Origin of the sequence: Streptomyces sp. CB01580 (assembly GCF_001905795.1) — a bacterium.
Taxonomy (GTDB): Bacteria; Actinomycetota; Actinomycetes; order Streptomycetales; family Streptomycetaceae; genus Streptomyces.
The window spans coordinates 494,362-552,032 of the sequence record NZ_LIXJ01000002.1 but is presented as its reverse complement, the minus strand read 5'-3'; the positions used below and the strand labels follow the sequence as shown (position 1 = coordinate 552,032).

Below are 57,671 nucleotides of genomic sequence, written 5' to 3'. Positions count from 1 at the left end.
ACCGCGATCGGCGACGCGGCCCTGCGCCACTCGCTGGCCGAGCCGCGCAACGCCGCCGATGCCGCGCTGGTCGTCAAGGCCGAGGTGGCGGCCGATCGTCGCCGGGCCGCCGACGCCGCCGTACGCGACGGAGCGCGCCGGATCTTCGACGGGCTGCCGGTGACCGTACGGACGCTGGTGCGCTCCGGTCCGTACGCCCTGCCCGGAACCACCCGGGCCGCAGCCGCCCGGCCCGGCGACAAGCCCGACCTCACGCACTTCGCGGCGCTCGACTCCGCGCAGGTGCGGATCAGCGAGGGGCGCCTGCCACGCGCGGGCGCGCCGGACGTCGAGGTGGCGATGCCCGAGGCCGCCGCGCGGCGGCTGCGACTGGCGCCGGGCGCCCGCCTCACCGTCACCGACCGGCTCGACGGGCCGCCCGTGCGGATCCTCGTCACCGGCGTGTACCGGCCCGTCGACCCGGCCTCCCCCTACTGGCTGCTGGACGAACTCGGCGGTCGGGGCGTACGCACGTCCACCTTCACCACCTACGGCCCCCTGCTGACGACGCCCTCCGTCGTCACCGGCGACCGGGTGAGCGACGGAGGGTCGGCGTGGCTCGCCTCCGCCGACTTCGCCCGCCTCACCGCCGACCGCATCGGCGCCCTGCGCGATTCCGCGCGCACCGGGCCGGCCACCCTGCTCGAACTGCCCACCGGGGACGACAGCAAGGGCGGCGTGGTCGGCGGGACGACCGCGAGCACCGCCCTCCCCGAGCTCCTCGACCGGGTCGAGCGCTCCCTGCTCGTCTCCCGCTCCACCCTCCTGATCGTTGCCCTCCAGCTCGCCCTGCTCGCGATCTGCGCGCTGTTGCTCGTGGCCCGGCTGCTCGCCGCCGAACGCACCGGCGAGACCCGGCTGCTGCGCGCCCGCGGCGCCTCCCGCGCCACCCTCGCCGGCCTCGCCTCCCGGGAGGCGCTGCTGCTGGCCGGGCCCGCTCTGTTGATCGCCCCGCTGCTGGCGGGCCCGCTGATCCGGCTGCTGGCCGGGCAGGGGGCGCTGGCCCGGCTCGGGCTGGAGCTGGAGGTGCCGGCCGGCGGACGGCTCGGGGTGTGGCTGACGGCGGCCGGCGTGGCGCTGGGGTGCGCGCTGGCGGTGACCCTGCCGGCGGTCGCGGCGACCGGGTTCCGCGCGTCCCGCGCCCGCGCCCTGCCCGCTCCGCTGCGGGCCGGGGCGGACCTGGGGCTGGTGGCGGTGGCCGGGGTCGCCTACTGGCAGCTGGCCCGCCGCACGTCGGGCGCGGTGAGCGCGGACACGACCGGCGCCCTGGGCATCGACCCGCTGCTGGTCGCCGCGCCCGCCCTCGCGCTGCTGGCCGGCGCGGTCCTGACGCTGCGTCTGCTGCCGCTGGCCGCCCGGCTCGCCGAGCGCCGGGCGACGGGCGGGAGGGGGCTGGCCGCGGCGCTGGCCGGCTGGCAGCTCAGCCGCCGCCCGGGGCGCGGCGCCGGTCCCGTACTGCTGCTCGTCCTGGCCGTGGCACTCGGCGTCCTGGCGATCGGCCAGGGCTCCTCCTGGGAGCGGTCGCAGGACGACCAGGCCGACTTCGCGGCGGGCGCGCCGGTGCGGGTCCTGGGCACCGGCGGCGACGAGCTCGGCCGCACGCAGGATTACGCGGCCGTGCCCCACGTGCGCGAGGCCGTCCCCGCCGTGCGGAAGACCCTGACGCTGTCCGGGCGCCGCACGGCGACGGTGCTGGCGCTGGACACCGCGAACGCGGCGGAGACCGTCCTGCTGCGCCCCGACCTGGCGCCCGCCCCGATGAAGCGGCTGCTGGCGGAGCTGGGTCCGTCGGGTGGGTCGGCGGGCGCGCGCGTGCCCGCCGGGGCGACCCGGCTGACGCTGACGGCGACCCTGACCGGTTCGGCGCGGGGCACGAAGGGCGCGGCGACCGTGACCCAGACGCTGGAGGACGACCACGGCGTCCCCTACTCGTTGCCGTCCGGCGAACTCCCCGCCGACGGGCGCCCGCACACACTGTCCGTCGAACTGCCGAGCAGCCACGGGCCGTTGAAGCTCACCGGGGTGGAGCTCGTACTGCCCGTGCCGTCCCTCCGAGCCGAACAGCAGACCCTGACCCTCGACTCCCTGACCGCGACGACCGGCGCCGGCACGGCACGGCGAGTGCCCCTGCCGGCGTCCTGGACGGCGGCCTCCGGCACCAACGGGCAGGGCGCGTCCGACTCCAGGACCTCGCCGACCCGCCCGCGCGTCCGCCCCGCCGCGCACCCGACCGTGGTGTACGGCACGGGCTACGTCCCGTCCTACCAGCCCTGGCTCAAACCGTCGCTGACACTGCGCATGCAGGTGACCCGGCCCAGGACCACCGCGGTGGCCGCCCTCGCCACCGACCGCTTCCTCGCCTCCACCGGCGCCCGCCCCGGTCAGACGATGGACATCGCCTTCGACGGGCAGAACGTGCCCGTGCGGATCGTGCGCGCCCTGCGGCAGATGCCGACGACCCGGGGCGGGGAGCAGGACGGCGACGGCGGCGCCGTGCTCCTCGATCTGCGCGCCGTGAACCGGGTCCTCCAGACGCGCTACGGGGCCGCCGTCGCGCCCACCGAGTGGTGGCTGCGGCCGGACTCGCCCTCGGACGGCGCGGGCATCGCCACCGCTCTGCGCGCCCGGCCCGACCTCGATCCCGGGCAGATCGTCGTGCGCGACGAGATCGCCGCCGAGCTGCGCGACGACCCGTTCGGGGCGGGCCCGGAGGCCGCGTTCACCGCGGCGGCCGGGGCGGCGGCGGTGCTGGCCGCGCTCGGGTTCGCGGTGAGCGCGGCAGGGGCGCTGCGGGAGCGGAACGCCGAGTTCGCGATCCTGCGTGCGCTGGGTGCCCCGCGCCGCCGGCTGGCCCGTGCCGTCGCGGCCGAGCAGGGCGTCCTGATCGCGCTGGCGCTGGCCGTGGGCACGGGCCTGGGCATCGCCCTGACCCGCGCGGTGCTGCCACTCATCGTCCTGACCGGCGAGGCCGCCCGCCCGGTGCCGGATCTGCTGGTGGCACTGCCGCCGCTGCGGGTGGCCGCCCTGCTGACGGCCGTGGCCGCCGTCCCGGTCGTCGTCGTGGCGCTGCTGGCGGTGCGCCAGGCCGATCCGGTGCGGGTGCTGCGGGAGGGGGAGTGACGTGGTGATCCCGTTCAGGCGTGGGGAACGTGCCGCCGCCCCCTGGGTCCGCACCCGTCTGCGGTCGGCCCCCGGTGCCGCGCTCGCCCTGGCGCTGCTGGTGGCGGTGACCGCCTGCCTGGCCGCCGCGTTCCCGCGCGCGGTGGAGCGGTACGAGGACGCGGGCCTGCGCCGCTCCGTCGAACGGACGCCCGCCTCCCGGAGCGTCGTCCAGCTGTCCGCCCCGGCACCCCTGACGGTGGAGATGTCGCAGGAGCAGCGCGAGCAACTCATGCGCCCCGCCACCGTGAAGGACGACTACGACAGCATCCTCGGCACGGTCCGGCGCCCCTTCGTCCCCGACCTCGGCCAGTCGTCGTACGGCGTGGCCACGTCCGTGAACCATGAGGTGCCCGACCCCTGGCTGCCCCGGCCGAGCGGGCATCCCGCCCGGGTCGCGCTCGTCGCGCAGGCGGGCCTGGCCGGCCACGCCCGGCTGGACGAGGGCCGTCTGCCGCGCGCGTCCGGCACGGTCACCGCGACGACGCCCGAGGTGGAGGCGGCGGTCAGCGCGGAGACCGCCAAGAGCCTGCGCATCAAGGTCGGGTCGGTCCTGCACGTCCCCGACGCGGGCCGGGGCACGCTCGCCGTCCGGATCACCGGCATCGTCGCCCCGCGCGACCGGGACGGCGCCTACTGGGCGGCGGACACGCTGCTGCGCACGCCCGCGCTGACGCGGGTGGTGCCCGCCGACCCGGACTCGCCCCGGTACTGGCTCGGCGCCCTGCTGCTGGCACCCGAGGCCGCCCCCGTGCTCCTGCGCGTCGAGGAGCTGCCCCACCGCTACTGGCGGCTGGCCCCCGCACCGGACGCCCTGCACCACCGTGACCTGGGCGCGCTCGAATCCGCGGTCGCCTCCCTGGAGTCGGGCCCCAGTCTCCAGCAGTTGCGCGAGACCGTCGATTTCCTCCTGGAGTCCTCCACCGACCTCGACGACGTGCTCGCCTCCCACTCCCGCCTGCGCTCCGGCCTCTCGACGCTGATCTCGATCGCGGCGTTCGGCAGCGGTACGGTCGCCGTCGTCGTCCTGGCGATGGCGGGCGGCCTGGCCGCCGACCGCCGCCGCACCGAACTGGCCCTGCTGCGCGCCCGCGGCGCCTCGCTGCCGGGTCTCGCCACCCGTCTGCTCGCGGAGACGGCGGTGGTCGCCGTCCCGGCCGGCGCGCTCGGCCTGGCCGTGGCGATGTGGGTCCTCCCCGGCGCCCGGGCGCTGCCCGCGGTCCTGGCCGCCCTCGCGGTCACGGTCGTCGCCTGCGCCGCCCTCCCGCTGCGCGCGGCCGCCGTCCACCGGCATGTCCACGTCCCCGCGGTCCGCCAGGACGTGACGTCCGTACGGCCGTCCCGGCGACGTACGGTCGCGGAGCTGACGCTGGTGACGGTGGCCGTCGGCGCGGTGGTGACCCTGCGCCGGCAGGGCACGTCCGGCGGGTCCGGCGATCAGCTGATCGCGGCGGCGCCCGTGCTGGTGGGGGTGATCGCCGCGCTGCTGCTGGTCCGCCTCCACCCCCTCCCCCTGCGTGGCCTGGCCGGCCCGGCCGGGCGGCTGCGCGGGGTGGTGAGCCATCTGGCCCTGGCCCGGGCCGGCCGCGGTTCCGCGTCCGCGGTGCTGCCGCTGCTCGCCCTGCTCACCGCCCTCACCACGGCCGCGTTCGGCGGCTCGGTCCTGGCGGGCATCGGCGAGGCCCGGGACCACTCGGCGCTCCTCGCCGTCGGGGCCGACGCCCGACTGAGGTCGCCGGTGGATTCCCTGCCGGCGGGGCTGGCCGACCGGGTGCGCCGGGTCTCCGGCGTGCGGGAGGTGACGGCGGTGAGCATCGCGTACCAGACGAAGCCGAACGACGGGCGTCAGGCCGTGCCGGTGGTGGGCGTGGATCCCGGCGGCTACGCGGAGCTGACGAGGCGGACGGGGCTCGGTGCCTTCTCCGAAGGAGTCCTGAAGAAGGGCCGGGGCGGCCCGGGGGCCGACGCCGTGCTGCCCGCCGTGGCCTCCCCGAGCGTGGCGGACGCCCACGGCTCGGCCCCGTTCCCCGTCAGCATGGAGGACGGCAGCAGTGTCACCGTCCGCATCGTCCTCGTCCGGGACATCACTCCGGCCGTGACGGGCGCCGACTTCCTGGTGGTGGACCGCTCCGGCCTCGGCGCCACGGCGGCCACGCCGACGACGCTGCTGGTGACGGGCCCGGACGTGGACGGCCGTGCCCTGCGCGAGGCGGCCGGGGGCGCGGTGTCGGTCAATCTCCGCGCCGACGAGAGAGCCCGGTACACCGACTCCCCCCTCCAGTCCGGCGTGGAGCACCTCTACACGGGGGCGGTGGCGGCAGGCGCCGGCTACGCGGTGCTCGCGCTGCTCCTGTCGCTCCTGCGCGCCGCTCCCGAGCGCATCGCGCTGCTCGCCCGGCTCCGCACCATGGGCCTCACCCGTTCGCAGGGCCGCCGCCTGCTCGTCCTGGAGTCCCTTCCCCAGGCCGTGCTCGCCGCGGTGGGCGGCGTCCTGACCGGCTGGGCGGCGATCCGCCTGCTTTCCCCCGGCATGGACTTGACCGGGGTGGCCCTGCCGTCCTCGGCCGCTCCCCCGGAGCAGACCCCGCTGCACGCCGACGCCTGGTCGCTGACGGTGCCGGCGCTGGCCGTGGTCGCGGTGACGGTGGGAATCGCCGCCGTGCAGGCGTGGTGGGCGGGGCGGAGAGGGGCGGTACGGGAATTGAGAGCGGGCGACACGAAGTGAGAAGGACGGCGCACCCCGTCCCCGGCGGCCTCGGCGCCAGATCCTGGGAGCTCCGGCCGCCCCGGCCCCCGGCCCCGGCGGACTCGGCTGCCCCGGCCCCTGACCTCGGCGGACTCGGCCTCCGTTCCGGCGGCCCCACCCGCACGCCGCGGCCCCGGCGCGCCCCCGGCCGGCCGCGGCCCCCCATCGACCAAGGAGCCCGATGACGACGAACCCCACCCTCGCCGAACTGGCCGACAGGGCGACCGCCACCCGCGACCGGCCCGCCTACGGCCACGACGCCCTCATCACCTGCGACCGTCTGGTCCGCATCTTCTCGGTGGAAGGCGTGGAGGTGCAGGCCCTCCAGGGCCTCGACCTGCTCGTCCGCAAGGGCGAACTCATGGCCCTGGTGGGCGCTTCGGGCAGCGGCAAGTCCACCCTGATGAACATCCTGTCCGGCCTGGACACCCCCACCGCCGGGGCGGCCCAGGTGGCCGGCCACAACCTGCTGGCCATGACCGCGAAGGACCGCCTGAACTACCGGCGCAAGGTGGTCGGCTTCATCTGGCAGCAGACCTCACGCAACCTGCTGCCGTATCTCACCGCGGCCCAGAACGTCGCCCTGCCCCTCCAGCTGGCAGGCGGGCGGCGCCGCTCCCGGGCCCGCGCCGAACGCGCCCTGGAACTGTTGGAGTTGCTCCAGGTCGCCGACTGTCGAGGCCGCCGCCCGCACGAGATGTCCGGCGGTCAGCAGCAGCGGGTCGCGATCGCCGTGGCCCTCGCCTGCGATCCGGCGGTGCTGTTCGCCGACGAACCCACCGGCGAACTCGACTCCCACACCGCCGAGCAGATCTTCGCCGCCTTCCGCACGGCGAACGAGGAGTTGGGCACCACGATCGTCATCGTCACCCATGACCGCGCCGTGGCCACCGAGGTCCGCCGCACGGTCGCCATCCGCGACGGCCGCACCTCCACGGAGGTCCTGCGCCGCAGCGAGGTCGACGAGACCACCGGCAACGAGACGCTGGTGGCCCGCGAGTACGCCATGCTCGACCGGGCGGGCCGCCTCCAGCTGCCCACCGAGTACACGAAGGCGCTCGGCATGCGCGACCGGGTGGCGCTGGATCTGGAGCAGGACCACATCACCGTATGGCCGGACGACAGCGGGCACAGCTGATCGCCGGCCGTGACCGGACAGCGGTGCACGGGCCGACGACGATCCCGGCCCATGTGACGAGGAGCAGGTCGGGACGCCCATGACGCAGTCCTGACAGGCGATGGCTCGGCCTACTCCCCCGTCTCGTCCCGTATCTCCCCGTCGCGCAGTTCCAGCACCCGGTCGGCCAGATCGAGCAGCGTCGCGTCGTGCGTGGCCACCAGGGCGGTGACCTGTTCGCTGCGCACGACCGCACGCAGCAGTTCCATCACGGCATGGCCGGTCTCCGCGTCCAGCTGCCCGGTGGGCTCGTCGGCGATCAGCAACGAGGGGTTGTTGGCCAGGGCGCGGGCGATGGCGACCCGCTGCTGCTGACCGCCGGAGAGCTCGCCGGGCCGCTGGGCCGCGTGGTCGGCGAGGCCCACCAGGGACAGCAGCAGCTCGACCCGCTCCTCGCGCTCCCGTACGTCGGCACGGCGCATGCGCATCGGCACGCCCACGTTCTCCGCGGCCGTCAGGATCGGAATGAGGCCGAAGGACTGGAAGACGAAGCCGATCCGGTCCCGGCGCAGCGCCAGCAGTCCGTCCTCGCCGAGCTCCGACAGGTCCAGGCCGTCCACGGTGACCCGGCCCCGGTCCGGTGCGTCGAGCCCTCCGACGACGTTCAGCAGGGTGGTCTTCCCGGAACCCGAGCGCCCCTTGAGCGCAACGAGCTCACCGCGGGGGATGTCGAAGGAGACGCCGCGCAGGGCATGGACGGCGGCGGCTCCCTGGCCGTACGACTTGTGGACGTCCTCGACGCGCACCATGGTCCCCGCGACAACCTGGCTCATGTGTCCTCCCTTGATCCCCCGTGGGCCGGTCGTCAGTATCGCGGCCTTCCGCCCGGCCCTCAATGCTTCTGCGGCCGTTCACCCACCGCGGGGACCGATCCCCGACGGAAGACGCATCGGCCGAGGTCGCGGAGTTCCGTCCGTGCTCCATGTCCTGCGAAGGACCCGTGCCGCGGGCGAGCTGTCGTGCCACGTGTCGAATCCTTCCGAGCGAGGACCCGGGAACCCACGCGCAGCCGGACGGACCCCGCACCCGTCCGTACGAGCCCGTCACCGTACGCGTCGCGAACCCGTCACCGTCCGTACGGAAATCGGATGTCGCCGTGCGCGCGACGGCGTCGATCGAAACCCCCTGTACCGCACCCCTACACGGTCAGTACTAAATAGGGATAAACGACTTCCCTCCGAATAAGGTCTAGGAGGCATGGGCCAAGGGAAGGGAGCGTGACATGCGTCCGCGTCGCCGCGTTCGGTGCCGTACGGCGTCGGCCCTCGGGGCCGCCGCCGGTGCCGTGCTGCTGGCCGGCTGCGGTGCGGGGGGCGGGCTGCGGAGCAACGGACCGGCCCCGCAGGCCGTCGGGCCCGCCCGGCTCTGGCCCGAGCTGCCGCCCGCCTCCGCCGCCCCGTACGACTACGGCGAGGGCGAGACCGCCCGCATCCCGGGGATCGAGGTGCCGGACGGCGACGTGCACCGGCTGGACCCGGTCGCGGTGGTGCGGGCCGCGCTGAAGGCTCGCTCCGAGCGGTCCGGCGGTGCGAAGGACATCCCCGCCGAAACCGTCCGCCACCTCGACGCGTGCCGCGAGAAACCGGCCTCCTGCCCGGTGCTGCGCCCCTACTTCCGCGATCTGACGGGGGACGGCAAGGACGAGATGGTGCTGGGCATCCGGTTGCCCGACCAGCAGATCTCCGTACGCGTCTACAAGCCGGAGGCAGGCGGTCTGACCCAGATCCTGTCCACCGCGGACGCCGTGATCAGCATCGAGCTGGCCGGGCGGGACCTGATCACGCGGGTGCCGTCGGCCATCCGGGGGTACGAGTACCGCACCGCCTGGTCCTGGGACGACCGGCAGCGCGCCATGCTGCCGACACGGGACGAGATCCTGCGGATGCCCTCGCCCCGTGCACCGCGGGCCCCCGTCGAGACCGGCCCGCCGAGACCGGTCCCGGACACCGCCGCCACCCCCTCGGTCGGCGTCATCGCGGAGCGGCGATGAGACCGTACGGCCTCCGGCGGGGTGCGGCGGACCGGCGTCATGGATCCGGCGGACGGGCCGGTAGGGGGCCGCGGCGCCTGCGGATTCCGGCCTGGACGGCGACGCTCACCTGGAAATCCGCCGTCTTCATCACGGTGATGTGCTGCGCCCTCGCCGCCCTGCTCAGCGTGCTGGTGCACGGGGAGGTGACCCGCACGACCGTTGCCGAGGCCCGCGAGAAGGCGTTGTTCCGGCTTTCGGAGGTCACGACCGCATACGAGGCGGGCGAGGCGCTGCCGCCGGGCTCGGGTATCGATCCGCCGGGGCTGCCCCCTGCCCTGAGCGCGCTGGCCGCCCGGGGCGAGCGCGGCACGCTGGTCGCCGACCGCGACGGGCGTCCGGCCATGTGGGCGGCCGCCCCGGCCGACGGCGGGACACTGGCCACGACGGTCGACTACGCCCAGAGCGTCCGCACGATCAACGCGCTCGACCGGGCGATCGTCGGCTCCTCGGTGCTGGCCACGGGCGCCACCCTGCTCGTCGGCGCGTTCGCCGTCACCCGGGTCACCCGGCGGCTGCACCAGACGGCCCGGGTGGCCGGCCGGATCAGCGCGGGCGACCTCGACGCCCGGGTCGACGACCCGCGCACGGCGCACCCCTCGCGTCCGCAGGACGAGGTGGCGATCGTCGCGGGCGCGCTGGACACCATGGCCTCCACCCTCCAGCGCAAGCTGCTGGCCGAGCAGCGTTTCACCGCCGATGTGGCGCACGAACTGCGCACCCCGCTCACCGGTCTGACGGCCGCCGCCGAGCTGCTGCCGCCCGGACGGCCGTCCGAGATGGTGCGCGACCGGGTCAGCGCGATGCGGGCCCTGACGGAGGACCTGCTGGAGATCTCACGGCTCGACGCCCGTACGGAACAGGTCGAGCTCGACGTGTTCGAACTCGCGCCGCTCATCGAACGCGTGGTGCGCGCGTCCGGGACGGAGACCGAGGTCCGTCACGGGAAGACCGCGACGGGGGCGGGCGCGGGTACGGCGGCCGGGGCCGCCCGGCGGCGGGAGCACACGCCCGCGCGGCTGCCCGTGCCGGTACGGGTCGAGACCGACAGACGGCGGGTCGAGCGGGTGCTGGGCAACCTGATCGCCAACGCGCACAAGCACGGCCGGCCCCCGGTGCTGCTGATGGTGGACGGGCCGACGGTGACCGTACGCGATCACGGGCCCGGTTTCCCGGAGTACCTGCTGGACGGCGGCCCGCAGCGGTTCCGTACCGAGAGCGGTGGCAAGGGGCACGGCCTGGGGCTGACCATCGCCGTCGGGCAGGCCGCGGTGATCGGCGCGGAGCTGACCTTCGCCAACGCCCCGGACGGCGGCGGGGCGGTGGCACGCCTGACGCTCCCGGAGTACGCACGGCCGGACGACGACGGGACGTGCGCCCGACCGCCGGAGGGGGAGGCGGCGGACCGCGTACGGCGGCCGGACGAGGCGACGGCACGGGACGCGACCGCGAGAGCGCAGGACGGGAACCCCGGCTGACACGCCCCGGCGGACGAACTTCGGACGCCGGGTCCGACCGCCGTGCCCGGCCGGCGTTCCTGGCTGCCGTGCCCGACCGACACGCACGGCCGACGATCCCGGTCGCCGTGCCGGTCGGCGTCCCCGGCTGACATTCCCGCTATGACATAAGGGAAATAACCCTCGCGTCTTGCTACGTTGCGTGGCATGACCGTAACGACGGCGGACACACCCCCGCCCGCTCTGCGTCTGCCCAAGCGGCGCGGGGTCGAGTTACTGCTCCTCGTCGGTGCCGTCCTCGTCCCGGTCTACGGCTACGCGGCCGTCGGGCTGGCCAGGAACGGCGCCGTCCCGCCCGACGTGGCCGGATACGGCGGCGGGCTGGGGCTGCTCGCCCTCCTCGCCCATCTCGCGGTCCGCTTCCGCGCCCCGTACGCCGATCCGCTGCTCCTGCCCATCGCCGTCCTGCTCAACGGGCTGGGGCTGGTGCTGATCTACCGGCTCGACCTGGAGACGCCCAAGGACCAGGCAGCACCCACCCAGCTGGTCTGGTCGACGCTCGGCGTGGCGCTGTTCATCGTCGTGGTCGTCTTCCTGCGCGACCACCGGGTGCTCCAGCGCTACGCCTATCTCTCGGTCGCCACCGCGCTGGTCCTGCTGATCCTGCCGATCTTCTTCCCCGCGGTGAACGGGGCCAAGATCTGGATCCGGGTCGGCGGACTCTCCTTCCAGCCCGGCGAGTTCGCCAAGATCCTGCTCGCCGTGTTCTTCGCCGCGTACCTCGCCGCGAACCGCAACGCCCTCGCCTTCACCGGCCGCCGGATCTGGAGGCTCCAGTTCCCCACCGGCCGGGTGCTCGGCCCGATCGTGGCGATCTGGGTGCTCAGTGTCGGCGTACTGGTCCTGGAGCGCGATCTCGGCACCTCGCTGCTCTTCTTCGGCCTGTTCGTGATCATGCTGTACGTGGCGACCGGCCGGACCGGCTGGATCGCGGTGGGCCTGCTGCTGGCCGCGGTGGGCGCGTTCGTCGTCGGCTCCCTCGAACCGCATGTGCACAGCCGGGTCCAGGACTGGCTCGACCCGTTCGCCACCATCGCCGCCGGACGGGGACCCAGCCAGCTGGCCCAGTCGCTGTTCGCGTTCGCCGCGGGCGGGATGCTCGGCACCGGGCTCGGGCTCGGCCACTCCATCCTCATCGGCTTCGCCACCAGGTCGGACTTCATCCTGGCGACCGCGGGCGAGGAACTGGGCCTGACCGGGCTGACCGCGATCTTCCTGCTGTACGCGCTGCTCGTGGCCCGCGGCTACCGCGCCGGGCTGGCCCTGCGCGACCCGTTCGGGCGACTGCTGTCGATCGGCCTCGCCTCGATCCTGGCCCTCCAGGTGTTCGTGATCGCGGGCGGGGTGATGGGGCTGATCCCGCTGACCGGCATGGCGATGCCGTTCCTCGCGCAGGGCGGATCGTCCGTCGTGACCAACTGGATCATCGTGGCGCTGCTGATCCGGCTCAGTGACCAGGCCCGCCGCCCTCAGCCCGCCCACGCGGAGACCGGAGTCATCGCGCCGGAACCGAAGGACCCGGCACCCGGGCCGAAGGGCGCCGGGCCGGGGCCGAAGGGCGCCGGGCCGGGGCCGGGGCCGAAGGGCACGCCGCCCGGACCGGAGGACGTACCGTGATCCGCTGCATCCGCCGTGCCGCCGCCCTCTGCCTGCTGCTGCTGGTGGCCCTGCTGCTGAACGCGGCGCGCATCCAGGTCTTCGAGGCCGACAGCCTCGACGAGAACCCCGCCAACCGCCGCCTCACGATCACTCGTTACAGCCAGGCGCGCGGCGACATCCTGGTCGGCGGGACGTCCGTCACCGGCTCCAGGAACACCGGCGAGCAGCTCGCGTACGAACGCACCTACCGCGACGGTCCCGTGTACGCGCCGGTGACCGGCTACGCCTCGCAGACGTACGGCACCACTCTGATCGAGCACGCCGAGGACGGCGTCCTGTCCGGGACCGACTCGGCGCTCGCCCCGTTCCCGTTGTGGAACGAGATCACCCGGAGCCGGCAGCCCGGCGGCAACGTGGTCACCACGATCGACGCCTCGATGCAGCGCGCCGCCTACGAGGGGCTCGACGGGCGACGGGGGGCGGTCGCCGCCGTCGAGCCCTCGACCGGCAGGATCCTGGCCCTGGTCTCGACCCCTTCGTACGATCCGGGGCTGATCTCCGGCACCGGTCCGTCCGCCACCGACGCCTGGCGGCGGCTGAACGCGGACAAGAGCCTGCCGATGCTCAACCGGGCGATCCGGCAGACCTATCCACCGGGTTCCACCTTCAAGATCGTGACCGCGGCGGCGGCGCTCGACGCGAACGTGGTCGTCGATCCCGACGCCGGGACCGACACCCCGTCGCCGTACGTGCTGCCCGGCACCCGGACCACGCTCCCCAACGAGGCGGAGGACTGCGAGAACGCCTCGCTGGCCGAGGCGATCCGGGTCTCCTGCAACACCGTGATGGCCGAACTGGGGGTACGGGTCGGCCTGGACGGCATGGTCGACGCGGCACGGCGGTTCGGCTTCGACGACACCGGGCTGCGGATCCCGTCCGGGGTGGCCAGGAGCAACTTCGACACCGAGATGAGCGACGACCAGCTGGCGCTGTCGTCGATCGGGCAGTTCGACACGACGGCGACCCCGCTCCAGATGGCGATGGTCGCCTCGGCCGTGGCGAACGGCGGCGACCTCAAGTACCCGTATCTCGTGGACCGTACGACCACGAGGAGCGGCTCGGTGGTCCACCGGTACGATCCGCGCACCTACCGGCGGGCGATGAACCCGCGTACGGCGATGCTGCTGCGCGAGATGATGGTCGACGTCGTGGAACGCGGCACCGGTTCCAACGCCGCGATCGACGGCGTGACCGTGGGCGGCAAGACCGGCACCGCGCAGCACGGCGTCGACAACTCGGGCCTGCCGTATGCCTGGTTCATCTCCTGGGCGCAGTCGCCGGGCTCGGGCCGTCCGGCCGTCGCGGTCGCCGTGGTCGTGGAGGACGCCGCCGCCCACCGGGCCGACATCAGCGGCGGCGGCAGCGCCGCCCCGATCGCGCGTTCCGTGATGGAAGCCGCCCTGGGCACCCTGCGAGACTGACCGCGCGGCGGATACGGGGACCGTGCGGCGAATACGGGTCCGCGCGGCGAATACGGGGGTGACCGCGTGACGCACATGACCGGTACGGGCGATGCGGGCGCGGTGGTCTCGGCGCTGGAGCGGATCGGGCGGGACGACCCGCGTCTGTCCGCGTTCGTCGAGGTGTGGCACGAGCAGGCGGTCGCGGACGCGGAACGCGCCGCCCACCTCCCGCTGGGCGCCCTGCCGTTCGCCGTCAAGGGACGGGCCGGGATCCGCTCGTACGCGGCCCGACGGCTGATCGCGGCCGGCGCGGTGCCGGTCGGCTCGACCTCGGTGCCCGGCCCCGGCACGCCCTGGCAGACATGGGGGCTGGGCGCCCACGGCCGTACGGTCAACCCGTGGCGGGCCGACCGCACCCCGGGCGGGTCCTCGGCGGGCTCGGCGGTGGCGGTCGCGGCGGACATGGTGCCGCTGGCCACCGGGAGCGACGGGGCGGGTTCGGTACGGATCCCGGCGGCATGGTGCGGGGTGTTCGGCCTGAAGACGACGAACGGTCTGCTGCCCTCGCCCGACCGGACCGGGCTCGCCTCCGCCGGAGTGCTGACACGCTCGGCGGCCGGGGCCCTGACGTACCTGCGCTGCGTACTGGACGCGGACCGCGGCCGGGACCCGGAGGGCCTGCCGACCGTCCCGGGCGGACACCGCCACCGCGTCCCCGGCCCGAACCCGCAGGCGGCGCCCGCCCTCCCGGTCCCGGCCGTCTTCAGTCCGGACCTGGGACACGCGGACGTCGAACCGGAGGTCGCGGCCGTGGTCCGGCGCGCCGTGGACCGCCTGGTGGCGGCCGGCGTGGTGCGACCGACGGACCGCACGTGCGACCTGCTCGACCCCCGGGAGGCATGGCGTGAGGTCCGGGGCGGGGAGCCGACCCCGTACGCCCGCGAACTGCGGCGCGAGAACGACCGCCGACTGGACGCGCTGTTCGCCCGCGTGCCACTGCTGCTCAGCCCGACCACCCCGAACCGTCCGCACGGCCACGACGGTCCCGGCGAGGTCTACTCGACGGCCCTGACCTGGGCGTTCAACCTCAGCGGGCATCCCGCCGCGACCATACCGGCCGGTTTCACGGCGGACGGCTGCCCGGTGGGTCTGCAATTGGTCGCGGAGCACGGGGCGGACGTCTCGCTGGTCGAAACGGCCCGTGCGGCGCAGGACGCGCTGTCCACCGTGCGGTCATGACACACGACGTCCGGTCCCGACGGACGGCGCACATCCATTATGGCCCCGGAGAAGGCCCCGTTCCGTCGTGCCGTCGGATGATCTCGCTCCGTTTTCCACGCCCTACCGTGGTCGCATGACTGTTCTTCACTTACGCGATCACGGTGGCGGCTCCGACGGCGGGCCGGTCCTTCTTCTCCTGCACGCCGCCTCGCGCTCCCTCGCCGACTGGGACGCCGTGGTGCCGCACCTCGGCCCCGGTCACCGGGTGCTCGCCGTCGACCTGCCCGGGCACGGCCTCGGCACCGCCTCGTCGTGGTCGTTCGACGCGGTGCTGGACGACCTGGACGAGACGCTGAACGCCCTGGGGATCGCGGGCCCGGTGGTCCCGGTCGGGCACTCGCTGGGCGGGATGGTGGCCGCCTCGTACGCCGTCGAGCGGCCGGACCGCGTGCCGGGAGCCGTGGACCTGGACGGCTTCTGGTGGGGCACGCCCGCGCAGTACCCGGGGATGGACCCGGACGAGGTGGCGCGTCGGCTGGCCGACATCGGGGCCATGGCACGGGCCTCGGCGGGGCTGCGGATGCCCGCGGAGTACGTGGAGCAGCAGGCCGCGTACAGCGTGGGGCTGGGCATTCCGTACGAGCGGGCGGAGGCGTCGTTCCGCGCGTCCGTGCGTGAACTCCCGGACGGTGGGTGGCAGTTGCTGCCGGAGCGGGAGTGCGCCCTGGAGATGCTGGACGCCATGGACGCCCTCGATCTCTTCGCGTTGTTCCGCCGCGTCCCCTGTCCGCTGCTGCTGGTCCGGGCCCTGCACCGGGTACCGGCGACCCCCGGCATGGAGTGGCTGGACGGGATGACGGAGGCGTACGGGCACGGCCTGGCCCGGGATCTGGCGGAGCTGGCGTCCGAGCGGGCGGGCATCACCGTCGAGGGCATCGAGGCGACGCACGCGATGCTGCTGGAGGCCCCCGAGCGGGTGGCGGAGCTGGTACGGGGGTTCGTCGCGCGACTCTGAGCCGGTGAGCGCGGGGGCGACGGCCCCGGGCGCCCACCGGGCCCACGCGTTGCGCGCGGGCGGGTCCCGCCCCCGGCCGGCACGCCGGAGGCCCGCCCGCGCTACTCCCCCTGCGTGCTCGACGCGCCGTGCGCCACCGCCTCCTCGACCTCGGCGACCCGGGCGCTCTCCTCCGCCGCGAAGCGTTCCCGGTCCAGTCGCTCGGCCAGTTCCTCGTCCTGGGTCATCAGCAGGTCCAGGTTGGTGTCGCCGAGTTCGAGGACGCCCATGTCCACGTACGCCTGCTGGAGCCGTTCGCCCCACAGCCCGATGTCCTTGACGCACGGCACGATCCGGCTGAACAGCAGCCTGCGGAAGAGCTGGAGGAACGGCGAACGCTCGGACAGCGCGTGCGCCTCCTCCTTGCCTATGCCGAAGTTCTCCAGCACCTCGACGCCCCGGAGCCGGTCCCGCATCAGGTAGCAGCCCTCGATGACGAACTCCTCGCGCTCACGGCGCTCGGCATCGCTCAGTTGCCCGTAGTAGTCGCGCAGCGCCATCCGCCCGAAGGCGACATGGCGGGCCTCGTCCTGCATGACGTAGGCGAGGATCTGCTTGGGCAGCGGCTTGTCCGTGGTGTCGCGGATCATGCCGAACGCGGCCAGGGCGAGTCCTTCGATGAGAACCTGCATGCCGAGGTACGGCATGTCCCAGCGGGAGTCGCGCAGGGTGTCGCCCAGCAGCGCCTGGAGGCTGTCGTTGACCGGGTAGAGCATCCCGATCTTCTCATGCAGGAACCGGCCGTATATCTCCGCGTGCCGGGCCTCGTCCATGGCCTGGGTCGCGGAGTAGAACTTCGCGTCGAGGTCGGGTACGGACTCCACGATCCTGGCCGCGCAGACCATGGCGCCCTGTTCACCGTGGAGGAACTGACTGAACTGCCAGGAGGCGTAGTGCTTGCGCAGTTCGCCCCGGTCCTTGTCGGTCATCTTCGCCCAGTGCGGCGTGCCGTACAGGGTCAGGGCGTCGTCGGGCGCACCGAGCGGGTCCAAGGGGTCGACCTCCAGGGACCAATCGATGCGCTTGTTGCCGTCCCACTGCTTGTCCTTGCCCTTCTGGTAGAGGGCGAGCAGGCGTTCACGGCCGTCGTCGTAGTCCCAGCTGAAGCGGGCGGCTCCGGTGGCGGGCACCTGCCACAGCGGTGCGTCGGGGGCGGTGGTGTACAGGTCGAGCGTCGACATGGACGGCTCCTCACGCCTCGCGTACGTAATCCGTCACGTTCCTTGCCTGTCACATCGGTTGGCAGGTTCACACGCTGATAGACACCGGGTCAACAAGTTGCGCGCAAGGGATTGACGACTTTACTGACAGGCAGTCTTATAAGGAGTGACCGCCGGTAACACCGACCGATCGCCCCGGCCGCCCCCATCTCCGCCCTCGCTCCGATTTCCCATTGCCACCTTCATCCCTCTTGTCGCCCTTGTGAGAGGTACCCCCGCCATGACTCCAGTGACCGAACGTGACGTGCGGCTGCTCCGCGACGCGATCGGCCCGCTCCGGGACCGCGAACAGATCGCCGCGCGCCTGCTCGACTCCTCGGCCAAGCACTCCTTCGATCCGGACAAGGAGCTCGACTGGGGCTCGCCGCCCGAGGACGGCAAGTGGCACTGGCCGCCCGAGCTCGTCTCGCTCTACGACACCCCGCTGTGGCGGCGGATGTCCGAGGAGCAGCGGCTCGACCTGTCCCGGCACGAGGCGGCGTCGCTGGCCTCGCTCGGCATCTGGTTCGAGATCATCCTCATGCAGCTGCTGGTCCGGCACATCTACGACCGGCCGGTGACCAGCGACCACGTCCGCTACGCGCTCACCGAGATAGCCGACGAGTGCCGGCACTCGATGATGTTCGGCCGCATGATCAAGTGGAGCGGGGCGCCCGACTACCCCGTACCGCGCGTCTATCACAACCTCGCGCGGGTGCTGAAGACCGTCTCCACCACGCCCGGCTCGTTCGCGGCGACCCTGCTCGGCGAGGAGATCCTCGACTGGATGCAGCGCCTGACCTTCCCGGACGAGCGCGTCCAGCCGCTGGTGCGTGGCGTGACCCGCATCCACGTGGTCGAGGAGGCCCGGCACGTCCGGTACGCGCGCGAGGAACTGCGCCGCCAGATGGTGACCGCCCCGCGCTGGGAACGCGAACTGACCCGGCTCAGCTGCGGCGAGGCGGCCCGCGTCTTCTCCGTCTGCTTCGTCAACCCGCAGGTGTACGAGAACGTCGGCCTGGACCGCCGCGAGGCCGTCGCCCAGGTGAAGGCGAGCCGCCACCGGGCGGAGGTCATGCAGAACGGCGCGAAGCGGCTGACGGACTTCTTCGACGACATCGGGGTGCTGAACGGGCTGGGACGCAGGCTGTGGAGGAGCTCCGGCCTGCTGGCCTGAACGGGAACGGACGCGGCGGGCCCGGGTCCCACGTAGGTCCGGCCGCGGTCCGGTCACCGGGGTCGGGCGCGGGCCGGGCGGCCGGATCCGGTCACGGTCGTGTCGCTCGCGGCCGGGTCGCTCGCGGCCGGGTCGCTCGCGGCCGGGTCGCTCGCGGCCGGGTCGCTCGCGGCCGGTCCCCGTGCGACAGGGCTCGCTTACGACCTCGCCCACGATGGTCAGCGGCGTCGCGGTGTCCGGGACCTCCGCCTCCGGCGTTGTCGTCAGTTGCCGACGCTCCTTCCCCGAGCTCTCAGCTGCTTTCGAGCAGGGGAGACCCCATCCGGCTCCCTCCTCCGCCTCGGATTCCAAGGCCCCAGAAACCGCTCCTTCTCCCACTGTCCGTCGTGGGCGAGGTCGTTAGGCTGCCTCGTATGACCTCTGCCGCCGCCCCGCCGAATCGCGCGTACCGAAGGCTCAGTGTCGAGGAACGCCGCTCCCAGCTCCTCGCCGCGGCGCTCACCCTGTTCGCCCACCGGGCGCCCGACGAGGTGTCGCTCGACGAGGTCGCGGTGGTCGCCGGGGTCTCCCGCCCGCTGGTGTACCGCTACTTCCCGGGCGGGCGGCAGCAGTTGTACGAGGCGGCGCTGCGGTCCGCCGCCGAGGAGCTGATCCTGTGCTTCAACGAGCCGCCCGCGGGCCCGCCCACGGTACGGGTGCTGCGGGTACTGGACCGGTACCTGGCCTTCGTGGACGAGCACGACACCGGGTTCAGCGCGCTGCTGCGGGGCGGCAGCGTCGTCGAGACGTCCCGTACGACGGCGATCGTGGACGAGGTGCGGCGGGCGGCGGCCGAACAGATCCTGCTGCACCTGGGCCGGGGCGGCGAGGGGCCGGGTCCCGGGCCCCGGCTGCGGATGATGGTGCGCACCTGGATCGCCGCCGTCGAGGCGGCGTCGTTGATCTGGCTGGACGAGGGCAAGCGGCCCGCCGCGTCCGAGCTGCGCGACTGGCTGGTGGACCAGCTGATCGGGATGCTGGCCACGACGGCGGCGACGGATCCGGAGGCCGCGGCGGCGGTGGCGGCGCTCCTGTCGCTGGAGGACGAGGCGGGCCCGGCCGGGCGGCTCGCACAGCGGTTGCTCCCGGTCGTCGGCGGGGCGGCCCACCTGCTGCCCGAGCGCCGACCGGCCGCTCCCGGCGCATCGGGGCTTCCCGGGGGATGATCGGCCCTTCCCGGAACGTCGGGGCGTGGAGACATCGGGGCGTCGGCGGCACCGCGGCGTCCCGGGAGCCGGCCGGTGGGTGAGACTGGGGATGTGCGAAGCGAGAACACACCCTTCACCGGCGGCCCGCTGGACGGGCGGGTCCTGCCCGTCCTGGTCGGCCCGACCGGTCATCCCCCCAAGTGGTACGAGGTCCCGGTGCCGGCCGCAGACGGAGGTCCCGCCACCGTGCACGCGTACCGCAGGGCGCCGGCCGGTCACACCAAGCGGCTGGGGATCCAACGCGGCTGGGTGTACGAGTACGTCCCCGAGGGTCGGACGCGGCACAGCCCCAAGTGGCCCTGGTCGAAGCCGAACTGAGGGGACGGGCCCGGTCCGGACGTGGGCGAGGTCGTAAGATCGACGCTCTGATGCCGGGCACGGTCAGCGGTCAGCGGTCAGCAAGGGGGTGCGCCATGGAGGCGCTGCGTCAGGACGATCCACGTCGCATCGGACCGTACGCCTTGCTGGCGCGGCTCCGGGAGACCGCGAGCGCCGTGCAGTACCTCGCGCACGGGACGTCCGCCGGTGAGTCCGGGCCGGCCGCGGACGGCACGGAACCGGCCGTCGTGGTCACCGCCGCCCGCCCCGGACTCGCCGTACTGCCCGCCTTCCGGCGCCGGTTCCAGGCGGAGGCCCGTACGGCGGCCCTGCTGGCCGCGGACGGGGACGGCGACGGGGAACGGCCGGGGTCCGGCACCCCCGTCGACGGCACGGACGGCGAACTGCCCTGGACGGCCGCGCCCTACGTGCCCGCCCTGACGCTCGCCGACGCCATCGAGGTCTCGGGCCCGCTCCCCGAGCACGCCGTACGGGTACTCGGGGCGGGCCTCGCCGGGACCCTCTCCCGGGTCCACGCCACCGGGGCCGTGCTCCAGGGGCTGGCTCCCCGGACGGTGCTGCTGGCAGAGGACGGCCCCCGGCTCACGGCATTCGGCCCGCTGGGCGCCGCGGCCGCCGCCGAGGCCCGGCCCGGCGGGCAGTTGTCGGTACGGCTCGGCTACCTCACCCCCGAGCAGGTCGAGGGCGAGGAGCCCGGCCCCGCGTCCGACCTCTTCGTGCTCGGCCTGCTGCTGGCGTACGCGGCGACCGGCACGACCCCGCTCGCCGACGGCCCGGCCGCCGAGGGCGCCGAACGCATCGCCCGCACGGATCCCGAACTCGGTGCGGTACCCGAGGAGTTGCGCGGCCTGATCGCCTGCTGCCTGGCGAAGGACCCCGCCGACCGGCCCGACGCGGGGACGGTGGCCTCCGAACTGGCCCCACAGGGATCGGCGGACCTGGCAAAGGACGGCTGGCTGCCGGAGCGTCTGGTGGTCGCGGTGAGGGAACAGTCGCTTCGGACACGGGAGTTGAGCGCGACCGGCCACCTGCCGCAATCACCGGCCGCCGAACCGACTGCGCGGGCCACCCCTGCCCCTGCCCCCGCACCCGCACCCGCACCCGCCGCGGAATCCCCTGCCGCCACGGACACCGGTACCACGCAGCTCGGGAACATCGCGCGCCGCGTGCCGACGACCGACCGGGCCACCACCCAGCTGTCCGTGCCGCAGGAGCTCACCGGCGCCCCCGCGTCACCCGCGTCCCCCTCCCCCGCGCCGATGCCCGCCCCGGCCGCCGCGCCCGCGCCGCCCCTCCCGTCGGCGCCGCTCCCGCTCGTGGCCCCCGCGGCATCCCCCGCCGCTCCCGTCTCTCCCGCCCCCACCGTCCCGTCCGCCTCACCCGCTCGGCCCGGTGTCGACCGGCGCGGCCTGTTCATCGGGCTCGCGGCCGGTGTCGCGGGGCTGGCGGTCGGTGGCGGCGGGGCGTTCGCACTCGCGTCCGACGACGGAGCGACGGACGATCCCAGGCCCGCGCCGAGCCGGGCCGCCGTGGCGGGGCTTCCGCCGCGCCCGCGCTGGGTGTACCGGCATCCGGCGGCCGAGCCGTCCCCGCTCGCCGCCGCCCTCTGGAACGACCGGCTGCTGGTGCTGACCGGCGAGAACGGGGCGACCGCGGTCGACCTGCGCACCGGACGCCGCCTCTGGGCGAGCCCGGAGGCCGCCAAGGGCCACACCGTGCTGACGGCCGGGAAGGACCTCTGCTTCGTCGCCGCCCCGGCGGAGTTCCTGTGGCTGTCCGCGAAGGACGGCAAGGTCGTGCACCGGGAGGCCCACGCGGAACGGCTCCCCGGCGCTCCGGATCTCGCGGTCGCGGGGGTCGTGGGCGCGTCCGGGCCCGTGGTCTGGTTCACCGGCTCGCACAAGGTCACGGTCAAGGCCCCGCCCCCGAAGAAGGGCAAGAAGCGCGGCAAGGACCATCAGGTCGTCAACTCCTACCTGTTCGCCCACGACGTCGTGCGCCGCGCGGAGCTGTGGCGCACCCCGGTGCCGACCGGGCGCGGCCCCGCCGCCCCCGCCTACCGGGTGATCGCGGTCCGGGAGAACGATGTCGTGGTGCGCCAGACCCCGGCCACGCTCACCCCCGCCGACGTCGGGGCGGCCAAGGGGAAGGCCGTCTTCCGGAGCTTCGACCGGAAGACCGGGAAGCAACTGTGGGCCAGGGCGATCGGCGCGGTCGCACCGGCCGGCGCGGCCACGGGCGACGAGCAGGGGCTGCTGTACGCGGCGGTCGGCGACGGCCTCCAGGCGTTCGAGACACCCACGGGCAAGCCGAAGTGGACGCTGAACGGCACCGGCGGCGCCCCGTACGGCACCCCGGTCGTCAGCGGCACGCTGCTGCACATCAGCAACCTCGGCCAGGAGGTGGGCGCGGTCGAGCGGGCGACGGGCCGGCTCCGCTGGCGTCGCTCGACGGAGGCCGTCCCCGGCACCGCCGCCCCTGCGGTGACGGTCAGCACGACCGGCAGGACGCTGCTGGCCTCGGGCGTCTCCCAGGTCACCGCCTTCGCCGCACAGGACGGACGGCGGCTGTGGAAGTTCCAGGACATCGGGGCCCAGGAGCCGGACGGTCCGACGGTCACCGCCCCGTACCGCGTGCTGGCCACCGACGGCACCGCGATCGTCCAACGGGACCGGGTCTTCTACGCCTTCCCCGTCGCCTGAAGCCCGCGCCCGAAGAGGTCCGCCGGAAGGCTCGCGGCGTGCCGACGCGTCGGCACGCACCAGCCGCCCTCCGGGTGAACCGGCATGCCGCCACACCGCACGGGTCCTTGCATTCGCCCGGCACCGAGTGACCGTATTGACCGTTACGCCCACTTACGGGGTGGTTTCGTGATGCACCCCGTACCCGGAGGTGATGTCGTGTCAGGCGGATTCCCGCGTGCGATGTGCACCGTGGTCCTCTCCATGGTCGTCGTGGCCTCGTCCGCGACCGCGGCCCGGGCGACCCCGGGCTCCCCGACGGGCGGCACGGAGACGCCTCCCGGCGACCCCAGGGCACCGGTTCCGGCATCGGCGTCCGTAGCGGCACCAGCACCGGGACCGGGCCGGGGCGGTGTCGCGCAGCTCCTCACCCGGCTGCGGAAGCTGTACCAGCAGGCCGAGGAGGCCACCGAGGCGTACAACGGCACCGCCGCGGAGCTGAAGAAGCGCGCGGCGCAGGCGAAGAGGCTCGACGCCTCCCTCGCCACCGCGCGGGCCGCCCTGGCCCGGAGCCGCGAGGAGGCGGGGCGGCTGGCCCGGGAGCAGTACCAGGGCCGGTCCGACCTCTCCTCGTACGTGCGGCTGCTGCTGTCCCGCGACCCCGAGCACTTTCTGGACCAGGAGCATGTGGTCCGGCGTATGGCGGTCGGACGGGCGGCGACGGTGCAGCGGCTCACGGCGGCCGAGAAGCTCGCCGACGGACTCGCCGCCGAATCCCGCAAGGTACTGGACCGGCAGAAGGTCCTGACCGCGCAGCGGAAGAAGCAGCGGGACACCGTGCGCTCCCGCCTCGAAGCCGTCCAGAAGAAGCTGGCCACGCTGTCGGCCGCAGAGCTCGCCGAACTGTCCCGGCTGGAGCAGGAGGGCATGACGAGGGCCCAGGACGCCCTGGTCGCGTCCAGGGCGCTGCCCGCCGCCGGAGCACCCTCCTCGGCGGGCGGCGAGGCGGTGCGGTACGCGATCGAGCAGGTCGGCAAGCCGTACGTGTGGGGCGCCGAGGGCCCCGACTCGTTCGACTGCTCCGGTCTCACCTCGTGGGCGTGGGCGAGGGCGGGCCGGCCCATCCCCCGGACCTCGCAGGAACAGTGGCGGCAGCTGAACAGGGTGCAGCTGAACGCGCTGCGTCCGGGCGACCTGGTGATCTACTTCCCGAAGGCCACTCATGTGGCGCTGTACATCGGCAACGGCCTGGTGGTGCAGGCCCCCCGGCCCGGCACACGGGTGAAGGTGTCGCCGGTGGCGTCCAATCCGCTGCTGGGCGCCGTACGGCCGGACCCGGGCAGCGCGCCGCTGGCCGCCTACGCGCCCCCGCCGCTCCCCCAGGGCGCGACCGCGGGCTCGGACACCGGCTACGGCTCGTCCTCCGCACCTGCCGAATAGGCCCCGGCACCAACGGGACGGCCCGTAGGCGGCCGGGCCGGACGCCCGTCGGTGATCCGACGGGCGCCCGGCCCGGACCGTCGTGGTCAGACCGCCGCGGCGGTGCCCGTCACCTCGGCGAGGTACGCGTTGGTCTTCTCCGGGTCGAAGAAGAAGTTCTCGAAGTCCGCCGGGTTGTTGAAGCCGTTGGCGAACCGGTTGGCGATCGCCTGGAACTGGTTGCCCGCGCCGAGCAGGTTCAGCACGTGCTCCGGCGGGACGCCGAGCATCGCGTTGGTCCACTTCACGACGTGCTGCGCGGTCTCCCAGTAGCGGTCGAACGTGGCCTGCATCCAGGTCTCGTCGAACGGCCGGTCGCCGTGCTCGAGGATCGAGTCCAGGTACGAGTTGGCGCACTTGGAGGCCGAGTTGGAGCCCTGACCGGTGATCGGGTCGTTGGCGACGACGACGTCCGCGACGCCGAGCACCAGGCCACCGCCGGGCAGCCGGCCGATCGGGTTGCGGACGGTCGGGGCGTAGCGGCCGGCCAACGTGCCGTTCGCGTCGGTCAGTTCGACCTTGGTGGCGCGGGCGTACTCCCACGGCAGGTACCGCTCCAGGAGCTCCAGCGTCTTGGCGAGGTGCTCGGAGGGGTCCTTGATGCCCTGGAACACGTCGATCGGGCCGCCGGGGACGCCCTCCCAGAAGAGGATGTCGGCACGGCCGGACGTGGTCAGGGTCGGCATCACGAAGAGTTCGCCGACGCCGGGGACCAGGTTGCAGCGGACCGCGTCGAACTCGGGATGCTCGGGGCGCGGGCCCATGCCGTGGACGTAGGCGACGGACAGGGCGCGCTGCGGGGCGTCGAACGGGGAGCGCGAGGCGTCCCGGGCGAACATGGAGACCAGCTCGCCCTTGCCGGCCGAGACCAGCACCAGGTCGTAGGTGCGGGAGAAGTAGTCCAGGTCGGAGACGGCCGCGCCGTGGATGACGAGCTGACCGCCGCGCTGGGCGAACGTCTCCATCCAGCCGGCCATCTTCACGCGCTGGTCGACGGACTGGGCGAAGCCGTCCAGCTTGCCGACCCAGTCGACGGCGCGCGAGGAGTCGGGGGCGGCGACCGAGAGCCCGAGGCCCTCGATGCGCGGGGCCTGCGACTCCCAGAAGTTGAGCTGGTAGTCGCGCTCGTACTGGAGCGCCGTGTGGAACATGCACTGCGTCGACATGACCCGGCCGGAGCGGATCTCGTCGGCGGTGCGGTTGGACATCAGGGTGACTTCGTACCCCTTGGACTGCAGTCCGAGGGCGAGCTGGAGGCCGGACTGCCCGGCCCCGACTATGAGTATTCTCCGCATCGCGGTTCTCCGATGTTCTGCGTGACTGTCGCACGGAAGGACCGGCCGGTGCGGCCGGCCGTCCCGTCAGGGGGTGGCGTCCAGGGCGTGACCGACGAGGGCGAGCAGCGACTCGACGACGGTGATCCTGTTACGCGCGTCCATGATCACAACAGGCACGTGCGGAGGGATGGTCAGAGCCTCCCGGACGTCTTCCGCCTCGAACTCCGTGGTTCCCTCGAAGTGGTTGACAGCGACGATGTAGGGCAGGCCGCAGCTCTCGAAGTAGTCGAGCGCGGGGAAGCAGTCGGCGAGGCGGCGGGTGTCGGCGAGCACGATCGCGCCGATCGCCCCGCGCACCAGGTCGTCCCACATGAACCAGAAGCGCTGCTGGCCCGGGGTACCGAAGACGTACAGCACGAGGTCGTCGGCGAGCGTGATGCGGCCGAAGTCCATCGCGACGGTCGTCGTGAGCTTGTCGGGCGTCGCGGTGAGGTCGTCGGTGTCCTCACTGGCCTGGGTCATCATCGCTTCGGTCTTCAGCGGGGTGATCTCGGAGACCGACCCCACGAAGGTGGTCTTGCCCACGCCGAAACCGCCCGCGACCACGATCTTGGTGGCGATGGGTGCCCGGGTGTGGTCCAACTGCCAGGACTGCAGCGATTCCTCGGCCTGGTCCACGGCGCCCGGCCGGCGCGGGGCGAAGAGCGACGTCTCAGAGACGACGGAGTCCATCGAGCACCCTTTCGAGCAGTGCGCGGTCGGGCTGCCCGGCGTCGTGGCCGGTCCCGTACACGCGGATCTTTCCCTGGTCGGCCAGGTCGCTGAGCAGGACCCGGACCACACCGAGCGGCATCTTCAGCAGGGCGGAGATCTCCGCGACCGTACGCATCCGGCGGCAGAGCTCGACGATGGCCTGGAGCTCCGGCATCAGGCGGGGCTGCTTGCCATTGGTCAGCTCGCGGCGCTCCTCGGGTGCTTCGAGCGCGGCCACGAAGGTCTCGACGAGCAGGACGTGGCCGAAGCGGGTGCGTCCGCCGGTGAGCGAGTACGGGCGGACTCGCGCGGGCCTTCGGTCGGACCCGCGGACCGGGAGCCTGCGGGCGGGTTCAGCGGCGGACGTCACTGGGTGCTCTCCATCGATTTGCGCAGCTCACTGCGGAGTTCGGGGGTGAGTACGTGTCCGGCTCGGCCGACGAACAGCGCCATGTGATAGGCGATGACGCTCATGTCGCAGTCCGGGGTGGCATGCACACCGAGCAGCGAGCCGTCGCTGATCGACATGACGAAGACGCTGCCCTCGTCCATGGCGACCATGGTCTGCTTGACCCCGCCACCGTCCATCAGCTTCGCGGCGCCCTGGGTGAGACTGCCGATACCGGAGACGATGGTGGCCAGGTCGGCGCTGGACCCCTTGGGCCCGTCCTGCCGGCCGGTCGCCCGGGCGTTCAGGTGGCCGGGGTCGGAGGAGAGCAGCATGAGCCCGTCGGACGACACGACGGTGACCGAGTGGACCCCTGGCACCTCCTCCACCAGATTGCTCAGCAACCAGTGAAGGTTCCGGGCCTCGGTGCTCAGCCCGAATGTGCTGGGCGCAGTCAACTGCGTGCCTCCTCGACTGTGTCCCCCGTCTCATCGGTTCGGTCGTTGATACGGTCGGCCGGCTCGCTGTGGTCGGTGTGCGGGGTGCGCCCGGCGGGTACTGCGGTCCCGGGGAACGAACCGGTCGCCGGGGCCGTGGCGAGTTCCGCCTCGACGTCGCGGCGGCCGTCCTTGGCGCCCTGGTGGAAGCCGCCGAGCCGACGGCGCAGCGCGTCCTTGTCCAGGCTTCCCTTGCGCTCGGTGGTCTGCTCCGTGCTGGGCTTGACGACCCTGGGGGTGCGCTTGGGCAGCCCCTTGTCCGTGACGGTCTCCTGATGCGGCTGCGGCTGCTCCGGCCGGCGGGGGGCCGGCACGGTCTCGGCGGCGGGTGCCGGTGCGGGCGCCGCGTGCGGCTCGGGGGTGCCCGTCGGCGCGTACGGCTCGGGGGCCCCGTCGGTGGTGCGCTCGTGCCGGTCGGGCCCGATGGCGTACGCGTCCGCGTCCGCGGCGGCCGGGGCGGGCACGGGGGCGGCGCCTGCGGCGTACGGGTCGGCACCGACGCCGTACGGGTCGTTGATGGTGAGATACGGGTCGGGCGCCGTGGTCGCGGGGGCGTCCGTGGCCTCGGGAGCCGCCGGGAGCCGGACCTGCATCGTGATCTCGGACTCGGCCTCGACCGCCTCGGCGGCCGGAGCGGGTGCGGGATCCTGCGGGCCGGGGACTGCGGGGGCCTCCGGGGCCGGGGTGCGGTCCGCGGACCGGTCGGCGGGGTGGTCCGTGCCGCGTTCGGCGGTGTGACCGACGGCGTGGTCGGGGCCGGGCGCGGGTTCGGCCGCGCGGATGGCGCGCTCGGCGGCGGCGATCAGCGGGTCGTCGCCCGGCTGGCCGGGCGTGGTGCGTCCGGGCAGCGGGTCGTCGCCCTGCTCGCCGGGCGTGGTGCGTGTGGGCAGCGCGTTGGAATTGGCCTCGGCGACCGATCCGGGCAGGTTGAGTCCGGGGCCGTCCCCGGCGACCTTCACCGGGGTCGGCGTGGCGACCGGCGGAGCCTTCGGCAGCAGGGACGTGGGCAGCACGACGACCGCGGTGATCCCGCTGCCCGTGTGGTCGCGCAGCTGGACCCGTACGCCGTGGCGCGCGGCCAGCAGGGCGGTGACGTGGAGGCCGAGCCCCGCGTCGGGCATCCCCTTGTCGTCCCGCCCCGTCGAGTCGAACAGGGCGGGGTCGGCGAGCCGGGTGTTGAGGTCGGCAATCCGCTCGGCGGACATCCCGATGCCCTCGTCCTGGACGGAGAGCATCACCTCACCGGTCTCCAGCAGCCAGCCGGAGAGCTGGACCCGGGAGTCCGGGGGCGAGAACGAGGTCGCGTTCTCCAGGAGTTCGGCCACGAGGTGGCTGAGGTCGTCGGCGGCGAAGCCGGCGATCTGGGCGTGCGGCGGCAGGGCTTGGATGGTGACCCGCTCGTACCGCTCGATCTCGGAGACGGCGGCGCGCGCCACGTCCACCAGCGGGATCGGGTTCGCGTGCCCGTGCCCGTGCTCGGCGCCCGCGAGAACCAGCATGTTCTCGCTGTGCCGGCGCATGACCGTGGCCATGTGGTCGAGCTTGAAGAGGGTGGCCAGCCGCTCCGGGTCGTCCTCCCGCTCCTCCAGGCTCTCGATGACACCGAGCTGACGCTCGACGAGACCGAGCGTGCGCAGCGAGAGGTTGACGAACGTGTGGTCGACGGTGTCCCGCAGCCGCTCCAGCTGGGCGGTCAGATCCGTGGTGAGGACCTGGAGTTCGGCGCGCTGGCGGGTGAGCGCCTCGCGTCCGGCGATCAGTTCGGACCGTTCGGCCTGGAGGCTCTCGACCCGGCCGTCGTGCTCGCCGTGCAGGGCCCGGAGCCTGCCGTGGAGGGCGTTGACGGACTGTACGACCTGGGCGAACTCGTCGTTGCGGCCCTTGTAGCGGATGGGCTCGGCGGTGGCGGGCTCGGCCGCGAGGCGGGCGGCTCCGATCCGCAGGACGGCGAGCGGCTGGGTGAGGGTGCGCGCCACGGCCGTCGAGACACCGACCGCGATCAGCAGACAGCCGCCGAGCAGCGCGATCCTCAGTTCGAGCGCGGTGACGTCGTCGTCACGGAGCTGTTCGAGGCGCCGGACCTGTTCGGTGCCGAGGGCGGACTCGACGCCGCGCATCCGGTCGACCCGGGCGGACAGCGCCTCCTCGACCTTCTTGGCGCTGGTCCGCTGCTCGGACTCGGACAGCTCGGGCCGGTCGGTGAGGGAGTCGAGGTACTTCTCCGCCTTGGAGACCTCGGGGCCGGTGACGGTGGTGGACAGCTTGTCGCGGGTGGCGGAGCCGGCGCTCTGGTCGAAGTCGGCGAGCGAGGCGAGTTCGGCGACCCGGGCCTGCTGGGCGGCGGCGCTCAGTTCGTCACGGGTGCGGCCGTCCTTGCCGCCGCCCCCGTCCTGGTCCTGCACGGGCAGGCCGGTGACGGGGTCGATCTGCGGGACCGTGTCCGCCCGAGGCACGGAGAGCGCGGCGACCAGCAGCCCGCGGGTGGCGGACGCCTGCTCGGTGGCCCGGCCGAGAGCGAGCGGGGCGCGGGTGGCGTCGGCGGCGCGCGGCGGGGTCTTCTCCGTGAGTTCGGCGGCCACGTCGTGGAGCCTGGCGATGATCTCGGAGTACGCCTGGTGGGCCTCCAGCACCGTGCCCTTGCCGCCGAGCACGTCGCGGCGCAGGGACGGGATGGTGGCGAGGTCGCGGCGCAGCGCTGCGGGGGCGGCCGGCCTGATCTCGTTCACCTGCCGGTCGACACGGGCGCCGGAGCCGCCCTTCTTCTCCCCGGACTTCCCGTCACGGCCGGCCGCGATGCGGGCGACGGCGTCGTCGCGTTCGTCCGCGAGGGCGTGCGCGAGCGCGATCGCCTGCTGGTTCAACTCGGCGAGGGTGACCAGCCGCTGCGACTCGTTCAGGTCGGCGGAGGCGCCGAGGATCGCCGGGGCGCCCGCGGCGATGACGGTGACTCCGACGAGCGCCACGCCGGCGACCAGCCGGCTGCGCACACGCACGGCTCGTCGGGTGCTCGCACTCTCGGCGGGCGCCGGGGGCGTCACCCCGGAACCGCTGTTCTTGCCGCCCTTGCTCCGAGGCCGCTTCTTCTGCACCGGTGCTCGCAATCTTGACTCGTCCGCCCTTGAAGCAGAGGTGACGCGCGGTCACGTGTGAGCGAGCGCCCCGACCCCTGGTACGGCTTCCGACCATTCCAGTGCTTTTGAGAAGGGGGCGCGCATCAACCGCTCCGCCACCCGAACGAGTGAACATCACTCCAGAGTTGACGAACAAGTCTCCCCCGGAAGCCCCCCGGCCACACCTTGCCCGTCGGCTGGAACTTCGGTCCAGGCTTTGGCAGGATGCCCGCCCGCACGCGGCACGGAGCCTCCGCTTCCGCTCGGCGCACGCCCGTGACCTGCTGGTATAGGCCAATTTCGGCCATGCGCAGGGGTCGTGAAGACATCGTGCAGACTGACCGCATGCGCATCGAACTCGCCACCGTCGCCGGCTGCGCCGACCGCCCGAACGAGGACTGGGCCGCCACCGCCCTGCCCGCTTCCGGCCAGGGCGGAACACTGATTCTGCTCGACGGGGTGACCCCGCCGACGGGCGATGACGGCTGCGCCCACCCCGTCCCCTGGTTCACCGCTCGACTGGGCGGCTCACTGCTCGAACTGTCCGGTTCGCGCCGAGATCTGAGCCTCCAGGAGATCCTGGCCGAGTCCATTCGGCGCACTGCCGAGGCCCACGGCCCTTCGTGTGACCTTTCTCACGTGCGGACGCCGCAGGCGACGGTCGCCATGGCGCGCTGGGGCGAACAGGAGATCGAGCACTTGGTGCTCTCCGATTCCGTGCTGCTGTTCGGTATGTCCGACGGGACCGTACGCCCTCTTGTCGACGACCGCCTGGATCGGCTACCGCCGGGCTCGCTGGCCGACGTGGCGACCGTGGACGCGCGGCTGCGGAACAAGGACGGCGGCTTCTTCACCGCCGCGGCCGACCCCTCGGTGGCGGCCCGCGCGGTCACCGGCCGCACCCCGCTCACCGACGTACGAACGGTGGCGGCGCTGACCGACGGCGCGACCCGCTGGACCGAGACGTTCCACGAGGGAGACTGGGCGGACTGCCTCGCGGTGCTCCGCGAGGAGGGACCGGAGGCGCTGATCGGCCGGGTCAGGGAACTGGAGGACGCGGACACGGATCGCGTGCGTCTGCGCCGCGCCAAGAAGCACGACGACGCGACGGCGGTCTGCGTGACGTTGTGACGGCATGCCGTGCGGGACGAGGCGGGGCAGGGCGAGAACGTGCCGGAGTGCGCGTCCCGCACCGGGCGCGGGCCCGGCTCAGTCCTCGGCCCGGGCGTTCAAGTGGTGCAGCAGCCGGGCCAGTTCGGCGACCTCGTCCCTGTCCCAGTCGGCGAGCTTGCGCACGTAGCGGTCCCGGCGGGCGTCGCGGACACTGCGGTAGCGGGCCAGCCCCTCGTCGGTGAGGTGGACGAGGAAGGCCCGCCCGTCGGCCGGATCGGGCTCGCGCGCCACCAGCCCGAGGCCCTCCAGGGCGCGCAGTTGACGGCTCACGGTCGCCTTGCCGACGCCGAAGTAGGCCGCGAGGTCGGTGGCCCGCTGCCGCCCGGCGGACTCCAGCCGCACGAGCAGGCCGTAGGCGGCGGGCTCCAGTTCGGGATGGACCTCGCGCGCCATCTCGCCGGAGTTGGCGCGTGCCCGGCGCAGGAAGACGGCCAACTCCCGCTCCAGAGCGAGGAATGCGTGGTCCACACCACTTTCACTGGTCGCGCCACGTTCACTACCGCTTTCGCTCCCGTGCACGTCAACACCCCTCATGAGCTTTTCCAACGCTGAAAGTTTCTTCCGCCGCCGGTCATCGCCGCAGCTCGGCCAGTATTTCGCAGGGCTAGACCACCGGCGGCGTCCAGGCCCCCTTCCGAAGCACGGGTCTACGTGCGTAGCGTCATGTCTGGCATGTTCACACCATGACATGTCGGCAGGGGGTGCGCCCGGCTCCCCCTGGATCAGCACGTCCCCCCACCAACGCCTCGGAGGCAGTCACATGCCGGTGCTCAGATCCGGATCCAAGACGTCCCGCCGCTCGCGCTTCGCCGCCGCGGGGACCCTGCTCGCAGCCCTTTCCCTCCTTCTCACCCTGCCCGGCGCGGCGAGCGCCACGGGCTCCCCCGACGCCGCCGCCCGCAAGCCCGCCCGCGGCACGGCCACGATGGGCATGGGCGTCGTCGCCCACGACGGCCAGGGCGGACTGCCCCGCGACACGCGCGCCGTGCAGACCGAAGGCGTGGACGTCAGCGGCCACCAGGGCAACGTCGACTGGGCGACGCTGTGGAACAGCGGCGTGAAGTGGGCCTACGTCAAGGCCACCGAGGGCACGTACTACACGAACCCGTACTTCGCGCAGCAGTACAACGGCTCGTACAACATCGGCATGATCCGGGGCTCGTACCACTTCGCCACCCCGAACACGACGAGCGGAGCCGCACAGGCCAACTACTTCGTGGACCACGGAGGCGGCTGGTCGCGGGACGGCAAGACGCTGCCCGGCGTGCTCGACATCGAGTGGAACCCGTACGGCGACCAGTGCTACGGGAAGAGCCAGTCGGCCATGGTGTCCTGGATCCGCGACTTCGTGAACACGTACAAGGCGCGCACCGGACGCGACGCGGTCATCTACACCGCGACCAGCTGGTGGACGACCTGCACCGGCAACAACGCGGGCTTCGGCGCCACCAACCCGCTGTGGGTGGCCCGCTACAACAGCACGGTCGGTGAACTCCCGGCCGGCTGGGGCTTCTACACGATGTGGCAGTACACCGAGTCCGGCCCGTACGTGGGCGACCACGACCGCTTCAACGGCGCCTACGACCGTCTGCAGGCCCTCGCGAACGGCTGAGCCGGGCCCCGCGCCGCGAGCGAGACCCCACCGCGAGCCGCCGAGACCGCGACCGGCACGGCCCATCGAGCCGCTGAGCCGCGCCCGCCGCACCCGTCCGGCACGCCCGCACACCGCACCGTTCCACCCGGCCGAGCCCCTGGTGACCACCCGTCACCGGGGGCTCGCCCCTTTCCCGCTCCCACTGCTCGCGCCCTCCCCGACCCTGTATACACACCGCGTATACACCATATGTATAGTCCGTTCCGCCGCGCATCGCGTGCCCGGCCGAGCCACGGAGGAGTGACCGCCTTGTTCTTGAAGACGAAGTCGACCGGTACGGCGTTGGCCGCCGTCCTTGTGACGGCACTCACCCTGACGCTGGCCGGCTGCTCCTCGGACACCACCGCGCCCTCGGACGCGCGCGCCGACGCGGGCTCCGACGCCAAGGGCACCTTCGGTCCGGTGGACTGCCGCAAGGCGAAATGCATAGCCCTGACCTTCGACGCCGGGCCGGGCAAGGACACTCCGCGCCTGCTCGACATCCTCAAGGAGAAGAAGGTGCGCGCGACCTTCTTCCTGCTGGGCAAGAACCACGTCAAGAAGTACCCGGACACCGTGCGCAGGCTCGCCGCCGAGGGCCACGAGGTGGCCAACCACACCTGGACGCACGGGATCCTGACGGAGCAGAAGCCGGCTGCCATACGGACCGAGCTGGAGAAGACCCAGGACGCGATAGCGGAGATCACCGGGAAGAAGCCGCGCCTGATGCGCCCGCCGCAGGGCCGCACCGACGAGACCGTCGCGGAGATCAGCAAGGAACTGGGGCTGGCCCAGGTGCTGTGGAGCGCCACCGCCAAGGACTACTCGACGACGGATTCGGCGCTGATCGAGAAGCGCATCCTGGACCAGGCGAGCAAGGACGGCATCATCCTGCTGCACGACATCTACGACGGAACGGTGCCCGCCGTGCCGGGCATCGTCGACACGCTGAAGGAGCGGGGCTACACCTTCGTCACCGTCCCCCAGCTGATGGCCCCCGCCGAGCCGGTCCCGGGGACGGTCTACCGCCCCTGACGAGGAGCGGGTGCCCCAAGTCCCGCTCCGGGGCGCACGGAACGGCCCGCCCACCCGTCGTGACGGGGAGGCGGGCCGTCCGTGCCGGTCGCGTGCGTGGCGCCACGTCCGTCACGCCGTGGCGGCTACGCCGCGGCCGGGATCCTCTCCCCGGGCCTGGCGGCCGAGGCGGGCGCGAGGGCGATCTCCAGCACCTGGCGGACGTCCGTCACCGGGTGGACCTCCAGCGTGTCCAGGACCTCGGCCGGGACGTCGTCCAGGTCGGCCTCGTTCCGCTTGGGGATCACCACGGTGGTGATCCCGGCCCGGTGCGCGGCCAGCAGCTTCTGCTTCAGGCCGCCGATCGGCAGCACCCGCCCGGTCAGCGAGACCTCGCCGGTCATCGCCACGTCCGTGCGGACCAGCCGCCCGGAGAGCAGCGAGGCCAGGGCCGTGGTCATCGTGATGCCCGCGCTCGGGCCGTCCTTGGGGACCGCGCCCGCCGGGAAGTGGATGTGCACGCCGCGGTCCTTCAGGTCCGCGACCGGCAGTTCCAGTTCCGCGCCGTGCGACCGCAGGAAGCTCAGCGCGATCTGCGCGGACTCCTTCATCACGTCGCCGAGCTGACCGGTGAGGGTCAGTCCGGACGCCCCGGTCTCCGGGTCCGCCAGCGACGCCTCGACGAACAGCACGTCCCCGCCGGCCCCGGTCACCGCGAGCCCGGTGGCCACGCCCGGCACCGCGGTGCGGCGCTCGGCCGGGTCCTGGGCGGACTCGGGCACATGGTGCGGGCGTCCGACCAGTCCGCGCAGATCCGCTTCGGTGATCGTGAACGGCAGCTCGCGGTCGCCCAGTTCGTGCTGGGCGGCGACCTTGCGCAGCAGCCGGGCGACGGCGCGTTCCAGGTTCCGTACGCCCGCCTCGCGGGTGTACTCGCCGGCCAGCGCGCGCAGCGCGGACTCGTCGAGCGTCACCTCGTCCGCCTTCAGACCGGCCCGCTCCAGCTGGCGCGGGAGCAGGTGGTCGCGGGCGATGACGACCTTCTCGTCCTCGGTGTAACCGTCGAGCCTGACCAGCTCCATGCGGTCGAGCAGGGCCTCCGGTACGGCTTCGAGGACGTTGGCGGTGGCGAGGAAGACGACGTCGCTGAGGTCGAGTTCCACCTCCAGGTAGTGGTCGCGGAAGGTGTGGTTCTGCGCCGGGTCGAGGACTTCGAGGAGGGCGGCGGCCGGGTCGCCCCGGAAGTCGGAGCCGACCTTGTCGATCTCGTCGAGCAGGACGACCGGGTTCATCGAACCGGCCTCCTTGATCGCGCGGACGATCCGGCCCGGCAGCGCGCCGACGTAGGTGCGCCGGTGGCCGCGGATCTCCGCCTCGTCCCGCACACCGCCGAGCGCGACGCGGACGAACCTGCGGCCCATGGCGTGCGCGACGGACTCGCCGAGCGAGGTCTTGCCCACGCCCGGCGGCCCCACCAGCGCCAGCACGGCACCGCCGCGCCGCCCGCCGACGACGCCGAGACCGCGGTCGGAGCGCCGCTTGCGGACCGCCAGGTACTCGATGATCCGTTCCTTCACGTCCTGGAGGCCCGCGTGCTCCGCGTCCAGGACCTCCTGGGCTCCACGGATGTCGTAGGCGTCCTCGGTGCGCTCGGTCCACGGCAGTTCGAGGACCGTGTCGAGCCAGGTGCGGATCCAGGAGCCCTCGGGGCTCTGGTCGGAGGCGCGCTCCAGCTTGTCGACCTCCTTGAACGCCGCCTCGCGGACGTGCTCGGGAAGGTCGGCGGCCTCGACGCGCGCCCGGTAGTCGTCGGACTCGTCCTCCGGGTCGCCACCCAGCTCGGCCAGCTCCTTGCGTACCGCGTCGAGCTGGCGCCGCAGCAGGAATTCGCGCTGCTGCTTGTCGACGCCCTCCTGGACGTCCTTGGCGATGGACTCGGCGACGTCCTGTTCGGCGAGGTGTTCACGGAGCCACTCGACGGCGAGCCTCAGCCGGGCGACCGGGTCCGCGGTCTCCAGGAGCCGCACCTTCTGGGCGGTGGTGAGGAAGGGCGAGTAGCCGGAGTTGTCGGCGAGCGCGGAGACGTCCTCGATCTGCTGGATCCGGTCCACGACCTGCCAGGCACCGCGCTTCCTCAGCCAGCTCGTGGCGAGCGCCTTGTACTCCTTGACCAGCTCCGCGGCGATTTTGGGAGCGGTGCCTCCCCGGCCGGGCCCGTACGAGGGCGCGGAAGGATCGGGGGCGGTCTCGTCGACCCGCGTCCCCTCCACCCAGAGCGCGGCGCCCGGCCCGCTGGTCCCGGCCCCGATCCGCACCCGGCCCCGGCCGCGGACGAGCGCGCCCGGATCCCCGTCCGACAGCCGCCCCACCTGCTCGACCGTGCCGATGACACCGGTGCCGGTGTACGTCCCGTCGATCCGGGGCACCAGCAGCACCTCGGGCTTGCCGCCGCTCTCACGGGCCGCGGCCTGGGCCGCCTCCACGGCGGCCCGCACATCGGCGTCGGACAGTTCCAGAGGCACCACCATCCCGGGCAGCACGACCTCGTCGTCGAGCGGCAGTACGGGAAGGACGAGCGGAGTGACCGCGTTGGACTCGGTAGCCATGATCTCCCCTTCGGCAGTCAAGTTGAGCTATGCAGACTCAATGCTTCTGAGTCCGTCATTGTTCCCCGAGCCCTGTTCGCCGTGAGCGATCGGACGGAAGTGTCCTGCGACGTGGATCTCTTCGTTTTGCAGCTTCAGGTTTCGTCCGGTCTTTCGTCTTGCGGAGTGACCTTTCGTCGCGGGCTCGGGTTAGTGGGTCATGGCGGGTTCGTTAGGGGTACTGCCGGGCGGGGTCTCCGGGCCGCCGGCGGAGGGGTTCGAGGTCGCGTACGCCGACCGGGGCGGGTCTGAGTTCCGCGCTTCGCTGAGGGGATGCCTGGGCAGTGCGGTTCGAGGACGTCGCACCGGTACGCGCGTTCAAGTCGTACAAAGGTCAGCGGCATCTGCCGGGGCTGTGGTGGTCGTCCACGGCGGGCGGGCACATCGGCTACGAGTCCTGGCTGGAGCGCGATCATGTGATGCTGCTGGACTTCGACGCCTCGGTGGTGGGGATCTCCTCACAGCCGTTCTGGCTGTTCTGGCGGTCGGAGGCGGGCAAGGGCGTCTCGCACGCACCGGACTACTTCGCCCGCCGCGACAACGGCACGGGGCTGGTGGTCGACTGCCGTCCGGCGGATCGGCGCAAGCCCCGGGACGTGGCGAAGTTCGAGGCGACGCGGACAGCCTGCGCTCAGGTCGGGTGGGAGTTCCGACTGGTGGGGGCGCCGGACGCGATCATGGTGCGCAATGTGCGCTGGCTGGCGGGCTACCGCCACCCCCGGCACAGGCTGGAGTCGGTGGCCTCCGATCTCCTGGCGGCGTTCGCCGAGCCACAGCCGCTGATGGCGGGCGCATCGGCAGTTGGTGACCCGATCAGGGTGCTGCCGGTGCTGTTCCACCTGCTGTGGTTGCACGAGCTGACGGCGAATGTGTCGGTGCCGCTGCATGCCCTCTCGCTGGTGTCAGCAGAGGTGCCGCGGTGACGGCCGGGCCGGGCAAGCCAGTGTTGCGGCCCGGGGACTGGGTCACCTACGACAGCGGGGACCACCAGGTGGTGGCGCTCGCCGGTACGTCCGTGCGGCTGCGCCCGGTGGCAGGGTCGGAATCGGTGGTGCTGGCGTCGCACCTGATGGCAGCGCCGGACTTCGCCGTCACCGGCACGGAGCTTCTGCCCGTGCTGGAGCCGTCAGGGTTGCTGGCGACGTTGCCGGAGTCGGTACAGGAGGCGGCCCGCGAGTGGGAACGGCACATGGTGGAGATCGAGACCGGGCTGCCGTTCGGCGCCGCACCGGGCACGCCGCCGCGCCCCGGCTATGACCCGGCAGCCTTCTCGTTGATGGAGCGGATGGCCGCGAAGGCACGGGAGCTGGGGGTGACGGTTCGGACCGTGCAGAGCCGACGGTCTCGCTACGTCCGGCAGGGAGTCTGGGGGCTGGTGGACCAGCGGACGACCCAGACCTGGGAGGCGACGGGGCGGGCGGACGCCCGGCTGGTGGCAGCCGTCCAAGAGGTCCTGGATGCGGAGACACACGCCTCGACCGGGACCCGGTCGCGGCTGATCCGCCGGGTGGTCAAGCTGGTGGAAGCCACCCACGGCAAAGGGGTGGTGCCGCTGCCGAGTCAGCGGACCTTCTACAAGCTGATCGACGCGCTGTCCACGGGGCGGCACACCTTCGGTTCGGCAGTCACGCGGCGGCAGACGGCGAACCGGCCGAAAGGGCCGTTCACACCGACGTTCGCGGACCGTCCCGGGGAACAGGTTCAGATCGACTCCACCCCGCTGGACGTGATGGTGGTACTCGATTCAGGGCTGACGGCCCGCGCGGACTTGACGATCGCGGTCGATGTCGCGACCCGCACCATCTGCGCCGCGGTGCTAAGGCCGGTGGGCACCAAGGCGGTGGACGCCTCGCTGCTGCTGGCCCGGATGCTGGTGCCCGAGCCGATGCGGCCCGGCTGGTCCGCGAGTCTGCGGATGGCTGCCTCCCGCATGCCGCACATGCGTCTGCTGGACGTGGACACGCGGATGGAACAGGTCGCGGCGAAACCGGTGATCGTGCCGGACACCGTCGTCATCGACGGCGGGAAGGTGTTCATCTCGGACACCTTCGTCCGGGCCTGCGAACGGCTCGGCATCTCGGTGCAGCGGGCACGTCCGCGCACGCCGACCGACAAGGCGATCGTGGAGGCCACCTTCTCCTCGATCAACACCCTGTTCACGCAGCACCTGGCCGGCTACACCGGCCGGGATGTCTCCCGCCGCGGCGAGCGTGTCGAGGACCAGGCCGTCTGGACCGTTCCGGAGCTTCAGGACCTACTGGATGAGTGGCTGCTGGCCGGGTGGCAAGCCAGGCCGCACAGCGCTCTGCGCGACCCGTTCCGTCCGAAGACGGCGATGTCACCGAACGACAAGTACGCCTCCCTGGTGGCAGCCTCCGGCTACCTGCCGCTCGTGCTGCGCGGCGAGGACTATCTGGAGTTGCTGCCGGTGGCCTGGCGGGCGATCAACGACTACGGCATCCAGATCAGTTACCGCACCTACGACAGCCCCGACCTGGGGCCGCATCGGCGCGAGCACTCCGGGATCACCGCCAAGCGCGGTCTGTGGGAGGTGCACTACGACCCCTACGACCTGTCCCAGGTGTTCGTCCGCACATCGGACGGCTGGGTCACCGCGCCCTGGACGCAGTGGCCGCTGGTCAACGCACCGTTCGCGGACTTCACCTGGCAGCACGCGCGCCGCCTTGCGGCCGAGGCCGGACTGGACGACACCAACGAGACGGCCATCGCCCGCGTCCTGGACGACCTGCTCACCCGCGCCGAGCACGGCCCGGACACCCGGTCGGCCAAGGTCGCCGCCCGCACCCGCACCGCCCGTCCCATCCCCGCGCCCGCCGCAGCACCCGAGACCGAGCACCGCACGGAGCCGGAGCCCGAGCCCGAGGCCCAGCCGCCCGCGGCGGTGGCGGAGTTCGGACTCTTCGACGCGCACGCAGAAGCCGAGAGGTGGCTATGAACACGCCCTCCCCATCCGCCCCGGACCCGGAGGCTCCGCCGGATAACCCGCTGACCAGCAAGGAGGGCTGGCGTCACTTCGTCGACCACGAGCCGGTCCCGCCCCGGCCGCTGACCGCCGCCGAACGGGCGGCGCTGAGTCCGCGGGAACGGGTGCGTGAGGACGAACAGCGCCGCGAGTATCACGCCGATCTGCCGATGGTGCACACTCCGGTCATCCGCAAGGTCACCACCACTTCCCGGTTGCTGATCCAGCTCAACCGAAACCAGATCTCCGCCCGCCGCGGTGTGATCCTCTCCGGCGCCTCCGGCACCGGGAAAACGACCGCCCTGACCCAGCTCGGACGGGCTCACGAACTGGCCGTCCGCAAGCGGCACCCCCGCGACCGCAACCGGCTCCCGGTCCTCTACGTCACCGTCCCACCCGCGGCCACGCCGAAGATGCTCGCGATGGAGTTCGCCCGCTTCTTCGGGCTGACCTTCCCCTCCCGGGCCAACGTGACCGACATCGTCGACGCCGTCTGCGCGACGGCCGCCCATGTCCGTGTCGACCTGGTGCTCGTCGACGAGATCCACAACCTGACTCTCGCCACCCGCTCCGGGGCCGAAGCATCCGACCAGCTGAAGTACTTCGCCGAACGGCTTCCCGCCACCTTCGCCTACGCCGGCATCGACGTCGAGTCCAAGGGTCTGTTCAGGGGCACCCGGGGAGAGCAGATCGCCGGACGCTTCGTCGTCATCCCCGCCGCCCCCTTCACGCACGCCACCGCCGAGGACCAGGACGCCTGGCGGGCCCTGGTGGGCACCCTGGAATCCACCCTCCGGCTGCACCACCACACGCCCGGCACGCTGGCCGGGCTGAGCGAGTACCTCTTCCACCGCACCGGCGGCATGATCGGCAGCCTTTCCCAGATCATCCGTGGCGCCGCCGTCCTCGCCATCGAGGACGAGAGCGAGCGCATCACCGAGGACCTCCTTCAGGCCGTCCCCGTCGACTACGCGGCCGAGCAATCCGAGAAGCGCACCGCCCCCGCCAGACCTGCGAGGAAACGGAGGCGCGTGGCCTGATGCCTATCCGACGACTACCCGATCCCGTTCCGCCCGCCCGGCACGAGATCCCCGCCTCCTACATCGGGCGTCTGGCCACCCTTCACGGCCTCGACATCAACGACCTCTGGACACAGGTCACCGAGCGCGAGAAGTCCGGCGGCATGCGCCGCGTCGTCGTCCCCGAACGCCTCTCCGCGCTCACCGGACGCACCGTCCACGCCCTCGCCGGAGCCCTGCCCGAACTGCGCACACCACGACCCAACTGGACGATGTTCCGCCACCAGCCCCAAACCGGCTGCCACCGCTGCGACGCCCGGCACCCCGGTGGCAAAGTGACCCGGCTCCTGCCCCACCACCGCTACATCTGCCTGCGCCACCGCACCTGGATCGGCCCGCCCGACATCGACCATCCCGCCGTCGACCTCACCCGGCTCCCCGAAGTCGTCGACGCCCAGCGCAAACACCTGCGCATCCTCAGCCGCTACGGCTGGGCCGCCACCTACGACGCCGTGCTGAGCGGCCTCATGCTCTGCGCACACATCTGGTCCGTCGACGGCTACCCGGTCCCATTCGGCACCTGGGACGCCTGGGACGACCGCATCGACCTCCTCATCCCGTTCGACCGAGAGAAGCAGGAGTACATCGGCTACAGCACCTCGCGGATGTTCGCAGCGGTCTATCCCGAGGCCGTTGCCCTGGCACCCCTGATCGCCTCACCCCACTGGCGGCAGATGGCCGACGGCACCAAGGCCGAGCAAGCCCGCTTCTTCACGGAGGTCAGCAACCGCATCACCTACCCCTACAGCCCGCCCGACCGCAAGGGGGACGCCATCGCGCACTGGTCCCTCGCCGACTCCTGGCGCCCGCCCAGCCAACCCCTGACGGCCTACACGCCCGGCCGGATGCACGGCAAGCTCTCCGGCCTCGCAGCGAACCGGCTCGCCCGTCACGAAAAGGGCGCGATGTGGTTCAGCCGCACCCGCAAGGACCAGGGCCGCACACTCCTCTTCCACAGCCACCTCAAACCGGTCCTCCTGCGTGACCGCGAACACCGATACGAGAAGTGGGAAGGAACCATCTGGCACAGCACACGCACCGACGAACTCATGCGCAAAGAGGTCGCGGACATGCGCCGAGCTTCCGACGCCAAGGACTGAGAGTCCGGTGTTTATACCTTGCTCGCGACCACCATGTAGTTCTCGGCGTCAAGATCGAACGTGCTCAGTTCCGTTTGGAGTCCGACCTGGTGCAGCTCGACTTCGAGTTCCTCGTACCGGTAGGGCCAGCAGGACAGCAGTTCCGAGCGGACAAGAACCGGCCCAGTCGCATCAACTTGGGCGATCGCAATCTCGATGTGGTGCTCATCCTCCCAATGCGGCGCAATCTCCCAGCGGTAAATTACGACGGCATCGCGACCGTTTCGTCGGACGAGTCGGTCCCAGATGTCCAGCCGGGAACCTCTGGCCCTCACGAGTTCCCAAGTGCGGGATGTGAGCACCAAGCGCCCGCCTGGGCGCAGAAGCCGTGACATCGACTCCAGAGCAGCGCCCCTGCCTGTCGCGCCCGCGGCGTGGTGAAGCGAGTTGCCAACGCAGAACACCATGTCGAACGTGTTGTCCTGGAAATGGTCGGGCAACTCTTCCCAGTTCGCCCGTACGGTCCGGACGGATGCCCCGAACTCCTCGGCCAACTCTGCAGTCCGACGAACCATCGCCTCGCTGGCGTCAGTTGCGACAACCTGCATGCCACGACCGGCGAGACCAACCGCCAACTGTCCGGTTCCGCAAGAACAGTCGAGGACCTGAGCGTTCGACGGCAGGAGATTGAGGACGTCGTCGAACGACGCAACGAACTCTGCTGGAGGCAACTTCGCATCCGAGATGAGCCATTCGTACACCTCGGCAAGCACGCCATAACCTGTCACAACCACTACCTCCGTCACGCGGCAGACTCACGGTAGGACGTCAGTCCATCAGCGGAGCAAGCCTGGCACCAATGGTTTTCGCAAGCCCCCGCCTGCCGCAGCAGCGGACGGAAAACGAAGAGTCAATCTGCACGAAACCTGATGGCACAGCGCAACCCATCTCTTCGCCCCGCAGCTAGGACATCGGAGCCGACGCAATGCGAAACGGCACCCGACAGAAGCTGTCCGCCACGGCCGCCCCGTCCGTTCTGGCCGCCGCGTGCCACGCCGCTTGGCAGCCGCCCTTCGCGACCTGAGAGGATCCCGGAACCATACGGATACTCAGGGGGAAGCATGGCTGTTCTGGTACTGGTCGGGGTCCTGGCGCTCGCCGTCGGCGGGTGCGTGTGCGTCGTGTGGGCGGCCCGCGGCGGACCGCGCTGGGCCCGCGGCGTGGCGCATGTGACGCTCGCCGCGGGCGAGTTGGCGCGCCGCTCCCAGAAGGGCGGAAACGGGGGCGGGGGCCGGGGCAGCGGCGACGACGACTGAGCGGCGGGCCGGGGCTCCCGGACCGCGCCTCCCGCACGCTCGTCCCGGCCTCCCCGGCCCCCGGGACCGCGCGCCTCCCGCGCACTCAGCCCGGCCGTCCGCCCCCGCCCCCGGTCCCGGTCCTGCGCAGGAGCGGCCAGCAGGCCACGCCCAGCAGCAGCGCCAGCGGGTGCCCCCAGTCGGCCAGGGGATCGGCGAGCCGGAGGAGATCGTTCAGCAGCATCGCGCCGACCCCGCCGAGCACCAGCGCCCGCAGCCACGGCGTGAGCAGCCCGGCGAGCGCGCCGACGCTCGCCATCAGCCCGAAGCTGATGCCGTAGTCGAGCCGGTGCAGCGAGGATCTCGGCAGGTGTCCGGCCACCACGGACAGCCCGACCGGGATCTCCGTGGCGAGCGTCGCCACGACATGGCCGAGCAGGAACACCCCGGCGGTGCGCCACCCGCCGATGCGGCGTTCCAGGGCGGTCAGTACGAGGGCGAAGCCGAGGACGTACGGGGAGGCGAACCCGTCCACGACCCACAGGGCGCTGGCGCCCAGCACGAGCAGCGGGGTCCGGCCGAGGTGCGCGACGTCCGTGCTCGACGCGCTCAGCAGCTCCTCGACGGTGTGCGGATCGGCGTGCGCCATGAAGAGGGACGTGGCGGCCAGCACCAGCAGGTACCCGAAGGTGAAAGGGGTGCCGGCGGGGGTCGGCAGCAGTCGCGCCCATCGGGCCCGGCGCGGCGCGGACGCGAAGGACGCGAAGGACGCGACGGACGCCGGCGAACCGGAGACGGAGGAGGACACGGACATGGCCGCGGGGGCGGTGACGGCGGCGCGAGCGGGCGCACGGTCCGCCGGTTCCTCGGTACGGCGCTGGCGCGGTATGCCGTCGAGCAGCGGCGCCGCGCCCTGCTCCCCGTCCCTCTCCCCGGCCCCGGCCCGGCTCGTCGCCCCGTGCACCGCGCCGTCCGTCGCCCGGCGCACCGCGTGCGGCCCTTCTCCGTTCCGCCCCCGAGACGACGCCGGCAACGTCCCACCCTTCGCGATCGCCCCGTACCGTCATGGCCCGGCCCGCGGACAGGCATCGCGCCCGGCCCGGCCCGCGGACAACCGGAACACATCCCTCCGAGCTGTCCGACAGTGCACGCTACCCCGGACCGGCACCGCGACACCCCGGACAGGACCAAAGGCCGGTTGGCCGCGGGCCGTGCCGACCGGCCAGGATGGCGGGGACCCCGTCCGTCCGCCATCGGAGATCCGCACCATGCCCGACAGCATCGGCCCCGACACCCACGCCCCCGTCACGCTCGACCGCCGCGAAGGCCCGTACGGCGAGGTGGTGCTGCGGGGACGCGGCGACGACTTCGAGATCATCGCCAACGGGTGCTTCCTCATGGACACCTCCGACGGGCGCTCCGAGCGGCTGCTGATCGACGCGGCGCTGGCCGCGCTGCCCGACGGCCGCCCCGACCCGGCGGTGCTCATCGGCGGTCTCGGCGTCGGCTTCTCGCTCGTCCGGGCCGCCACCGAACCCCGATGGGGACGGATCGCCGTCGTCGAGCGGGAGCAGGCGATCGTGGACTGGCACCTGGAGGGTCCGCTGGCCCGGATCTCCGGCGCGGCGCTCGCCGATCCGCGCACCGAGATCCTGACGCGGGACCTCGTCGCGTACCTGCGGACGACTACGGACCGTTATGACGCGCTGTGCCTGGACATCGACAACGGGCCGGACTGGACGGTCACCGAGGACAACTCGAACCTGTACTCCCCCGCCGGTCTGGCGGACTGCCGGGAGCGGCTGACACCGGGCGGGGTTCTCGCGGTGTGGTCCGCCCAGCCGTCCACCGACTTCGAACAGGCCCTGCGGAATGCCGGATTCAGTGGTGTACGTACGGAAGAGGTCCGCGTTGCCCGAGGTGTTCCCGACGTGGTGCATCTCGCGGTCCGGACAGCCTGAGGAGGCCCACCGGCCCCGCTCGGCTCCCGGACACCCGGGGGCCAAGCGCCACAAGGCCGACACTCCGCCACTCCGCCGCGCCTCGGCTGTTACACCCTGCGTAGCCGAGAACAGCCCGCTGCCCTTACGCTGCTGACCGGTGACGGGATCACCCATGAAATCCACAAGCGAAGACCGCGCGTCCGGGGGAATGGCCCCCGTGAGGACGGGCAGGGGCGGGGCGATGGAACAGACACACACCACCCACAACGGCGTCGCGGCCACCCCGGGCGCTCAGCGCCGGGTGCTGGTGGTCGAGGACGACGCCACGATCGTCGAAGCCATTTCCGCCCGGCTGCGGGCCGAGGGCTTTCTGGTGCAGACGGCGCTCGACGGGCCCGCGGCCGTGGACGCGGCCGAGGCGTGGCAGCCCGATCTGATGGTCCTCGACATCATGCTCCCCGGCTTCGACGGCCTGGAGGTCTGCCGCCGGGTGCAGGCCCAGCGGCCGGTGCCGGTGCTGATGCTGACCGCCAGGGACGACGAGACCGACATGCTGGTCGGGCTGGGCGTCGGCGCCGACGACTACATGACCAAGCCGTTCTCGATGCGCGAGCTCGCGGCCCGGGTGCACGTCCTGCTGCGCCGGGTCGAGCGGGCGGCGCTGGCCGCGGTCACGCCGCGCAGCGGCATCCTGCGGCTGGGCGAGCTGGAGATCGACCACGCGCAGCGCCGGGTCCGGGTGCGCGCCGAGGACGTCCACCTCACGCCGACCGAGTTCGACCTGCTGGTCTGTCTGGCGAACACGCCGCGGGCCGTGCTCTCCCGGGAGCAGCTGCTGGCCGAGGTCTGGGACTGGGCGGACGCCTCCGGCACCCGTACCGTCGACAGCCACATCAAGGCGCTGCGCCGGAAGATCGGCGCGGAGCGGATCCGTACCGTGCACGGCGTCGGCTACGCGCTGGAGACCCCGGTCCCATGACCCGGCCCGGTTCGACCCGGTCCGGATCGGCCCGGCCCGGCACCTCCCGGCCCGGTTCCGGACTGCGCCCCTTCTCGATCAAGGCCAAGCTGGGCACGCTCGTGGTGGTCTCGGTGTTCATCACCACCGGGCTGCTGATGGTGGCGCTGCGGACCAGGACCGAGCTGCGGTTCATCACGGTGTTCTCGGTGATCGCGACCCTGTTGATCACGCAGTTCGTGGCGCACGGCCTGACGGCGCCGCTGGACGAGATGACGACCGTGGCCCGGTCGATCTCGCACGGCGACTACACCAGGCGGGTGAGCGGCGCCGACCGGCGCGACGAGCTCGGCGACCTGGCCCAGACGATCAACCGCATGGCGGACGACCTGGAAGCCGTGGACCGGCACCGCAAAGAGCTGGTGGCGAACGTGTCGCACGAGCTGCGCACGCCGATCGCGGCGTTGCGGGCGGTGCTGGAGAACGTCGTGGACGGGGTGTCCTCGGCCGATCCGGAGACGATGCGGACGGCGCTGAAGCAGACCGAGCGGCTCGGCAGGCTGGTGGAGACGCTGCTGGACCTGTCCCGGCTGGACAACGGGGTGGTGACGCTGAAGGCGAGCCGCTTCGAGGTGTGGCCGTACCTGTCGGGGGTGCTGAAGGAGGCGAACAACTTCGCCGCCGCGCACCGCCACCTGTCCTCCGGTTCGGGGAACCACAGCCGCAAGGACGTGGCCCTGGCGCTGGACGTGTCGCCGCCCGAGCTGACCGCGTACGCGGACACGGAACGGCTGCACCAGGTGGTGGCCAATCTGATCGACAACGCTGTCAAGCACAGTCCGCCGCACGGCCGGGTCCAGGTGCTGGCCCGGCGCGGGGACGGGCCGGGGTCCCTGCACCTGGAGGTGCTGGACGAGGGACCGGGCATTCCGGAGTCGGAGCGGTACCGCGTCTTCGAGCGGTTCAACCGCGGCGAGGTGTCGTCCCCCCACGGTCCCGGCAGCGACGGCGGTACGGGGCTGGGCCTGGCGATCGCCCGCTGGGCGGTGGATCTGCACGGCGGACGCATCGGCGTGGCCGAATCCGCTCGCGGTTGCCGCATCCGCGTCACCCTTCCGGGGGTATCACAACCGCGAGGTTGACATAGGGTTCGAACCGGAAGGGCACGTTCTGCGTGCTCGCTTTCAGGGGTACGGTCCAGGGGGGCCGTAGCCGCGGTCCCGCGTACCCGTAGTGCAGCGGAACCAGGCTTGTTTCCCGCCAATCCCTGCGCCGAAACCCGCCTTTCGATGTGACTTGCGCGACGAAGGGCGGCCCGGCCTGCATGGAACGGCCCGGGAGGCGTAGCCTTGATTTCCGCTGTCCATCACCTTGTGAAGCGGAAGAGGGCGGTTGCCGCCGTGTCGTCTCAGTCCCCCAGTAACTCGAGCATCTCGACCGATCAAGCCGCCCCGGGTACCGACCCGGCTGCCGCTTTCGGCCCCAACGAGTGGCTCGTCGACGAGATCTACCAGCAGTACCTCCAGGACCCGAATTCGGTCGATCGTGCCTGGTGGGACTTCTTCGCCGACTACAAGCCGGGGGCGTCCGGCACGGCGGACAAGCCCGTTCCCGGCACCCCGGCCGCCGCCGCACCGGCCGCCGCACCCCAGGCCGCCCCGGCCCTGGCTCCCGCCGCGCAGGCTCCGACGGCCCCCGCGCCCGCGGCCCCTGCGCCCGCGCAGGCCGCCCCGGCCGCGCCCGCCGCACCGGCGAAGGCCGCCCCGGCCCCCGCCGCGAAGGCCCCGGCCCCGGCCAAGCCCGCCGCCGCGCCGGCCACCGAGGCCGCCGAGGGCCCGGAGTATGTGACGCTGCGCGGTCCGTCGGCCGCCGTCGCGAAGAACATGAACGCCTCGCTGGAGCTGCCGACGGCCACGTCCGTGCGCGCGGTCCCGGTGAAGCTGCTGTTCGACAACCGCATCGTCATCAACAACCACCTCAAGCGCGCCCGGGGCGGGAAGATCTCCTTCACGCACCTGATCGGCTACGCGATGGTGCAGGCCCTCAAGGCCATGCCGGCGATGAACCACTCCTTCACGGTGAAGGACGGCAAGCCGACCCTGGTCAAGCCGGAGCACGTCAACCTCGGCCTGGCCATCGACCTGGTTAAGCCGAACGGCGACCGCCAGCTGGTCGTCGCGGCCATCAAGAAGGCCGAGACGCTCAACTTCTTCGAGTTCTGGCAGGCGTACGAGGACATCGTCCGCCGCGCCCGCAGCGGCAAGCTCGGCATGGACGACTTCACCGGCGTCACCGCCTCGCTGACCAACCCCGGCGGCATCGGCACCGTCCACTCGGTGCCCCGCCTGATGCCCGGGCAGGGCCTCATCATGGGCGTCGGCGCCATGGAGTACCCCGCCGAGTTCCAGGGCACCTCCCAGGACACCCTGAACAAGCTGGGCATCTCCAAGGTCATGACCCTGACCTCGACGTACGACCACCGCGTCATCCAGGGCGCCGCGTCCGGCGAGTTCCTGCGCATCGTCTCCCAGCTGCTGCTCGGCGAGAACGACTTCTACGACGAGATCTTCAAGTCGCTGCGCATCCCCTACGAGCCGGTCCGCTGGCTCAAGGACATCGACGCCTCCCACGACAACGACGTGACCAAGGCGGCGCGGGTCTTCGAGCTGATCCACTCCTACCGGGTCCGCGGCCACGTCATGGCCGACACCGACCCGCTGGAGTACCGCCAGCGCAAGCACCCCGACCTGGACATCACCGAGCACGGCCTCACCCTGTGGGACCTGGAGCGGGACTTCGCGGTCGGCGGTTTCGCCGGCAAGTCGCTGATGAAGCTCCGCGACATCCTCGGTGTGCTGCGCGAGTCGTACTGCCGCACCACCGGCATCGAGTTCATGCACATCCAGGACCCGAAGCAGCGCAAGTGGATCCAGGACCGGGTCGAGCGCACGAGCACCCCGCAGCCGGAGCGCGAGGAGCAGCTGCGCATCCTGCGCCGGCTCAACGCCGCCGAGGCGTTCGAGACGTTCCTGCAGACCAAGTACGTCGGCCAGAAGCGGTTCTCGCTGGAGGGCGGCGAGTCCGTCATCCCGCTGCTCGACGCGGTCATCGACTCCGCCGCCGAGGCCCGCCTCGACGAGGTCGTCATCGGCATGGCCCACCGCGGCCGGCTGAACGTGCTGGCGAACATCGTCGGCAAGTCGTACGCGCAGATCTTCCGCGAGTTCGAGGGCAACCTCGACCCCCGGTCGATGCACGGCTCCGGCGACGTGAAGTACCACCTGGGCGCCGAGGGCACCTTCACCGGTCTGGACGGCGAGCAGATCAAGGTCTCGCTGGCCGCCAACCCCTCGCACCTCGAAGCGGTGGACCCGGTGCTGGAGGGCATCGTCCGCGCCAAGCAGGACGTCATCAACAAGGGCGGCACGGACTTCACGGTCCTGCCCATCGCGCTCCACGGCGACGCGGCCTTCGCGGGCCAGGGAGTCGTCGCCGAGACGCTCAACATGTCGCAGCTGCGCGGCTACCGCACCGGCGGCACCGTGCACGTGGTGATCAACAACCAGGTCGGCTTCACCGCCGCCCCCGAGTCCTCGCGCTCCTCCATGTACGCCACGGACGTGGCCCGCATGATCGAGGCGCCGATCATCCACGTCAACGGCGACGACCCCGAGGCCGTGGTCCGGGTCGCCCGGCTGGCCTTCGAGTTCCGGCAGGCGTTCAACAAGGACGTCGTCATCGACCTCATCTGCTACCGCCGCCGCGGTCACAACGAGGGCGACAACCCGGAGTTCACCAACCCGCAGATGTACACCCTGATCGACAAGAAGCGCTCGGTGCGCAAGCTCTACACCGAGTCCCTCATCGGTCGCGGCGACATCACCCTGGAAGAGGCCGAGCAGGCGCTCCAGGACTTCCAGGGCCAGCTGGAGAAGGTCTTCGCGGAGGTCCGCGAGGCCACCTCGCTCCCGGCGCCGGCGCACACCACCGAGGCCCGGCCCGAGTTCCCGGTCGCCGTGAACACCGCGGTCACCTCGGAGGTCGTGAAGGTCGTCGCGGAGTCCCAGGTCAACATCCCCGAGCGGATCACCGTCCACCCGCGTCTGCTCCCGCAGATGCAGCGCCGCGCCGCCTCGGTGGAGAACGGCACGATCGACTGGGGCATGGGCGAGACCCTGGCCATCGGTTCGCTGCTGATGGAGGGCACCCCGGTCCGGCTCGCCGGCCAGGACTCCCGCCGCGGCACCTTCGGCCAGCGTCACGCGGTCCTCGTCGACCAGGTGACCGGCGAGGACTACACCCCGCTGCTCTACCTCTCCGACGACCAGGCCCGTTACAACGTCTACGACTCGCTGCTCAGCGAGTACGCGGCGATGGGCTTCGAGTACGGCTACTCGCTGACCCGCCCGGAGTCGCTGGTCATCTGGGAGGCCCAGTTCGGTGACTTCGCCAACGGCGCCCAGACCGTCGTCGACGAGTTCATCTCCTCGGCCGAGCAGAAGTGGGGCCAGACCTCCGGCGTCACGCTGCTGCTGCCGCACGGCTACGAGGGCCAGGGCCCGGACCACTCGTCCGCCCGCCCGGAGCGCTTCCTCCAGCTGTGCGCGCAGAACAACATGACGGTCGCCATGCCGACCCTGCCGTCGAACTACTTCCACCTCCTGCGGTGGCAGGCGCACAACCCGCACCACAAGCCGCTGGTCGTCTTCACCCCGAAGTCGATGCTCCGTCTCAAGGCCGCCGCGTCGAAGGCGGAGGAGTTCACCACCGGCGGCTTCCGCCCGGTGATCGGCGACGACACGGTGAAGCCGGAGAACGTCCGCAAGGTCGTCTTCTGCGCCGGCAAGGTCTACTACGACCTGGAGGCCGAGCGGGCGAAGCGCGGCGCCACGGACGTCGCGTTCATCCGTCTGGAGCGCCTGTACCCGCTGCCGGGTGCCGAGCTCCAGGCCGAGATCGCCAAGTACCCGAACGCCGAGAAGTACCTCTGGACGCAGGAGGAGCCGGCCAACCAGGGTGCCTGGCCGTTCATCGCCCTGAACCTGATCGACCACCTGGACCTGGCCGTCGGTGCCGACGTCCCGCACGGTGAGCGCCTGCGCCGCATCTCGCGGCCGCACAGCTCCTCCCCGGCGGTCGGCTCGGCCAAGCGCCACCAGGCCGAGCAGGCGCAGCTGATCGCCGAGGTCTTCGAGGCCTGACCGGCAGAAGCACGCACGGGGGCCCGGTCCCGCGAGTCGATCGCGGGGCCGGGCCCCGGCGTGTGCGGGCTCATCGGCGGGTACGCGGACGAGCCCGGTGCCGCACCGGCGCGCGGTTCAGATCATCTGGGGTTCGAAGTCCCAGTACGGGCGGTTGCGGGAGCGGGCCGAGACCGTGTGGACGTGCTGGGCGCCCAGGGTGGTCTCCAGGTCTCCCAGTGCCTCCGTCTCGATCTTGTCCGCACGCTGCCGTTCCCGCAGGCCGCGCAGGTCCGCGGCATGGGCGATCCGGGCGGACAGGGTCAGCGGATGCGTCCGGCCGAGGACCTCGACGGCCCGGGCGACGACCGTTTCCGTGAGGGCGGCGGCGGACTCCGGGTCCCCCACCAGGTTGCGCAGCGCCGAGGCGTTGATCGCGCAGCCCAGTGTCCAGGGGTGGTTCTCCCCCACGGCCCGGGTCATGTCGGCGAGCGCCTCCTCCAGAAGTGCGTGCGCGTGGTCCCGTTCGCCCACGTTGCGCAGGATCAGCGCGTGGTTGGCCCGGGTCCCCGCCACGTAAGGGTGCCGGTCGCCGAGCATGGCCACGTATCCGGTGACGACCCGTGCGCTTATGGCCCTGGCCTGGTCGATGTCGGCGTGCTCGCGGGCGAAGAAGCTCTGGCCGGCCGCGAACATCATCGTCAGCGGGTCGTTCTCGCCCAGGACGCGTTCGGCCCGTTCCAGCACCCGGATGAAGAGTTCGCCGGCCCTGCCGCGGTCTCCCGCACGGTACTGGCTGAGCGCGAGGTTGTGTTCGGCGCGCAGGGTCTGCGGGTTGTCGGCCCCCATGACCAGCCGGTGCACCCGGACGCTCTGGTTCTGGAGCGACAGGGCTTCGCCGTACCGGCCGAGCAGCCGCAGGTCGGTGGCGTAGTTGATCTCCGAGTAGAGCGTCCAGCTGTGGCGCGGGCGCAGCAGTCGGCGCCGGGCGTCCAGGGTGTGCCGGTTGAGCTCCAGCGACTCCTCGTACCGGCCCAGCAAGCGCAGCGAGACGGCCAGGTTGTTCTGCGCGTTGAGGGTGCGCGAGTCCTGGTCGCCCAGGAGTTCGCGGTAGGCGCCGAGGATCCAGCCGGAGATCTCCATGGCCTCGTCGTACCGTCCCAGTCCGCGCAGGTCGGCGGCGAGCCCCCCGGCGGCGCGGAGGTGTTCCAGGTCCTGGGGGCCGCGTTCGGCGCGCAGGTGGTCGACCGCGGCCCGCTCGATGGCCTCCGTCTCGGCGTACTCTCCGACAGCTCGCAACAGGTTGGCGTAGTGGTACCGGAGGTCCCAGAGCCTGGGGTGGTCCTCGCCGAGGAGTTCCCGCCAGGTCTCCACGGCGCGTGCGCCGAGCTTGATCCCGGCCCGGTACTCCCCGGAGAGGTACATGTAGCGCAGGCAGTTGAGCACCAGGGTCTGCACCGAGGGGTCGGTGCTCCTGAGCACGTCGGCCCACTTCAGGTGCGGGGTGATCTCGGCGTAGGCGGGCCACAGCCGGGTGTCGGTGGGGCGGCCGGGGTCGGCCGCTGCGAGGGCCCGGCGGACCACGTCGATGAACTCCCGGCGGTCGCTCTCCGGCATGTCCTTGCCGATGATCTGGTGGACCATGCGGTGCATGTAGAGGGCTTCGCCGGACGACGCCTCCTCACCGGCCGTCTCGTGGGACTCCAGGCGGACCACGGAGTACTGGCGGAGCTGGGCGATCGCCCTGTTCCACAGCAACGGGTCGTTCATCAGCCCGGAGATCTGCTCCGGCAGTTCGCCGGGCGGCATCTCCCTCAGCAGCCGTACGGGGATGGAGCCCGGCGCGAAGAAGCTGCACAGGCGCAGCAGGTCGACGGACTCCGGGACGGTGTCCCTGAGCTTGTTCAGCAGTATCGACCAGGCGGTCTGGAAGGCGAGCGGAAAGTCCGCGGAGACCTTGACGACGTCCTGGTCGATGCCGCCTTCGAGGAGTCCGATGTACTCCTCCACCGACATGTCGGAGTCGCCCAGCCAGCCGGCGGTCTGGTCGAGGAGGAGCGGCAGGTCCTCCAGTGCCTCGGCGAGTTGGCCGGCCTCGGCCCGGGTCAGCCGCGGGGCGCGTCGGCGGATGAAGGCGACCGATTCGTCGCGGGCGTAGACGGGGACCCCGATCAGGTTGCTGTTGTGCTCGCGCCACTCCCGGTTGCGGGAGGTGATCAGGACGTGGCCGGGGCCGGTCGGCACCAGGTCCCAGATGTGTTCGGGTTCGTCGGCGCCGTCCAGGACGAGGAGCCAGTGGGAGTGCGGTTCGCCGCGGCGCAGGGCGTCGCGTACCGCGCGCAGCCGTTCGCCGTACTCGGCGCCCGTGGACAGGCCCAGTTCGGGGGCGAGTTCGGCGAGTTTCTGGCGGTAGAGGGCGCGGCGGTCGGCGGGCACCCACCAGACGGCGTCGTACTCGGAGCTGAAGCGGTAGACGTACTCCGCGGCCAGTTGGGTCTTGCCGACGCCCGGCATCCCGTGCAGGGTCACGACCCCGGCGCCGGGCCCGGCGTCCTGGAGGGTCTGGTACGTCCTGCTGAGGAGTTCGTCGCGGCCGGTGAACCGGGTGTTGCGCCGCGGCACCCCGCCCCACACCTCCGGGGTGTCCGCCGGATACCGGGGCCCGGGCCTGGCCTCGACCGCGTCCGGCAGCGGGTCGGTGGGCAGTCCCATGCGTACGAGGAGCCGTCGTTCGGCCTCGTCGGCGCCGACGTTGGTCAGATCGGCCGCTCCGAAGACGGACGTGGCGCCGGGCAGCGCGGACGTGGTCACGCGTACGGCGGCGAAGCGGTCGGGGTCCGGCGCGACGACCTCGCGCAGGGCGCTGTTCCACTCCGCGGTGCTGCGGGGGCCCAGCTGGAAGTACCAGTCGCTGAGGATCAGCAGGACGTCGCCGCGCGACAGCGTCAGATCCCGCAGCGACTCCTCCAGCGCCGCCTCCACCGGGGGGTCCCAGCGCTGTTGGACGACGGTGACGCCACGCCGCTCCAGGCGGTCCGCGATCCACGCCGCCCAGGCGCGGTTGAAACCGGCGAAACTGATGGTGACGGTCTGCGCGCCGATCGCCCCAACTCCATTACCCGTTGCGGGCATTCAACCATCTCCCTGCCTCGGTACAGGACCTGTCAACATACACCGGGGCCAGAGCGCCCCGGCCGGAATTCACGGTGACTCCCGCGGATGACGCGGGCCGTTCCTCTGCTGCCATATCACCTTGGCGGTGGCCACGTACGCCTCTGCGCGCGCCGAATGACCCGCGGGGGGCGGACAATCGTCCAGTCGGTGGTAGAGCGCGATCATCTCGTCGACGAGCACCCGGCCCTCGCGGGTCAGCGCCGCCGATCCGGCCAGCACCGGCAGTACGGCTCCGACCTGTTCGCGGCAGCGGGCGTGTTCGGTCCAGGCGAGGTCCCGGTGGGTGACACGCCGGGCTCCGAGCGCGAGCCGCTGCCAGTGGTCGGCGAGCGCGAGGTGCGAGTAGGCGCCCTGGAGGAGGCCGTCGAAGGGCCTGGGATCGGGGCGCCAGGGGGCGAAGTGGCGCGGTGTCGCGTCCTCGTGGTGCAGCGGTGCGAGCGCGGCGAGCGCGGACAGTTTGGTGTGCTGGAGTTCGTGGACGAGAGTGGCGGCGAACCGGGCGGGGTCGGCCGGTCTGCTGCTGAGGACCGCCCCGAACGCCTCGCGCCGGGTGGCGCTGCAGTGTGCCGCGCTCCCGCCCGCGGGGCCGGATCCGGGCGGCCGGCCGAGCGGCACCAGACAGCGCAGCAGCACGGCCGTCTCGGTCAGCCGGTGTTCGCCGCCCATGCGGAGCAGGGACGGCACCCGCGACCAGGACTCGGCCCATGCCTTGCGCTCGTGGTCGTCGAGGTGGGGTGCGGCGCGCAGCCCGTGGTGCCGGAGCCCGCTGTCGTCGGTGCGGTACGGGTCGACGTCGTCCAGGGGCACGGGAGCGGCGCCGGGCCGTACGGGAGGCAGGGCGAGCACCGGGAGCCAGCGCGGGTCGGCCGCGCCGGTCGTCGCGTCGTGGTGCACATGGACGGCGAGGGGCGCCCGCCAGGTGGCATGACGCAACGTCAGCTCATCTCGCCCGAAGGCGAGTTCTACCGGGCCCGACGGTGTGCGCAGGGCGCCCAGGGTGGGCAGCGACAGGAGTCCGTCGTGGGCGGTGAGCCGGGTCGTGAACGCGGTTGCGGAACGGATCGCGGCCGCGGCGGCCAGGGCGCTCAAGTGGTCGAGGTCGGCCCGGAGCCCGGAGCCGGAGGCGGGGGCATCGGTCGCGGGGGTGGCGAGGCCGCGCAGGCAGCGTTGTGCCCAGGGGCCGGTGAGGGGGTGGAGCAGGACGGCGCGCACGGCGTTCCGGTCGGCGCGTTCCGCCGTCTCCAGCAGCGTCCAGTCCTGCCGCAGCCGGTCGAGGGCCCGGGGCGGACAGAGCGTGGCGGGGGCGTCCTCGGCCGCGTCGAGCAGTGCGCGCACGAGGAGCAGCCGACGGGTGTCCTGGTCGCGTGCGAGGGCGTGGAGGGTGCCGGGGTCGCCTTCCGTACGGCCGAGCCGGCGCAGGGCGTGGTCCGGGAGTGGGGGGCTCATCGGTGTGCTCCTGCGGTCGCTTCGGACAGCCGGTCGGCGATGTGGCGCACCAGTCGTTCGAGATCGGCACAGTAGACGGACGGGTTGGCGAAGCCGTTGTCCGCCCGGTAGCGGTGGGCGTAGTGGCCGCCGCCGCAGACGGTCAGCAACGGGCAGGCGCGGCAGGCGGGGGCGAGCGCCTCGGCGCCCGCCTGCCGCGCGACGACACCGGGGTGGCGCAGCGCGTCGTCGAAGGTGTGGCGGAAGACGTCGAGACCGGTGGCGGCAGCGGTGTCGTAGGCCGACTTGAGGGAGTCGACCTGCTCGATCGTCCCGTCGGTCTCGACCACGATCGCGTCGACGGGGTCGAGACCGAGGGACTCGGTGGCGGCGGGCAGGCCCAGCAGCAGGGCCACGCACTCCTCGAACAGCCGGACCCTGGTCTCGCGCCGCCCGGCCCGCCACCAGCGGTCGAAGACGGTGGCGAGCCAGTCGCCGTACGGGGTCGGCCGGTCCGGGCCGGGGACGGCGGCGGGGCCGGGGGCGGTACGGGGCGTTCCGGTGGTGGGCAGGCCCGGTGGGGGGTTCGTCCAGTTGCCGTGCGGCAGCAGCAGGTCCAGGGACGGCGGGCGCAGGGACAGCAGCGACTCGTACGTCTCGACCGGATCGGTGCGGGGGGCGACGACGGTGAGGATGCCCGCGTACGCGTCGGGGTGGCGGTCGGCGAGGAGCCTGGCGCCGCGTGACGCGGCGGGCCAGGAAGGGCGTCCGGCGTGGTCGACGCGCAGGGTGTTGTGGGCGGCCAGGCCGCCGTCGAGGCTGATGCCGACGCTGATGCCGTGCCGGGCGAGCACGCTCACGCGGGCGTCGGTGAGCAGTGTCGCGTTGGTCTGCACGGTGGCGTGCACGGAACAGTCCGCCGGGGTGAGTCCACGGACGCGGTCGGCGAGGGCGGCGAGGCGGCCCGCACCCGCGAGGAGCGGCTCGCCGCCGTGCAGGACGAGAGCGATGTCGCGCAGGGCGTGGGCCGCCGCGTGTTCGGCGATCCGGTCCGCGGTGCGGTCCAGTACGGCGGCCGGGGCGGCGGCCGGCCGGGCCCGCCAGGTCCGGTCGGGGCCCTCGTAGAGGTAGCAGTAGCGGCAGGCCAGGTTGCACCGGCCGTGCACCTTGACGATGAACTGCCGGAACGGGAAGGGCCCCCGGTTCGCCGCGACAGTGTCCGCGTACCGGCGGGGGCACCGCGTCACCTGTCGGGACACGCCGCCACCCCCGTGCTGTGTGGCGCGGGGGCCGCCCCCGCTGCCGGCCCGGGACGGATCTGCCCGGCCCGCCGCGCGGGCAGGCCCGGTCCGGGCCACGACGTCCCGTCCGGCCGGGTCCCGGGCCGGATCCGTGCGGCCGGTGCTCCGGGCGGCGGGGCCGGGCGGGCGGACGCCTCAGAACGCGCTGGTGAATCCCCAGAGCGTCTCCCGCGGCCGCCCGGCTCGTCCGCGCAGATCCGCGACCACCTCGCGGAGCACGGGGTGGTCCAGCGTCCGCAGCGTCTCCAGATCGAGCTCCAGCAGCTCGGGCAGCGCGCCCGGACCACCGGGCACCTCGTCGGATGCCGTGTCGGACGCGCCGTCGGCCGGTGCGTCCGGCGTCCCGACGCCGGGCCGGCCGTTTCCCGTCGGCTCGTTCATCATGCCTCCCCGTGTCCCCGTCGGTTCCTGTGTTCCCGTGGTTCCCTGTGCTCCCGTGGTTCCCTGTGCCGGTCCGGTGGTCCCGGTGTCCTGCCGGTGGTTCCCCGTGTTCCCGTCGCACGTGCCCTCGCGACGGACCCGCGGGTGTCCGCTCGTCGTCGAGCGCGTCCCGTCGGGTCCGTGTCCCTGGCATCGGTGCGTGTGCCAGCGTCGCGGCGGTGTCCGTCCGCCGCGGCCTTCACCGCGGTGGTCACCCG

At 72.6% G+C, this 57,671-nt stretch carries 41 protein-coding genes (1 of these 41 running past the window's edge); 26 read left to right on the top strand and 15 right to left on the bottom strand.

Features of this window, described 5'->3' with window-relative positions:
• From AMK22_RS04890 to AMK22_RS04880, 3 genes are all read left to right on the top strand, one after another.
• Positions 1–3,159 carry the 3' portion of an FtsX-like permease family protein gene (locus tag AMK22_RS04890; RefSeq protein WP_242433832.1) on the top strand. It extends 159 nt beyond the left edge of the window, so 3,159 of the gene's 3,318 nt are visible here — the last part of the coding sequence; its start codon lies beyond the left edge, outside the window; the stop codon is at positions 3,157–3,159.
• A 4-nt stretch (positions 3,160–3,163) separates the two neighbouring features.
• Positions 3,164–5,923 (top strand): FtsX-like permease family protein, encoded by a 2,760-nt coding sequence (locus tag AMK22_RS04885; protein ID WP_443333270.1) that lies wholly within the window; start codon positions 3,164–3,166, stop codon positions 5,921–5,923.
• Positions 5,924–6,125: 202 nt separating this feature from the next.
• On the top strand, positions 6,126–7,082 hold the full coding sequence (locus AMK22_RS04880; RefSeq protein ID WP_073781943.1) for an ABC transporter ATP-binding protein: 957 nt from the start codon (positions 6,126–6,128) through the stop codon (positions 7,080–7,082).
• 110 nt (positions 7,083–7,192) lie between these two features.
• Here the strand turns inward: AMK22_RS04880 and AMK22_RS04875 are convergent, their stop codons facing one another.
• Positions 7,193–7,894 carry an ABC transporter ATP-binding protein gene (locus AMK22_RS04875; RefSeq protein WP_073781942.1) on the bottom strand — a complete coding sequence of 234 codons (702 nt, stop codon included), beginning with the start codon at positions 7,892–7,894 and terminating at the stop codon, positions 7,193–7,195.
• 449 nt (positions 7,895–8,343) lie between these two features.
• Between AMK22_RS04875 and AMK22_RS04870 the strand changes: the two genes are divergently transcribed.
• The 6 genes from AMK22_RS04870 to AMK22_RS04845 all read left to right on the top strand — a co-directional run bounded on the left by AMK22_RS04870 (position 8,344) and on the right by AMK22_RS04845 (position 15,965).
• On the top strand, positions 8,344–9,111 hold the full coding sequence (locus AMK22_RS04870; RefSeq protein WP_073781941.1) for a hypothetical protein: 768 nt from the start codon (positions 8,344–8,346) through the stop codon (positions 9,109–9,111).
• The gene (locus AMK22_RS04865) at positions 9,108–10,628 is read left to right on the top strand and encodes a sensor histidine kinase (protein WP_079185916.1); all 1,521 of its coding nucleotides are present in this window, start codon (positions 9,108–9,110) and stop codon (positions 10,626–10,628) included. The genes AMK22_RS04870 and AMK22_RS04865 overlap by 4 nt, the downstream gene beginning before the upstream one ends.
• 186 nt (positions 10,629–10,814) lie before the next feature.
• Positions 10,815–12,284 carry an FtsW/RodA/SpoVE family cell cycle protein gene (locus AMK22_RS04860; RefSeq protein WP_079185915.1) on the top strand — a complete coding sequence of 490 codons (1,470 nt, stop codon included), beginning with the start codon at positions 10,815–10,817 and terminating at the stop codon, positions 12,282–12,284.
• Positions 12,281–13,747, top strand: coding sequence for a peptidoglycan D,D-transpeptidase FtsI family protein (locus AMK22_RS04855; protein WP_073781940.1), 1,467 nt, complete (start codon positions 12,281–12,283; stop codon positions 13,745–13,747). Before AMK22_RS04860 ends, AMK22_RS04855 begins: the two co-directional genes overlap by 4 nt.
• 75 nt (positions 13,748–13,822) lie before the next feature.
• Positions 13,823–14,968, top strand: a complete 1,146-nt coding sequence (locus AMK22_RS04850; RefSeq protein ID WP_073781939.1) for an amidase — start codon at positions 13,823–13,825, stop codon at positions 14,966–14,968.
• A gap of 115 nt (positions 14,969–15,083) precedes the next feature.
• A complete protein-coding gene (locus AMK22_RS04845) occupies positions 15,084–15,965 on the top strand; it encodes an alpha/beta fold hydrolase (protein ID WP_073781938.1) in 882 nt (293 codons plus the stop codon).
• Between the two features lie 101 nt (positions 15,966–16,066).
• Here the strand turns inward: AMK22_RS04845 and AMK22_RS04840 are convergent, their stop codons facing one another.
• Positions 16,067–17,185, bottom strand: coding sequence for a ferritin-like domain-containing protein (locus tag AMK22_RS04840; RefSeq protein WP_073781937.1), 1,119 nt, complete (start codon positions 17,183–17,185; stop codon positions 16,067–16,069).
• Between the two features lie 259 nt (positions 17,186–17,444).
• On the opposite strand from AMK22_RS04840, the gene AMK22_RS04835 reads away from it, so the two are divergent.
• The 5 genes from AMK22_RS04835 (at position 17,445) to AMK22_RS04815 (ending at position 24,087) form a co-directional block, all read left to right on the top strand.
• On the top strand, positions 17,445–18,380 hold the full coding sequence (locus tag AMK22_RS04835) for an AurF N-oxygenase family protein (RefSeq protein ID WP_073781936.1): 936 nt from the start codon (positions 17,445–17,447) through the stop codon (positions 18,378–18,380).
• Between the two features lie 413 nt (positions 18,381–18,793).
• Entirely contained in the window at positions 18,794–19,585 is a 792-nt protein-coding gene (locus AMK22_RS04830; RefSeq protein ID WP_073781935.1) for a TetR/AcrR family transcriptional regulator, read from the top strand.
• A 93-nt stretch (positions 19,586–19,678) separates the two neighbouring features.
• On the top strand, positions 19,679–19,945 hold the full coding sequence (locus AMK22_RS04825) for a hypothetical protein (RefSeq protein ID WP_073781934.1): 267 nt from the start codon (positions 19,679–19,681) through the stop codon (positions 19,943–19,945).
• Between the two features lie 95 nt (positions 19,946–20,040).
• Positions 20,041–22,668 (top strand): outer membrane protein assembly factor BamB family protein, encoded by a 2,628-nt coding sequence (locus AMK22_RS04820; protein WP_073781933.1) that lies wholly within the window; start codon positions 20,041–20,043, stop codon positions 22,666–22,668.
• Positions 22,669–22,866: 198 nt separating this feature from the next.
• Positions 22,867–24,087, top strand: coding sequence for a C40 family peptidase (locus AMK22_RS04815; protein ID WP_073781932.1), 1,221 nt, complete (start codon positions 22,867–22,869; stop codon positions 24,085–24,087).
• Positions 24,088–24,173: 86 nt separating this feature from the next.
• Here the strand turns inward: AMK22_RS04815 and AMK22_RS04810 are convergent, their stop codons facing one another.
• The 5 genes from AMK22_RS04810 to AMK22_RS04790 form a co-directional block, all read right to left on the bottom strand.
• Positions 24,174–25,421: a styrene monooxygenase/indole monooxygenase family protein gene (locus tag AMK22_RS04810; RefSeq protein WP_073781931.1), complete on the bottom strand. Its 1,248-nt coding sequence runs from the start codon at positions 25,419–25,421 to the stop codon at positions 24,174–24,176.
• 66 nt (positions 25,422–25,487) lie between these two features.
• Positions 25,488–26,135 carry a GTP-binding protein gene (locus AMK22_RS04805; RefSeq protein ID WP_073781930.1) on the bottom strand — a complete coding sequence of 216 codons (648 nt, stop codon included), beginning with the start codon at positions 26,133–26,135 and terminating at the stop codon, positions 25,488–25,490.
• Complete coding sequence (locus AMK22_RS04800; protein ID WP_073781929.1) at positions 26,116–26,526, bottom strand: DUF742 domain-containing protein; 411 nt, start codon at positions 26,524–26,526, stop codon at positions 26,116–26,118. The genes AMK22_RS04805 and AMK22_RS04800 overlap by 20 nt, the downstream gene beginning before the upstream one ends.
• A complete protein-coding gene (locus AMK22_RS04795) occupies positions 26,523–27,002 on the bottom strand; it encodes a roadblock/LC7 domain-containing protein (RefSeq protein ID WP_073781928.1) in 480 nt (159 codons plus the stop codon). Before AMK22_RS04795 ends, AMK22_RS04800 begins: the two co-directional genes overlap by 4 nt.
• Positions 26,999–30,130, bottom strand: a complete 3,132-nt coding sequence (locus tag AMK22_RS04790) for a sensor histidine kinase (RefSeq protein ID WP_073781927.1) — start codon at positions 30,128–30,130, stop codon at positions 26,999–27,001. Before AMK22_RS04790 ends, AMK22_RS04795 begins: the two co-directional genes overlap by 4 nt.
• 366 nt (positions 30,131–30,496) lie before the next feature.
• On the opposite strand from AMK22_RS04790, the gene AMK22_RS04785 reads away from it, so the two are divergent.
• Positions 30,497–31,282 (top strand): protein phosphatase 2C domain-containing protein, encoded by a 786-nt coding sequence (locus AMK22_RS04785; RefSeq protein WP_073781926.1) that lies wholly within the window; start codon positions 30,497–30,499, stop codon positions 31,280–31,282.
• A gap of 78 nt (positions 31,283–31,360) precedes the next feature.
• On the opposite strand, the gene AMK22_RS04780 is transcribed toward AMK22_RS04785, so the two are convergent.
• The gene (locus tag AMK22_RS04780) at positions 31,361–31,858 is read right to left on the bottom strand and encodes a MarR family winged helix-turn-helix transcriptional regulator (protein WP_384416608.1); all 498 of its coding nucleotides are present in this window, start codon (positions 31,856–31,858) and stop codon (positions 31,361–31,363) included.
• 226 nt (positions 31,859–32,084) lie between these two features.
• Between AMK22_RS04780 and AMK22_RS04775 the strand changes: the two genes are divergently transcribed.
• Both AMK22_RS04775 and AMK22_RS04770 read left to right on the top strand, forming a co-directional pair.
• Entirely contained in the window at positions 32,085–32,936 is an 852-nt protein-coding gene (locus tag AMK22_RS04775) for a lysozyme (protein WP_073781924.1), read from the top strand.
• Between the two features lie 339 nt (positions 32,937–33,275).
• Positions 33,276–33,992 carry a polysaccharide deacetylase family protein gene (locus tag AMK22_RS04770; protein WP_073782018.1) on the top strand — a complete coding sequence of 239 codons (717 nt, stop codon included), beginning with the start codon at positions 33,276–33,278 and terminating at the stop codon, positions 33,990–33,992.
• 125 nt (positions 33,993–34,117) lie between these two features.
• Here AMK22_RS04770 and lon read toward each other — a convergent pair whose 3' ends face one another.
• The gene (gene lon / locus AMK22_RS04765) at positions 34,118–36,577 is read right to left on the bottom strand and encodes an endopeptidase La (RefSeq protein WP_073781923.1); all 2,460 of its coding nucleotides are present in this window, start codon (positions 36,575–36,577) and stop codon (positions 34,118–34,120) included.
• 323 nt (positions 36,578–36,900) lie between these two features.
• Here lon and AMK22_RS04760 point away from each other — a divergent pair, with 323 nt between their 5' ends.
• The 4 genes from AMK22_RS04760 to AMK22_RS04745 are packed head-to-tail and all read left to right on the top strand — an operon-like array spanning position 36,901 to position 41,778.
• Entirely contained in the window at positions 36,901–37,539 is a 639-nt protein-coding gene (locus AMK22_RS04760; protein ID WP_229866746.1) for a TnsA-like heteromeric transposase endonuclease subunit, read from the top strand.
• A complete protein-coding gene (locus AMK22_RS04755; protein ID WP_338014131.1) occupies positions 37,536–39,572 on the top strand; it encodes a Mu transposase C-terminal domain-containing protein in 2,037 nt (678 codons plus the stop codon). The genes AMK22_RS04760 and AMK22_RS04755 overlap by 4 nt, the downstream gene beginning before the upstream one ends.
• Entirely contained in the window at positions 39,569–40,639 is a 1,071-nt protein-coding gene (locus AMK22_RS04750; protein ID WP_073781922.1) for a TniB family NTP-binding protein, read from the top strand. Before AMK22_RS04755 ends, AMK22_RS04750 begins: the two co-directional genes overlap by 4 nt.
• Entirely contained in the window at positions 40,639–41,778 is a 1,140-nt protein-coding gene (locus AMK22_RS04745; RefSeq protein WP_073781921.1) for a TniQ family protein, read from the top strand. The genes AMK22_RS04750 and AMK22_RS04745 overlap by 1 nt, the downstream gene beginning before the upstream one ends.
• Positions 41,779–41,789: 11 nt before the next feature.
• Here the strand turns inward: AMK22_RS04745 and AMK22_RS04740 are convergent, their stop codons facing one another.
• Complete coding sequence (locus AMK22_RS04740) at positions 41,790–42,545, bottom strand: class I SAM-dependent methyltransferase (RefSeq protein ID WP_073781920.1); 756 nt, start codon at positions 42,543–42,545, stop codon at positions 41,790–41,792.
• A 333-nt stretch (positions 42,546–42,878) separates the two neighbouring features.
• On the opposite strand from AMK22_RS04740, the gene AMK22_RS04735 reads away from it, so the two are divergent.
• A complete protein-coding gene (locus tag AMK22_RS04735) occupies positions 42,879–43,073 on the top strand; it encodes a hypothetical protein (RefSeq protein WP_073781919.1) in 195 nt (64 codons plus the stop codon).
• An 85-nt stretch (positions 43,074–43,158) separates the two neighbouring features.
• Here AMK22_RS04735 and AMK22_RS04730 read toward each other — a convergent pair whose 3' ends face one another.
• Positions 43,159–44,040 carry a rhomboid-like protein gene (locus AMK22_RS04730; RefSeq protein WP_242433829.1) on the bottom strand — a complete coding sequence of 294 codons (882 nt, stop codon included), beginning with the start codon at positions 44,038–44,040 and terminating at the stop codon, positions 43,159–43,161.
• A gap of 280 nt (positions 44,041–44,320) precedes the next feature.
• Between AMK22_RS04730 and AMK22_RS04725 the strand changes: the two genes are divergently transcribed.
• The 4 genes from AMK22_RS04725 (at position 44,321) to AMK22_RS04705 (ending at position 51,154) form a co-directional block, all read left to right on the top strand.
• Positions 44,321–45,013: a spermidine synthase gene (locus AMK22_RS04725; RefSeq protein WP_073782015.1), complete on the top strand. Its 693-nt coding sequence runs from the start codon at positions 44,321–44,323 to the stop codon at positions 45,011–45,013.
• 223 nt (positions 45,014–45,236) lie between these two features.
• Positions 45,237–45,974, top strand: coding sequence for a response regulator transcription factor (locus AMK22_RS04720; protein WP_073781918.1), 738 nt, complete (start codon positions 45,237–45,239; stop codon positions 45,972–45,974).
• Entirely contained in the window at positions 45,971–47,095 is a 1,125-nt protein-coding gene (locus AMK22_RS04715) for a HAMP domain-containing sensor histidine kinase (RefSeq protein ID WP_073781917.1), read from the top strand. Before AMK22_RS04720 ends, AMK22_RS04715 begins: the two co-directional genes overlap by 4 nt.
• A gap of 258 nt (positions 47,096–47,353) precedes the next feature.
• Complete coding sequence (locus AMK22_RS04705; RefSeq protein WP_073781915.1) at positions 47,354–51,154, top strand: multifunctional oxoglutarate decarboxylase/oxoglutarate dehydrogenase thiamine pyrophosphate-binding subunit/dihydrolipoyllysine-residue succinyltransferase subunit; 3,801 nt, start codon at positions 47,354–47,356, stop codon at positions 51,152–51,154.
• Positions 51,155–51,271: 117 nt separating this feature from the next.
• Here the strand turns inward: AMK22_RS04705 and fxsT are convergent, their stop codons facing one another.
• The 4 genes from fxsT to fxsA all read right to left on the bottom strand — a co-directional run bounded on the left by fxsT (position 51,272) and on the right by fxsA (position 57,414).
• Positions 51,272–54,265, bottom strand: coding sequence for an FxSxx-COOH system tetratricopeptide repeat protein (fxsT, locus tag AMK22_RS04700; RefSeq protein WP_073781914.1), 2,994 nt, complete (start codon positions 54,263–54,265; stop codon positions 51,272–51,274).
• Between the two features lie 69 nt (positions 54,266–54,334).
• The gene (locus tag AMK22_RS04695) at positions 54,335–55,753 is read right to left on the bottom strand and encodes an aKG-HExxH-type peptide beta-hydroxylase (RefSeq protein WP_073781913.1); all 1,419 of its coding nucleotides are present in this window, start codon (positions 55,751–55,753) and stop codon (positions 54,335–54,337) included.
• Positions 55,750–56,979, bottom strand: coding sequence for an FxsB family cyclophane-forming radical SAM/SPASM peptide maturase (locus tag AMK22_RS04690; protein ID WP_073781912.1), 1,230 nt, complete (start codon positions 56,977–56,979; stop codon positions 55,750–55,752). Before AMK22_RS04690 ends, AMK22_RS04695 begins: the two co-directional genes overlap by 4 nt.
• Positions 56,980–57,168: 189 nt before the next feature.
• Positions 57,169–57,414 (bottom strand): FxSxx-COOH cyclophane-containing RiPP peptide, encoded by a 246-nt coding sequence (gene fxsA, locus AMK22_RS42225; RefSeq protein ID WP_079185925.1) that lies wholly within the window; start codon positions 57,412–57,414, stop codon positions 57,169–57,171.
• Between the last annotated feature and the right edge of the window lie 257 nt (positions 57,415–57,671).

Bases quoted from the DNA above. Each gene is read 5' to 3' on its own strand.
- AMK22_RS04750 (WP_073781922.1), top strand. From the start codon at position 39,569: ATGAACACGCCCTCCCCATCCGCCCCGGACCCGGAGGCTCCGCCGGAT.
- AMK22_RS04850 (WP_073781939.1), top strand. From the start codon at position 13,823: ATGACCGGTACGGGCGATGCGGGCGCGGTGGTCTCGGCGCTGGAGCGG.
- AMK22_RS04875 (WP_073781942.1), bottom strand. From the start codon at position 7,894: ATGAGCCAGGTTGTCGCGGGGACCATGGTGCGCGTCGAGGACGTCCAC.
- AMK22_RS04840 (WP_073781937.1), bottom strand. From the start codon at position 17,185: ATGTCGACGCTCGACCTGTACACCACCGCCCCCGACGCACCGCTGTGG.
- AMK22_RS04845 (WP_073781938.1), top strand. From the start codon at position 15,084: ATGACTGTTCTTCACTTACGCGATCACGGTGGCGGCTCCGACGGCGGG.
- AMK22_RS04775 (WP_073781924.1), top strand. From the start codon at position 32,085: ATGCCGGTGCTCAGATCCGGATCCAAGACGTCCCGCCGCTCGCGCTTC.
- AMK22_RS04880 (WP_073781943.1), top strand. From the start codon at position 6,126: ATGACGACGAACCCCACCCTCGCCGAACTGGCCGACAGGGCGACCGCC.
- fxsA (WP_079185925.1), bottom strand. From the start codon at position 57,414: ATGAACGAGCCGACGGGAAACGGCCGGCCCGGCGTCGGGACGCCGGAC.
- AMK22_RS04745 (WP_073781921.1), top strand. From the start codon at position 40,639: ATGCCTATCCGACGACTACCCGATCCCGTTCCGCCCGCCCGGCACGAG.
- AMK22_RS04715 (WP_073781917.1), top strand. From the start codon at position 45,971: ATGACCCGGCCCGGTTCGACCCGGTCCGGATCGGCCCGGCCCGGCACC.
- AMK22_RS04860 (WP_079185915.1), top strand. From the start codon at position 10,815: ATGACCGTAACGACGGCGGACACACCCCCGCCCGCTCTGCGTCTGCCC.
- AMK22_RS04720 (WP_073781918.1), top strand. From the start codon at position 45,237: ATGGAACAGACACACACCACCCACAACGGCGTCGCGGCCACCCCGGGC.
- AMK22_RS04695 (WP_073781913.1), bottom strand. From the start codon at position 55,753: ATGAGCCCCCCACTCCCGGACCACGCCCTGCGCCGGCTCGGCCGTACG.
- AMK22_RS04780 (WP_384416608.1), bottom strand. From the start codon at position 31,858: ATGAGGGGTGTTGACGTGCACGGGAGCGAAAGCGGTAGTGAACGTGGC.
- AMK22_RS04810 (WP_073781931.1), bottom strand. From the start codon at position 25,421: ATGCGGAGAATACTCATAGTCGGGGCCGGGCAGTCCGGCCTCCAGCTC.
- AMK22_RS04785 (WP_073781926.1), top strand. From the start codon at position 30,497: ATGCGCATCGAACTCGCCACCGTCGCCGGCTGCGCCGACCGCCCGAAC.
- AMK22_RS04870 (WP_073781941.1), top strand. From the start codon at position 8,344: ATGCGTCCGCGTCGCCGCGTTCGGTGCCGTACGGCGTCGGCCCTCGGG.
- AMK22_RS04820 (WP_073781933.1), top strand. From the start codon at position 20,041: ATGGAGGCGCTGCGTCAGGACGATCCACGTCGCATCGGACCGTACGCC.
- AMK22_RS04830 (WP_073781935.1), top strand. From the start codon at position 18,794: ATGACCTCTGCCGCCGCCCCGCCGAATCGCGCGTACCGAAGGCTCAGT.
- AMK22_RS04865 (WP_079185916.1), top strand. From the start codon at position 9,108: ATGAGACCGTACGGCCTCCGGCGGGGTGCGGCGGACCGGCGTCATGGA.
- lon (WP_073781923.1), bottom strand. From the start codon at position 36,577: ATGGCTACCGAGTCCAACGCGGTCACTCCGCTCGTCCTTCCCGTACTG.
- AMK22_RS04735 (WP_073781919.1), top strand. From the start codon at position 42,879: ATGGCTGTTCTGGTACTGGTCGGGGTCCTGGCGCTCGCCGTCGGCGGG.
- fxsT (WP_073781914.1), bottom strand. From the start codon at position 54,265: ATGCCCGCAACGGGTAATGGAGTTGGGGCGATCGGCGCGCAGACCGTC.
- AMK22_RS04725 (WP_073782015.1), top strand. From the start codon at position 44,321: ATGCCCGACAGCATCGGCCCCGACACCCACGCCCCCGTCACGCTCGAC.
- AMK22_RS04835 (WP_073781936.1), top strand. From the start codon at position 17,445: ATGACTCCAGTGACCGAACGTGACGTGCGGCTGCTCCGCGACGCGATC.
- AMK22_RS04805 (WP_073781930.1), bottom strand. From the start codon at position 26,135: ATGGACTCCGTCGTCTCTGAGACGTCGCTCTTCGCCCCGCGCCGGCCG.